This is a genomic window from Parafrankia soli (genome assembly GCF_001854695.1).
GTDB classification, from domain to species: Bacteria; Actinomycetota; Actinomycetes; order Frankiales; family Frankiaceae; genus Parafrankia; species Parafrankia soli.
On the sequence record NZ_MAXA01000217.1, the window covers coordinates 1 to 57,671 of the forward strand.

The window sequence follows — 57,671 nt, forward strand, 5'->3', positions numbered from 1 at the left end:
GGTAAGAAACGTGTCACCAGCCGCAAACGGCGATGATCTAGATGGCCTGTGGCTCGGCGGCGAGTTCGTGGCGGGTCCGGCCGGCGACTCCTCTGGCGTCAGGGACAAGCGCCACGAGATGATCATCTCTATGGCGGATGTGGTTTTCTTCGATCTGGACGGCACCCTGGTCGATCATCGAAGCGCGGTCTTGGAAGCGATCGGTCAGATCGTCCAGGCCGCGCCGAACGCGGCGGCTCCACCGGAGGAGMTGGTGACGCTGTGGTGGACGCTGGAGGGGCGCCACATGCGGGAATTACCTGGCCGGTCAGTGCTCCTTCGCTGAGCACCACCGACGCAGGCTCCGTTCCTTCCTGCCGATGCTCGGCGAGCCGGTTCCGGAAAGTCCCGGCCTTCTGGACGCCTGGATCGCCGACCGCTACCTCACCGTGTTCGAGGAGTCCTGTGCGAGGTAGGTACGGCGGCGGCGATCACCGTCCGATAATCGCCGCCGGACGAGCCCGCAGGGGCGTTCAGGGCCTGCGGCCGTGGAAGGTGCGGCGCAGGTCGCTCACCCAGGCGTCGGGATTTTCCCAGGGGATGAAGTGGCCGCCGTGGTCGTGGGCGTTGACGTTGACGTGGTTGAACCAGTCGGCCTGCGGGCCGGTCTTGAACGCCTGGACGCGCTCGCCCGCCGTGTGGATGCCGGGCGGGTTCTCGTAGGTGACGAAGGTGAGGCCGACCGGGGCCTGCACGACTGGGGTGCGGTCGTGGGTGGGGGCCCAGGGGTAGCGGTTGGCGTTGGCGTAGTAACGCATCGACGTGGCGATGGAGTTGTTCACCCAGTAGATCGTGGCGTGGGTGAGCAGGTCGTCCTTGGTGAAGACGGACTCGACGTCGCCGCCGTTGTCGCTCCAGGCGTTCCAGCGTTCCAGCAGCCAGGCGAGCAGTCCGGCGGGTGAGTCGCTCAGCCCGTGGGCCAGGGTGGCGCCGTCGAGCATGTGCACGGCGAGGTGGGACGCCGAGTGGTGGTCCAGCTCGATGATCCGGGCGCGGACGTCGGGGGGCTGGTCGTCGGTGAGGGGCCGGTTCCGGGCGAAGTCCCAGGCGCGGGGGCCGGTGAAGAAGTCGAGCGGCAGCCCGGAGCCGATGTGGATGCCGTACAGCTCGTCGGCGTACTTGTGKCCGAGCTGGCTGGAGACGATCCCGCCGATGTCGCAGCCCCCGGCGGCGTACTTCTCGTATCCCAGGGTCTCGGTCATCAGGGTGTGCCAGAGATCGGAGACCTTCCAGAAGTTGACGTCGGAGAAGCCGGTGAGCGGGCCGGGGAAACCGAAGCCGGGCAGGGATGGCACGAGGACGTCGAACGCGTCGGCGGGGTCACCGCCGAACGCGGCCGGGTCGGCGAGCGGGTCGATCACCTTCGACCAGTGCCAGAACGTCCACGGCCAGCCGTGGGTGAGGATCAACGGAATCGGGCGGGGGCCGCGGCCGGGCCTGCGCATGAAGTGCACCGGGACACCGGCGACGCTCACCTGGTAGTGCTCGTAGGCGTTGATGGCGGTCTCTGCCTTGCGCCAGTCGTAGCCGTCCCGCCAGTAGGCGACCAGCTCACGCAGATAGCTGTCCGGGACGCCGTAGGACCAGTCCTCATTCCCCTCGTCCAGCGGCGGACGGGTCTGTGTGAGACGGGCGCGCAGGTCATCGAGGACGTCGTCGGACACATGGATCGGGGCGGGCTCCAGGGGGAAGGCGTGCAGGGGGGTCATGGCGTGATTCTCCTGCTGGATGGCGGGAAGCGGTGTCGTCCTGGATGGCGGGAAGCGGTGTCGTCGGCCTGAACGCCATCGGATCAGCACTGGTCGGCCGTATCCGCCCGATTTTCGGCGGATACTTCGGCGACCCCACCAGGGTGCGCACCGCACGGCCGAGTTCGCGAAACGCCCGGTACAGCCGGTTCTTGCGGGAAGTCATGGCCGAGCCGGCGCAACAGCGTCACCGACGACAGCGCGGCGGGCACGGCGGGCACGGCGGTCCTCGCCGAGCACCGGGTGTGGGTCGCGATGACCAGCTTCGCCAGTCCCACCGGCGGTGGTTTCGCTCGCACGGCGGGCCGCTCGGCGATCTAGGCCCCCGACGGCACCCTGCGCGCCCACGCCGGCCCGCGGCCGGGCCGCCTGGCACGCACCACCCACCAGGAGCAGCCTGACCCGGCCTGACCTGGCGGAAGCGGAACCGGCCAGCGGAAATGGGTTGGCGTGGGCGGGCGGGCCGCGGTCAGGATTGCGCGGTGATCGACGACTTTCCCGACGGTGCCGGCCTTCCCGGCGGTCTGCTGCTGCGCTCTCCCATCCCCGAGGATCAGCGGCGGGTGCTGGCCGTGTTGGACGTCTGGTGGGCGGGTTTCGGGGGTGCCGCCGGGTCGCGGGAACGTAGCCTGCTGCTCCCCCGGTTGTTCTTCCAGCATTTCACCGACAGCAGTTTCGTGGTGGAACGGCCGGACGGTGCGCTGGTGGCGTTCCTGATCGGTTTCCTGTCCCAGTCGCAGCCTGAGGTCGCCTACATTCATTTCGTCGGGGTTGATCCGGCGTTGCGACGCCGCGGTGTCGGGGCGTTCCTCTACCAGCGGTTCTTCACGCTGGCGGCCGCGCGGGGCCGCACCCGGGTGCGGTGTGTGACCAGCCCGGGTAACGCGGCGTCGGTGGCGTTCCACACCGGTCTCGGGTTCCAGGTGGACCCCGGCGACGCCGCGACGGCCGACGGTGTCCCCGTCCAACAGGACTACGACGGGCCGGGACTGCCTCGTGTCACGTTCACCCGGATCCTCACCGGCCCGCAGGAGGAGCGGTGAGAGGCCCAGGTGGAAGCAGTGAGCGCTGCGGGCGGGGTGCCCGCCTCGGCCGGGGGTGTTGTGGTCAGTGGGGGCGGTCGGTGAGTAGGCGGGTCAGCAGGGCGGTGAACTGGTGGCGGTCGGCGGGGGGCAGGCCGGCGAGCAGATCGTCGCCGATCGCGGCGGTGACGGCGTCGAGGTGGTGCAGGTGGGTGGTGCCCTCGTCGGTGAGGGTGATGACGGTGCGGCGCCGGTCGGTGCTGTCGGGGGTGCGTTCGACCAGGCCGCGGGTGCGCAGGTCGGTGAGGAGTCCGGCGGTGTCGGCGCGGTCGAGGGCGGCGCGGCGGGCGAGGGTGGCCTGGCTGGCCGGGCCGAACTCGTCGAGGGCGGCGAGCAGCGCGTAGTGGGCGGGGTGGGCGCCGAGCGCGGTGAAGGCGTGGGAGCTGCGCCGCTGCGCGTGTTTGGCGAGCTGCGCGATCAGCCAGTGGGTGGCATGTCGCAACCGGGCGGGCGCGGCGTCGGGTGACGTCGAGGCCATACCGGAAAGCCTAGCCACGGCGTTGGGGGACGGCGGCTGGTTGTGAGGGTGGGTGGTGGCGCACCGGTTCGGGTGGGCCGGCGGGTGCACGGGCGCGGTGGGCGGGAGGGGATGGCCGGGCGCGGCCTCGGCCGGCGGCTCGCCGGGCCGCGGCGCCGAAGAGTGGGGCTGTCGGGGGTGGTCGCCGGCTCTGCGGTGGGGTCGCGGCGGGAAGGGCCGGTGGTGCTGCTCATCGTGGTCGCGGTGCTGCTGCTGGTGGTGGTTGTGGCGGGGTGGGTGCGGGCCGATCGGGCGGCGGCGCACACCTGCCCGGGCGGGGACGGGTTCCTTCACCACCCCCTATGATCATCTGCAGGTGGGGGACCGGTGGGTGTGGTGCGGGTGGGAGGCGAGCGGGTGGCAGGCGGGCAGCGTGACGGCGGTGAGACCGTCCGGCGACAGGTCGGTGCCGGGCCGGCGCCGGGCGGCGATCCGACCCCGCCAGCGACCGCGGCGGCGGGCGCCGGGCGGGCCGCGGACGTGGCGGACGTCATCGACGCGACCGACGTCGTGGACGTCGTGGACGTCGTGGACGTCGTGGACGCGGTGGAGATCGTCGCGGCCGGGCCGGTGGCCGTGCCGGGCACGGTGGGGCTCGACGGGCCGCTCGCCGGCCGGGTCGGGGACTACGCGCGGGCGTCCCGGTCGGCGGCGACCTGGCGTGCCTACGACGCCGACCTGCGTCATTTCCGGTCCTGGTGCGAGGGACGTCCCGTGCCGCTGGTCGCCGTGCCCGCCTCCGCGGTGACCGTCGCCGGGTACATCACCGAGCTGGCGGACGCCGGGTATGCGCCGTCGACGATCCGCCGTCGCCTCGCCGCGATCTCGGTGGCGCATCAGCTCGCCCATGCCGAGAATCCGACGGGGTCGGCGGAGGTGTCGGCGGTGTGGAACGGGATCCGCCGGTCGCGGGGGGTGCGCCCGGCGCGCAAGGCCGCGTTGGACACGACGTTGCTGTCGCGGGTCGTCGCCGGCCTCGACGACTCGCAGTTGGCGGATGTGCGGGACAGGGCGCTGCTGCTGGTCGGATTCGCCGGCTGCCTGCGTCGCAGTGAGCTGGTCGGGTTGGACACCGCCGACCTGGTGGAGACCGACGACGGGCTGGTCGTGACGGTGCGCCGTTCCAAGACCGACCAGGAGTCCGCCGGTGCGCAGGTCGGGTTGGCGTACGGGTCGTACCGGCCGACGTGCCCGGTGCGGGCGTGGCGGGGATGGGTGGCGGCCGCGGCGGCGGCGGGGACGCCGCTGGCTGGCGGGGCGGCGTTTCGGGGGGTGAACCGGCACGGGCAGGTCGGCGCGGGCCGGCTCTACCCGGGGTCGGTGGCGCGGATCGTGCAGCGTCGGGTGGCCGCGTCCGGGTTGGATCCGGCGGATTTCGCGGGGCATTCGCTGCGGTCGGGGTTCGCGACGGCGGCGGCGCGGGCCGGGGTGACGGACCGGTCGATCATGCGGCAGGGCCGGTGGCGGTCGGCGGCGTCGTTGGAGTCGTATGTGCGGGCCGGGCGGCTGTTCGACGCGGACAACCCGTCGGGTCGGGTCGGTCTGTGATCCGCCTGTGAGCTGACCGGCGCCGGCCGGCGGGCGTTGCGGTGGGTGGTCGGGGCGGGTCGCGGGTGGTGGGCGGCGGGGCGGTGGAACGGGGCGTGGGTCTCAGGGCGCCCCCTGCCGGTTGTCCGATGTGCCATGCTGGGCGCCGGACGGTCGGGGAGGAAGCCGGTGTGAATCCGGCGCGGTCCCGCCACTGTTACCGGGGAGTCCCCCTCAGCGGAAGGTCACGGCGGCCCTGCGGGCCGTTGGAAGGCCGAGGGTGGATGGTGATCCGGCAGCCAGGATACTTCCGCCGTCCGTGCTGGCTTCGAGGGCGAGGACACCCCGGGGAGGACATCGGCATGCCCACGACTGTGCGCGGCCGCGCGGCAACGGCCGGGTGGCGTTCGACGGCCCGTGCGGGGGTGGCGGGCCGGTGGTGACGTTCCCGTTCTCCGCGTTGGTCGGCCAGGATGATCTGCGGTTGGCGTTGCTGCTCAACGCGGTGTCCCCGACGGTGGGCGGGGTACTGGTCCGCGGGGAGAAGGGCACGGCGAAGTCGACGGCGGTCCGCGCGCTGGCGGGGTTGCTGCCGCCGGTGGCGGTGGTGCCGGGCTGCCGGTTCTCCTGCGATCCGGCGGCGCCGGTGGCGCACTGCCCGGATGGCCCGCACCCGACCAGCCTCGCCGACGGTCACGGTGCCGGCGGGGTGGGGGTGTCGCGGCCGGCGCGGCTGGTGGAGCTGCCGGTCGGCGCGTCGGAGGACCGGGTGACCGGCGCGTTGGACCTAGACCGGGCACTGGCCGAAGGGGTGAGCGCGCTGCGCCCGGGGCTGCTCGCGGCCGCGCACCGCGGGGTGCTCTACGTCGACGAGGTGAACCTGCTCGCCGACCATCTGGTGGATCTGCTGTTGGACGCGGCCGCGCTCGGGGTGGCGCAGGTGGAACGCGACGGGGTGTCGGTCAGCCATCCGGCGCGGTTCTGGCTGGTGGGGACGATGAACCCGGAGGAGGGTGAGCTGCGCCCGCAGCTGCTGGACCGGTTCGGGTTGACGGTGCAGGTGGCGGCCAGCCGTGACCCGCGGGTACGCGCGCAGGTGGTACGCCGCCGGTTGACGTTCGAAGCCGACCCGGTCGGGTTCGCCGCGCTCTGGGCCGGCGCGGAGGCGGAGCTGGCGGGGCGGATCGCGGCCGCGCAGGCCCGGTTGGGCGCGGTGGAGCTCTCCGACGCCGCGTTGGACGCGGTCGCCGCGGTGTGCGCGGCGTGTGACGTCGACGGGATGCGCGCCGACGTGGTGCTGGCGAAGACGGCGATGGCGCGCGCGGCGTGGGAGGGCCGGGCGGAGGTCAGCCCGGATGACATTCGGGTCTCGGCCCGGTTCGTGCTGCCGCATCGGCGCCGCCGTGGCCCGTTCGACGCCCCGGGTGGGGACGGCGGCGCGCTCGACGACACGGTCGAGGAGGTGCTGCGCGAGCGGGTACACCCCGGCGACGGCCCCCCGGACGGGGACGGGCCGGATGATTCTCCTGGTGGCGGGTCGCCGGGTGGTGGCCAGCGGTGGCGTGACGACACCGGCGGCGCCGGCGGGTGGGACGGGTCTGGCGGAGACGGGTCGGGGGTGGATGTCCCGGCGGGTGGTACCGGTGACCTCACCGGCGCCTCGGCGAGGGCCGGTGGCGAGTCCGCTGATCTGAGCGGGCCGGCGGCGGGTGGGCCTGAGGGTGTCAGGCCGGCGGGTTCTCCCCCGCCCGGTGCCGTCCTGCCGTCCGCGGCGCCGGCGGGCGGCGGTGGGCCGGCAGCGGAGGCGGGTGGCCCGGCGGGCATGGCCCGAGCAGCCCAGACAGCGCAGACGCATGTGGACGGCGGCGCGGCGCGCGGCGGTGGGCCGGCGCCGGCGGCTGGGGTTCCCGGTATGCCGTTCCGGCCGCGGCTGCTGTCCGTCGCCGGGCTGGGCGCGGGGGCGGCCGGGCGTCGTTCGGCGGCACGCACCTCCCGCGGGGCGGTCGCCCGGACCGGCGCGGACGCACCCGGGTTGCACCTGCCGGCGACGCTGCTGGCCGCCGCCCCCCACCAGCACGACCGGGGCCGCACCGGCCCGGCGCTGGTGCTCGACCCCGCCGACCGGCGTGGCGCGCACCGCCGCGGCCGGGAGGGGAACCTGGTGCTGTTCGTCGTCGACGCCAGCGGGTCGATGGCCGCCCGCACCCGGCTGCGCCGGGTCAGCACCGCGGTGCTGTCTCTGCTTGTCGACGCCTACCAGCGCCGCGACCGCATCGGCATGATCACGTTCCGGGGGGTGGGTGCGCAGGTGGTGCTTGCGCCGACGTCCAGTGTGGAGGTGGGGGCGGCGCGCCTCGTCGGGTTGCGGACCGGGGGGCGGACCCCGATCGCGGCCGGGTTGGAATGCGCCGGGGTGGTGCTGCGCGCCGAGGCACGCCGCGACCCCGACCGCCGTCCCCTGCTGGTGCTGGTCACCGACGGGCGGGCCACCGCCGGGGGTGATCCGGGTGCGGCGGCGCGGGGGTTGCTGCGCGCGGSCGGTGGGGTCGCCGGGCAGGGCGGCGGCGCACGCGGTGGGGCCGGGGCGGCCGGCCGGGTGCGCCGGGGTGGGTTGGCGAGTGTGGTCGTGGACTGTGAGACCGGCCCGGTGCGCCTCGGGCTGGCCGGGCGGCTCGCCTCCGTGCTCGGCGCCGACCTGGTCGACCTCGACGCCCTCCCGCAGGCCGGCGGCGTCCCCGGGCGGGTCGCCTGATGGCGCCGCAGGGGCAGCCCGCGCAGGTCCCCGACGACGGGCTGACGACGCGGCAGCGCCGGGACCGTCCGCTGCTGATCGTGCACACCGGGCAGGGGAAGGGAAAGTCGACGGCGGCGTTCGGGTTGGCGTTGCGGGGCTGGGCGCAGGGCTGGCCGGTCGGGGTGTTCCAGTTCGTGAAGTCGGCGAAGTGGCGCATCGGGGAGGAGAAGGCGCTGCGGGTGCTCTCGGCCAGCGGTGAGGGTGGGACGGTGACCTGGCACAAGATGGGCCAGGGGTGGAGCTGGGTGCAGGCCCGCCTCGACCCGGCCGCCGACCCGGCGGCCGCGGCCGCCGAGGGGTGGGCGCAGATCGCCCGCGATCTGACCGCCGGCACCTACCGGCTCTACGTCCTCGACGAGCTGACCTATCCGCTGCGCTGGGGGTGGATCGACCTGGACGAGGTCCTCGCGGTGCTCGCCTCCCGACCCGACGGGCAGCATGTGGTGATCACCGGCCGGGAGGCGCCGGCCGCGCTGGTCGACGCCGCGGATCTGGTCACCGACATGACGAAGGTGAAGCATCCGATGGACGCCGGGCAGAAGGGGCAGCGGGGCATCGAATGGTGAGCGCCGGGCTGATCCCCCGGCTGGTGCTCGCCGCCCCGACGTCCGGCGCGGGGAAGACGACGGTGGCGACCGGGCTGATGGCCGCGCTGACCGCCCGCGGCCTGCGGGTGTCGGGTCACAAGGTGGGCCCGGACTACATCGACCCGGGTTATCACGCGCTGGCGACCGGCCGGCCCGGCCGCAACCTGGACGCGGTGCTGTGCGGGCCGGATCTGATCGGCCCACTGTTCGCCCACGGGGCGGCCGGCGCGCAGCTGGCGGTCGTCGAAGGGGTGATGGGCCTGTTCGACGGGGTCGCCGCCCCTACTGCYGGGCAGGAGGCTGATCACGGGTCGACCGCGCATGTCGCCCGGCTCCTCGACGCGCCGGTGGTGCTGGTCGTCGACGCCGCCGGGGCCGGGCGGTCGGTGGCCGCGCTGGTCTGCGGGTTCGCCGCGTTCGACCGGCGGGTACGCCTCGCCGGGGTGATCCTCAACCGGGTCGGGTCGGACCGGCACCGGCAGATCCTCACCGGTGCGCTGGCCGGGATCGGGGTGGCGGTGCTGGGCGCGGTGCCCCGCGACGGCGCGGTGCACACCCCGTCGCGGCATCTGGGGCTGGTGCCGGCGGCGGAACGCAGCGCGGCGGCCGCGCAGACGGTGCGGCGTCTCGGTGCGCTGGTCGGGGCGGCGGTCGACCTGGACGCGCTGATCCGCCTCGCCTCCTCGGCGCCACCCCTGCCGGTCGACCCGTGGGATCCCGCCCGGCAGATCGCGCAGGCCACCGCCGCCGCCGGTGCTGCGGGTCGGGTCGGGCAGCACACCATCAACGCGGGCGCGGGGGGTGTGGTGCCCGGGGGGCGGCCGGTGCGGATCGCGGTGGCCGGCGGGGCGGCGTTCACCTTCGGCTACACCGAGCACGTCGAGCTCCTCACCGCCGCTGGCGCGCAGGTGCTCACCGTCGACCCGCTGCGCGACGAGACCCTCCCGGACGGCACGGACGCGCTGGTCGTCGGTGGCGGGTTCCCCGAGGAGCATGCCGGCGCGCTGGCGGCGAACAGCCGGCTGCGTGGGCAGGTCGCGGCGCTGGCGGCCCGCGGCGCGCCGCTGGTCGCCGAATGCGCCGGGCTGCTCTACCTGGGCCGTTCGTTGGACGGGACGGCGATGTGCGGGGTTCTCGACACCGACGCGGTGATGGGCCCGCGGCTCACCCTGGGCTACCGGCATGCGGTCGCCGCGGCTGACAGCCCGCTGGTGGCGGCGGGGACGGTCGTCACCGCCCACGAGTTCCACCGCACCCGGCTGAGCGTCAACCGGGCGGAGCTGCCCGGGACACCGGCCTGGCAGGTGGACATCCCACCGCCGCCCCCCGGTGACAGCGACCCCGCCGCCGGTGCCGGTGGGCGGGTGGACGGCGGAGTGGACGGTACGGCGGCGGGTGGGCGACCTGAGGGGTTCGTCCGCGGCGGGGTGCACGCCTCCTACCTGCACCTGCACTGGGCGGGCCTACCCGCCGTGCCGGCGCGGCTCGTCGCCGCCGCCGGTACCGCCCGCACCCGCCCATCCGGCGGCGGGCACGGGCATGGACGGGACACCGGTGGCAATCCCCCCGCGTCCCCTGGAACAACGGAGGTGTCATCGCGGTGAGCGGCACGGTGAACCCCCGACTCGTCGGTGTCGGTGTCGGCCCGGGCGACCCGGACCTGGTGACCTACCGGGCGGTCCGCGTTCTGCGGGAGGCGACCGTCGTGTTCGTCCCGGTCAGCGACGGCCACGGCCCGTACGGTCCCGCGCCGGGCAGCCCCAGCCCCACCGACCGGCCCGGGACGGCCACGGGTGCGGGTGCGGGGCCGCCGGGGCGGGCGGAGGTGACGGTGCGCGCCCACGTCGACCACGACCGGATCGTGACGCTGCCGTTCCGGATGGCCGGCGACGCCGACTACCTCGGTCCCGCCCGTGCCGTCGCCGCCGCCCTACGTGGCGAAACCACCGGCACCGCGGACGGCGCGCCCGACGGCGGGCCGCCCGGCACCTTGGCCAGCCCGGCGACAGCGCCAGACACAGGACCTGGACCTGGACCTGGGTCTGGGATCACGGTGGCGTTCGCGACGATCGGAGACCCGAACCTGTACTCGACGTTCACCGCCCTCGCCGCCGCAGTGCGCACCCTGCTACCCGACGTCGAACTGGACACGGTGCCGGGTATCACCGCGATGCAGGACCTGGCCGCCCGGTCAGGCACCGTGCTCGCCCACGGCGCGGAAACCCTCGCGCTGCTCCCGCTGACCGCCGGCGTCGACGCCTACCGCAGCGCGGTCGCCGGCTTCGACACCGTCGTCGCCTACAAGGGCGGGCGTGCCCTGCCCGCCGTCCGCGGGGTGCTCGCCGACGCCGCCCGGCTCGACGGGCCGGCCGGGCACGCCGTCTACGGGGCCGCGCTCGGCCTGCCCGAGCAGGACATCCGTCCCGCCGCCGACCTGGAACCGGGCGAGACCGGGCCCTACCTGTCCACGGTCCTGGCGACGCGGCGGGCACGGTGGCCACGATGAGCCACCCCGGCCGTGGCACCGGTCAGCCAGTGGACGGCGCCGGGCCGGGACGCGGGCGGGTCAGTTTCGTCGGCGCCGGGCCGGGTGCCGCCGATCTGATCACCGTGCGCGGCGCGGCGGTTCTCGCCGCCGCCGACGTGGTGATCTGGGCGTCCTCGCTGGTGCACCCCGCCATCCTCGACCATGCCCGTGACGGCGCCGAACTGATCGACTCCGCGGCGTTGCCGTTGGAGGGCGTCGAGGCGGTCTACCGCCGTGCCGCCGAGCAGGGTCTGCACGTCGCCCGGGTCCACTCGGGGGATCCGGCACTGTGGGGGGCGGTGCAGGAGCAGCTGGAGATCTGCGACCGGCTCGGCCTGGACAGCGACATCGTGCCCGGGGTGAGCAGCTTCACCGCGCTCGCCGCGGCGTTGCGCCGGGAGCTGACCGTCCCCGAGGTCGCCCAGTCGGTGATCCTGACCCGGCTCGGGGGTGGGAAGACCCCGATGCCACCCGGGGAGGAGGTCCGCGACCTCGCCCGGCACGGCACGACGATGGCGCTGTTCCTGTCCGCGGCCCGTTCCGGGCAGCTGCGCGACGAGCTGCTCGCCGGCGGCTACCCGTCGGACACGCCCTGTGTCGTCGCCTACCAGGTGAGCTGGCCGGACGAGCTGATCGTGCGCTGCACCCTCGACACGCTCGCCGACACGGTCAAGGCGCACCGGCTGTGGAAGCACACCCTGGTGCTCGTCGGCCCGGCGCTGGTGGCCGGGGGGCGACGCTCCCACCTGTACCACCCGGGGCATTTTCACACCTACCGGCGGGCGCAGTCCGGTGCGCGCACGGTGCTGCGCGACGCCGACCGGGCGCTGGCCGCCGCCGGCGCCACCCAGCTCCCCGCCAGCCCACACCCCGTCGTCCCGGCCCCGGCCGTGCTGGAACGGGAGCGGGAGCGGGGGGCGTCGGCCGAGCAGGTGGCACCGCAGGGCGCGGCGGTGGACGGCGCGGGCCTGGTGGCGCTGGTGGCGGTGACCGCCGCCGGGCGGGCCGCGGCCGGTGACCTCACCCGCCGCTGGCCCACCGCCCGGCTCTACCCGGGCCGGCCCCGCGACGCGATCACCGCCGCGCTCGCGGACGGCGTCACGGGCATCGTCTGTTTCCTGGCGACCGGGGCGACGGTCCGCCTCCTCGACGGGCTGCTGCGCGGCAAGGACCACGACCCGGGTGTGGTGTGTGTGGACGAGGCGCGCCGGTTCGCGGTCGCGTTGTGCGGTGGGCACGCCGGTGGCGCGAACCGGCTCGCCGAGCAGGTCGCCGACGCCCTCGGCGCCACACCGGTGATCACCACGGCCAGTGACGCCACCGGGGTGAGCGCCCTGGACGGGTTCGGCGCCGAGCTCGGGTTCACTGTCGAACCGGGTTCGGAGCTGGCCGCCGTCGGCACGGCCGTCCTGTCGGGTCATCCCGTCGCCCTGCACGCCGACGCGGTGTGGCCACTGCCGCCGCTACCCCCGTCCGTCACCACCACCATCACCGGCGCTGTTGATGGTGGGGCGGTGGGCGTGGAGGGGACGGTGGTGGCGTCGATGCATGTCACCGACCGGCTGCTGGGCGCGCCGCCGGACGGGGCCGGCCCGCGGGTGGTCTACCGGCCCCCGAGCCTGGTCGTCGGGGTCGGGGCGAGCCGCGGCGCGCCCGCCGACGAGATCGACGCGCTCATCGACACCGCGCTGGCCGGCGCCGGGCTGTCCCCGCTGGCGGTGACCCATCTGGCGTCGGTGACCGCGAAAGCCGACGAGGTGGGGCTGCTGGAGGTGGCCCGCCGCCGTGGCTGGCCGCTGGTGGTGCACCCCCCGCAGGCCCTGGCCGTGGTCACCGTGCCGCACCCGTCGGAGGTGGTGCGCGCCGCGGTCGGCACGCCGAGCGTCGCCGAAGCCGCCAGTCTCCTCCCCGCCAGCCCGCCAACCGGCGTACCGGCGGTGACGGCGCAGCTGGTGGTCGCCAAGCAGGTCAGCGCGCACGCGACCGTCGCTGTGGCCCGGCACCGGCCCCGCGGCCGGCTCGCCGTCGTCGGGCTCGGTCCCGGGGACCGTCGGCTACTCACCCCCGCCGCCCGCGCCGAGCTGGCCCGCGCCCGGATCGTGGTCGGGTTGGACCAGTACGTGCGGTCCGTCGCCGATCTGCTGCCCGCCGGGGTCACCGTGCTCGACAGCGGGCTCGGTGACGAGCAGGCCCGCGCCGAGACCGCCGTCGCACACGCCCGCGCCGGGCATGCCGTCGCGCTCATCGGCAGCGGCGACGCCGGGGTGTACGCGATGGGCAGCCCCGCGCTCGACCTGGCCGACGGGTCGTTCGACGTGGTCGCCGTGCCGGGGGTGACCGCGGCGCTCGCCGCCGCCGCACTGCTCGGCGCCCCGCTCGGGCACGACCATGCGCTGATCAGCCTGTCGGACCTGCACACCCCGTGGGAGCGGATCGTGGGCCGGGTCCGCGCGGTCGCCGAAGCCGACCTGGTCGTCGCGTTCTACAACCCGCGCAGCCGCACCCGACGCCACCAGCTACCCGCCGCCCTCGACGTGCTCGCCGCGCACCGTAGCGCCGGCACCCCGGTGGGGATCGTCACCGACGCGTTCCGGCCCGGGCAGCGGATCACCGTCACGACCCTCGGTGCCCTCACCGACCGCACAGCCACCCAGGACGGTGCGGGTGGGGCCGGTGAGCGGGAGCGGCTGCTGGACCTCGTCGGGATGACGACCACGGTCGTCGTCGGCTCGAGCCAGACCCGGCTGCGCGCCGGCCTGGTCGTCACCCCACGGGACTACACGTGGCGCTGACCCGCAGCCGCCGGGCCCGCACCGGCCGACCCGCCGCAGGAGGCACGTCCAGGTGAACGCCACCCCGCCGCACCCCGGCACCGTCCCCACCGCCACCGTTTCGGATCCGGCGGGTTCCGCCGCCGGGCCGGCGCTGCTGATCGTCGGGCATGGCACCCGGGACGAGGCCGGCGCCGAGCAGTTCCGTCGGTTCGTCTCCCGGGTGCGGGCGCGGGCCGGTGGGCTGGCGGTGGACGGTGGGTTCATCGAGCTGTCCGCCCCGCCGGTCGCCGACGCGGTCAGCCGTCTCGTCGACGCCGGCCACCGGCGGCTCGGGGTCGTTCCGCTCACCCTGGTCGCCGCCGGGCATGCCAAAGGTGACATTCCCGGGTCGATGGCCCGGGAACGCGAACGCCACCCGGGGCTGCGCTACGCCTACGGGCGTCCCCTCGGCCCGCATCCGACGATCCTGCGGCTGCTCGCCGAACGTGTCGACGTCCTCTGCCCACCGGACCGGCGGGAGCAGACCACGGTGCTGCTGGTCGGGCGGGGTTCGACCGACCCGGATGCCAACGCCGAGGTGTTCAAGGTGGCCCGGCTGCTGTGGGAGGGCCGCGGCTACGGCGGGGTGGAGGTGGCGTTCATCAGCCTGGCCGAGCCGTCGGTGCCGGCCGGGCTGGAGCGGATCCACCGGCTCGGCGGCCGGCGGATCGTCGTCGTCCCCTACTTCCTGTTCACCGGGGTGCTGCCGCGGCGCACCGTCGAGCAGGCGGCCGGCTGGGCGGGAGGGCACCCGGAGGTGGAACTGGCCTGCGCGGGCCTGCTCGGCGACAGCGCCGCCGGCGCCGGCGGGGAGGGTGACGGGCTGGTCGAGCTGGTGTTGGAGCGCTACCAGGAGGCGCTCGGCGGGGACATCCGGATGAACTGCGACACCTGCCTGTACCGGATCGCGCTGCCGGGGCATGCGCACCGGGTCGGGCAGGCGCAGACCCCGCACGACCATCCCGACGACCCGTCGCACTCCCACGGGCCGCACGGCCACCACCACCACGACCATTCGCATTCCCCTGATCCGCACAGCCACGGTGATCCGCACGCTGCGGGTGGGTCGGTGGGTCGGTGGGACGGGCGGGGCTCGCGGTGACGCTACGCGCCGACGACTGACCGCAGCGGACCGGGCTGGGCGCTGCGCACCACCGATGGCAGCCGTGCCGCCCACGCCGAGCACAGTGTGGCGATCACCGACGGCGGGCCGCGGATCCTCACTCTGCTCCGACATACCCCCACCTGGGGGTTGCGCGGGGGTGTGCGGGCTGTTGTGCGGGGAAGGGGCCCGGCGAGCAGGGCCGTAACACGCCACAATCCCGCCGAAACCTGTACTCCACACCTGGATGTGGACAACAATCGACGCACAGACAGGCCGATCCTGGCACCAGCGGCGCGATGGTGACAGGCCAACGCGACATCACACATCCGCCCCCCACCGTGAGCCTGAACACGGTAGCGTGCGCTCGTCACCGATCCGACCGGACCAGTGACGCACAGCGCCGGCCAGGCGGCCGCCCCTGCGGGCGGCCAGCACGGCGGTCGGAGCCGCGCCACGGACCGTCCCGACACCCCGCGTCGCCGACGCATCCCACGGGGTCGGGGGCGGGCCGTGACGGTGCACCACCGGCACTCCGGCGCGGCCGGGGGGACAGTCGCCCGCCCTCCCAGGGGCCGGACGGGAAGGACGTGGATGAGCCGAGTCGAGCTACCCGACTCCACCCGTCCCGACCGGCTCGGCCTGCCCGCCGCCGCCCGCGCCGCCGCCATGCTCTCCCGGGAGATCGCCTACGCCGACCCCGACCCGCTGACGATGGCCGAGCTCGACGACCGGCTGCACCGGTTCGCCACCACCCTGCTCACCACCCCGCACACCGCGCTGCTGCGCCCGGTGATCGCCGACTGGCGCCGCGTGCAGGCCGCACTGGGACGCCGGCTGTCCCCCGCGACGCACCGTGAGCTCACCGGGGTCGCCGGGTTCCTGTCGTTCTACCTGGGTGTGCTCGCCGTCGAGGCCGGGGATGATCCGTCGGCGCGGCGGTTCGCCACCCTCACCGACCAGTTCGCCACCCAGCTCGACGACCCGCTGCTGACCGGTACCGCCGCCACCCTGGACTCCCTCGTCGCGTTCGTCGGTGGCCGCTATGACGCGGCCCGGGGTGCCGCCCGCCGTGCCGCGGCCGCCGGCCATCCGTATCTGCACGGGTGGGCGGCCGCGTTGGAGGCGGGTGCGGCCGCGACGCTCGGTGACATCGACGGCGCCCTGGCCGCGCTCGCCCGGCTGTCACAGACGCCGTGTGTGCAGGGGCTGCGTCATCCGGGGTGGCCGGCGTTCGACGAGGTCCGGGAGGCCTGCGTCGTCGCGGACGTCGTCAGCCGCATGGGCGGTGAGGGCGCGGCCGGCCTGAGCCGGGCCGCGGTCGACCTGACCAGTTCGGGCACCCCCGAACGGGGGTGGGCACTGGCCGCGCTCGCCGGTGCGCTGGCACCCGACGACCCGCCGGAGGCCAGCCGGCTGCTCGGTGAGATCGTCGAGATCCTGGACGTGCACCCGTCGCGGTTGCTGTCGAGCCGGGTCAACGACCTGGTGCGCACCGCCGGCTACCCACGGCCGCTGGCCCCCCACCCTGGCCAGGCCGGCACCTCCGCCTGACCCGGCCGCCCGTGCTCCCCGTGCCGGTTGCGCCGGGTCAGGCGGACAGGCGGGTCGGGGTGGCGGGCAGGTCCGTGGCGCGGCCGGCGGCGAGGCGGTCCCGGCGCCGCGCCAGCAGCCGGTCAGCCAACGCGTCGGCGCGTTCGATGTCGTCCAACGTGGCCCGGGTGCGCTCCTCGACCTCGAGGAGCGCGGCGAGCAGCTCGGCGGACAGCCGGGTGCGGGCGGCGACCCGGGCCACGCTCGGCGGTAACGCCCCCGCACCCCGCCCACCGGCCGGCGGCTCCGACCCGCCGACCCCACGCACCACCATCCCGGCCGGCGCCGGCGAGCCGTGCCCGGCCCGGGCGGTGGGGCGGGACGCGGCGCGGGCCGGGGGCACCGGGCGTACGGTGCCGGCCGGGTCGGCCCGACGGTCCGGCGTGCCCGGGTCCGTGGCCCGGCGTGCGGGCACGGGGGTGGGTAGTGAGCCGGAGCGGCGGGAACGGCGCAACAGAGCCATGTACTCAGTGATACGTGTGACGTTCGGTGATGCAACGCCTTGACTTCACCGCCCCGGCCGGGACGGCCCTCACCCCACAGGTCATCCACAGGTCCACCCCCGCTACCCACCGGGCCATGAACAGGGTTATCCACATAACGACCCTCATGTGAGGGAGCTCACATGAGGGGGTGGGTGGGTCAGCGATCCCAGGGTGAGCGTGGCCGGGCCGCCGCCGGTGGTTCGGTGGCCTCCCAGATCCGCCGCCACCGGGCCATCCCGGGCGCGCCCGCCGGTGCCCGCCGGGCCGGCCCGGTTCCCGCCGCCGGCCGCGCCGACGCACCCGACGAAACGGAAGGACCGGTGTCACCGCCCGCACCGGCCCCCGCGGCCGGCGACGCGGTGTCGGGGGAGCGTAGGGACGCCCACCAGCTCGTCGTGTCCTCCACCCCGAGCCGGGTCACCTCCGCCGCCAGCCGTCCGGTGAACGCCCGCACATCCTCGCCGTCACCGGGACGCAGCGGACGACCGAACCGCACCGACACCCGCGGCCGGCCCGGTACCGGCCACGCCCGGCCCCGGGGCATCGCCGCGTACGCACCGCGCAACGCCGCCGGTACCACCGCCACCCCGGCCGTCATCGCCAGATAGCCCGCCCCCAGACGGAACCGGCCCCGCGACCCGTCCGCCGAACGGGTGCCCTCGGGGAACACCACCAGGTTCCACCCGCCGCGCAGCAGCTCCAACGGTGTCGACGACGGCGCCCCACCGCGACGCTCGATCGGCACCGTCCCGAACGCCAACGCCGAGGACAGGCCCCGCCAGGTGCTGTCGAAGAAGTAGTCCGCCGCCGCCGTCACCGCGGTGCGTTCCCGCACCGCCCGCGGCAACGCGCACAGCAGCATCGGCGCATCCAGATGACTGGAATGGTTCGACACGATGATCACCGGGTCGTCGCCGAGGGAACCGAACACCTCCGCGCCGGCGACCGTCGGGGTCAACGCCGCGTGCAGCAGCGGGTTCATCGCCGCTTCCAGGAACACCGTGCGCGCCGCCCGTGCCGGCCCGCCGCGCGCCCACGCCGTCGGGAACTCCCGGGCGCTCACCGGCCGCCGGTGCCCCTGCGCCGAACCCGGGACCAGCGACCGGCCACCCCAGCGGAACCCGTTCGCCAGCTCCCGGACACTCACCCCCGGCCGCGGCGGGCCACCGAACGCCCCGGTGCGGCTCATCGCACGTCCGCGATCGCGTGCGGCGGGGAATGCAGGTAGGTGATCGACGGGTCACGGCCCACCGTGCCCGACACCATCTCCAACGCGTCGGCGAACGTCGACGCCGCCCGGAACCCCATCCGCGCGCACGCCGCCCGATCCCCCCCGACCCACACCACATCCCCCAGATGGTCCATGCCGTGCGCCGCCCAGTACCACATGTAGAACGGGTGGACGCCGTGGTAGGCGTGCGACGTCCGGTACAGGTGCACATACCACGGGTCGGTCGCGTACTGCTTCTCGAACTTCGCCTCGATCGTCGCCGGGTCCGTCGACTCGGCGAGCACCTCGGAGAAGAAGTCCACATAGGACGGATGGTGCAGCTGGGAGAACTCCGGGGTCACCGGATGGTAAAGAATCATCGCGCCCTGGTGACGGACCAGCGGCCGCCCCCGGTACATGTTGAAGAAATACCCCAGACCCATGCACGTCGCCAGGATCGGGTTCATCACCGAGTTCACGTTGTACGGGCCCACATACGGCAGGCCCACCACCAGCACGTCGGACTGCCCGTCGACCTCGACGAGCTGCTGGCGGTGCACACTGGCGATCGTCTGATCGTGGGTGGCTTCGGTCTCCCCGGCGAACACCCCGGTCACCTGGTAGTCGGCGAGCAGATCATGGAAGATCTTCCGCCGTGGCCGGGTCGGCATCGCCGCCAGCCCCCGACTCATCCCGTAGGCCATCGCCTGGTCCTTGACCGACCACTCCCACTCGCGGCGGGTCAGGAAGCTGTACCGGTCGGGGAAACAGGCGTTGTTCAACGTCGTCTCCACGTGGAAGATCTTCAGATGGTCGGCGAGGAACCGGCCCATCCGCCACGCCGACGAATGCATCTCCGACCGGGTGTGGTCCATGAACGACCGCGACCGCAGCATCGTGTGACTGTTGTGATGGTGGCGCAGGCTGTTGTACGACGCCAACCCGATCGGCACCGACTTGTGCCCGCCGTCCATCGCGACCAGGTTCACGTTCACATAGACCAGCAGGTCACTTTCCGCCGCCCGCCGGTTGATCTCCACGTCCTCACCGTGGTCGGTCACCCCGATGTGCAGCAGATTGTCGCGGTCCTCGGCGTCGTGGTTGTACAGGTTGTCCGGCCAGAACGACCGGAACACCCGCTCCCCGACGATGTGCTCGATCTCCGCCGCCGTCATCCGCCGGTGCAACGCGTTCGCCGCGATCAGCTGCACGTCGTCCACACCCGCCGCCGCCGCCAGCGTCAGCACCTGTTCAATGATCCGCTGCCGCACATCCGGACGGCGCATCCGCGGCAACGGGATCGACAGATCGTCGAACGCGATCGTCAACCGCATCCCCGGCCGCAGCAGCACCCGCAACGGCTCACAGTTGAACGGATGCTCCAACGCCGCGGCGATCGCCGCGTCCACGTCCGCCACCCCCGGAAGCGACTCCGGCGGATACACCACCCGGGTACCCAGCGGGAACCGCTCAAGCGTCAGCCCCTCACCCTGGTGCACCAGCAGCGGAGGTGTGCGCTCGTCGACCTCGAGCACGAACCCCGGTCTCACCTGCACGTTCCCCTCGTCCGTGTGCCGCCCCGGCCGGCCCCGGCGCCCCCGCGCCCGCCCGCCCCGCGGCGAGGACCGCCGCGCGGGGAGACAATCCCGTATACCCCGACCGTGCCACTCCCACCGGCGCCCCCACGCCCACCGGACCGCACCGGCGCGGCGCGCGTCGCGCTCACGCCGACGCCGCCGGATCAAAAACGATCTTCACGGCGCCGAGACGCCCCGCGGACAACGCATGGTCCAACGCCTCCCGCCACCGGGCGAGCGGATACACCGCCGACACCACCCCGTCGAGCGGGGCCGTGGCGGCCAGCGCCAACGCCCGCCCGAAATCCGACTCCACCGGCTCCGCCGCTCCTGCCGGTTCGGTACCGGCCCGGCCGGGCCGGGCGCCGCCGGACGACGCGTACGTCCCCACCAGCTCCAACTCCCGGAACCACAGCGGGGTCAGATCCACCGACCCCGCCGGCACCCCCGACAGCACCACCCGGCCACCGGCCCGAGTCACCCGCAGCGCCGTCGACAGCGACGACGCGCTGCCCGCACAGTCGATCGCCACATCCACCCCGCCGAGCAGATACTCCCCACCCAGCTGCGGGGTCAGCCGCAACGCCCGGTTCGCGCGACGCACCCCACCGACCGCGTCGTCGGGGGCGAGCACCTCGTCCGCGCCGAAACGACGCGCCAACTCCACCTGCCGGCGATGCTTGGCGACCATCGTCACATGCTCGGCCTTCGTATAGGCGCGGATGGCCAGCAGCGTCAGCAGGCCCACCGCCCCCGACCCGATGATCAGCACCCGGTCCCCGGAACGCACCCCGCAGCGACCCGCGGTGTGCACAGCGGTCGCCAACGGCTCGACCAGCACCGCCCGGGAGTCGGGCAGCGTGTCGGGCACCGGATGCAACTGGCTGTGATGGGCGACCAGCGCCCGGCTCCACCCGCCGCCGGTGTCCGCGCAGAACCCGGTCTGCAACCCCGGCGCCAGATGCCCCACCGTGATCCGGTCACACCGTGACGTCCGGCCCGCCGCGCAGCCCACGCACAGCTCCAACCCGCGGGCCGCACAGCCCAGCACCGGGTCGATCACCACCCGGGCACCTGCGTCCAACCGGCGCCCGTCGGCGAGCGTCACCGCCTCCTGCAGGTCACCGACGATCTCATGACCGGGAGTGAACGGCATCGACACCAGCGGGGAGAAGTAGAACGAGCTCTGCCCCGTCACCGTCGCCAGATCCGACCCGCAGATCCCCGCCAGCCGTGGCCGCACCGTCACCCACCCCGGCCCCGGCAGACCCGGATCCCCCCGGTCGACCAGCCGCAGCGGCGCCGCGGTCGTCGCCGCCGCCCCCGACAGCCGCGGGAACCGGCCCGACACCACCCGCGCCGCCGCGTACCGCGGCAGCGACCGGTACAATTCCAGACCGCGTGTCACCGGCCCTCACCCCCTTCCACCCGCACAACACCACTCCCACCCGACCCCGACCCTGACAGGCCGCCCGCGGCAACCCGGGCGCGGGCCGCCGCGGCGAACAGGCCCCGCTCGGCGCGGCTGGCGACCATCAACCGCGGCTCACCCGGCGTCGACGGCCACTCCTCGATCGGCCAGCCCGCCCCCCGCGCCACCTTGTGCAACGCCACATCCGGGTTCACCGCCACCGGATTACCCACCGTGCGCAGCATCGGCAGATCCGACAGGCTGTCCGCGTACGCCCACGACGCGGACAGGTCCGCCCCCCGGCGCCGCGCGTAATGATCCACGAACGCCGCCCGAGCATCCCCGACCAGCGGCGACGACAACAACCGTCCCGTGTACCGGCCATCCGCGCCGACTTCCAGGCCGGTCGCGACAATCTCGTCGAACAACGGCGCCAGCGGACGGGTCAGCACATCAACCGCCCCGGTCAGCAGCACAGTGCGATGCCCGGCCGCGCGATGCTCCCGCACGCGGCGCACCGCCGCCGGTTTCACCCGCCGCAACACCACATCGGCGGCGACCTCGTCGACGACCCGGGCCAGCTCCACCGGGTCGGCGCCGGCGTACCGGCCGTACACCGAACGAATCAGATGCCCCCGGTCACGGCGCTCGGCACGCAGATACCCCGGCAGTGCCCGCGCCAGCGACACCAGCTCCCGGGCCCGTTCCCCGACGTCGCCGTCAGCCAGCCGCAGCCACAGATACGACTCGACCACCGTCGAGGACACCAACGTCCCGTCCAGGTCGAACACGGCCAGCACCCCCTCACCGGCGGTGAGGTTGCGGGCCATCCGCCGCGCCGGGGCGGCATCCCGCGGCCGGCGCAGCACCTGCGTCACCGCCGGGCAGTGCACGTCCTGCAGGTAGTGCCGCCAGTCGAAACACGCCGGATCGAACCCGAAATCGACCTGGTCGGCCGGGTCCATCGCCGCGTGCAGCGCCGCGGTGGCGTCATCGACGTAGACCAGCTCGGCCTTCGTGTACGCCCGGTACACATCGGAGTAACGGCGTAGGAACGCCACCCGCCCCTCGGTACGTTCCAGGTCGACGGCCAGCCGGCGGACCCGCTCCGAACGCGGCGCGTGCGCCAACGCCCGGTTCGCCCACTCCACCGCCTTCTCCCCGCGGCGCAGCTTCGCCTCCACCGCCACCGCCCCGGCGAACGGCCACTCGGGAACCCCGATATGCCCGCGGCCCCGCCGCGGCAGCGGATCGGCCAGGAAATAGCCCCGCACATAGTCGTAGAGGTCACGGAACAGCAGCGGGTTCCGGAACCCCGAACACACCGTGTAGTAGGCCGGGCGCTCCGGCGGCGGGGGGCTCGCCGCCGCCGCCGCCAGCAGCGCGTTGACGACCAGATCCACCGGGATGATGTCAACGACGGCATCCGGGGACGCCGGGAAGTCCGGCAGCTCCCCGCGGCCGAACGCCAGGATCAGCGGCTCGGCCATCTTGAACCCCTCGATCCACCCCGGGAACGGCTTCGCCAGCGCGCTCTCGATGATCGACGGGCGGACGATCGTCAACGGCAGATCGCCGTGGGAGTCCTCCAGATACCGCTCACCCAACGCCTTGGTGAACGTGTACGCGTCCGTCCAGCCCAGCACCTGCGCACGTTCGGAGCCCGCGGCGACCAACCGCGCCGCCACCCACGCCCGCCGCGCCGCCTCCGCCTGCGCCGACACCGTCTGCGCGCCGGCCCGCACATGCTCGGCCTCCGCCTGCTCACGGAACCGCGCCGAGTTCTCCGGCGAACGCGACGCGTCCTCCGCGGCCTGGCGGGCCCGCGCGGCCGACGCCTGCTCCGCCGCCCAGTCCACCTCATGGGCCAGCCGGCCCTCGGCGATGTGCCCCGAACGCAACCCGGCGACATAGGCGGTCGACACGTGCACCAGATGCGGACGGGCCCCGGCGGCGCGCACCGCGCGCAGCAGCTCCTGCACCCCGCCCAGGTTCGTCGCGAACCCCTCATCGATCGCCGGGTCGAACGACACCTCCCCAGCGCAGTGGATCACCACGTCCAGGTCGGCGGGCAGCTCACCCATACTGGCCAGGTCACCCTCGATGACCCGCACCTGCGCCGCCAGCCGCGCCGCCAGCCCCTCACGGCCCAACCGTTCCCGCAGCCCGGCGAACGCCGGCTTACGGGTCATCCGCTCCAACCGGGCCATCCCCGAATGGCTGCCCCGGGGCCGCACGAGCGCCACGACCTGAGTGTCCGGGAACTCCGAGAGCAGCCTCTCCAACAGCGCCTCACCGACGAACCCGGTCACCCCGGTCACGAACACACGCCTGCCCGCGAGCCGCTCGCGCAGCCCCACCGGTCACCTCCGCACTCGCCGCAGCCCCACCGGCGTCCCCGACGGACGCCCGGTGCGCAACAGTAGGCGACACCGGACCGTCCACGAACGAACCCGTCGGTCACCTGCGTGTACACGCACGCTGCCAGATCAGGGGCAACCTACCGTCACCGCCGGTCCGACCACGCCGCCGGCCCGCGCCGACCCGCCCCGAACCCGCCCCCGTGACCGTACGCGGCACCCCCCGCGCCCCCCGGAAATACCCGTCCCCCAAAGTCAGGGGCCCTCGGCGAGGGTGGCCAACGCCATGGTCAGCCGGTCCACCGACCCGCCCAGCCCGTACCGGCCCGCCAGCGCCGCCAGCGCCGCCTCATCCACCGGCCGGACGGGCAGCACGTCGGCGACCGGGCCCAGCGGCACATCGCGGACCACCCCGACCACGGTGACCGCGGCGTCCACATAGTCACGGGCCGCGGTCAGCCGGCGGCGCGCCCCGGCCGGGAACCCGTCCTCACCCCCGGCGTCCAACGCGGTGAGAATCGCCCGCAGCGACCCGAAACGACCCAGCAGCGCCGCCGCCGTCTTCGCGCCGATCCCCGCCACCCCCGGCAGACCGTCACTGGGATCACCACGCAGCACCGCGAAATCGGCATAGGCCCGGCCCGGGATCCCGTAGCGGGCACTGATCGACGCCTCGTCGACCACCGCGAACCGTTCCACCGCGTACCGCACCACCACGCCGGTGTCGTCACACACCAGCTGGAACAGATCCCGGTCCCCGGTCAGGATGTCCACCGGCCCGCCACCGGGCCGGCCGCTGTGCCGGGTCGCCAGCGTGCCGATCACGTCGTCGGCCTCGAAGCCGGCAGCCTCCACCCGGGCGATCCCGAACGCGTCGAGCACCGCGTCGATCACCGGTAGCTGCGCCGCCAACTCGTCCGGCACCTCCTCCTCCACCCCACCCGCCCCGGCCGCGGGGCCGGGGGTGGCGTCGGCGACCCGGTGCGCCTTGTACGAGCCGATCAGCGCCACCCGGAACGCCGGCCGCCAGTCGGCGTCGAAACAGCACACCAGCCGCCGCGGCCGCACCTCGACGATCTGCCGGGCCAGCACGTCCAGCAGACCCCGCACCGCGTTCACCGCCATCCCGTCAGGGGCCCGCACCGACCGGGGCACCCCGTGAAAAGCCCGGAAATACAACGACGGGGTGTCCGCGAGCAGCAGCCGATCCACACCCCCACCACCCCCCACCCGCGGCGCGACGCCAGAGGAATCACCGTGAAAGTTGGTCACGTTGTCAGACTGGCATGTGCTGCCGACAGATCATCTCGACCCCGGCCAACCCAACCCTGACAACAGCCACCGCCACCCCACCGGATGGCACCGGACACCCACCCCCACCCGACACCGGGCACGCAGCCAGGCTGCGTAGCGGCAGCAGCCGTCCACCGTCCGTGTCGACCGGTCCCGAACCCGCACCCGCACCCGCACCGAAAAGTCCCGCCGGGACCAGACATCGCCGTCCGCGCCCCCTCCACCGCCGCGATCTGCGTAACCTCCGGATCGTGCTGGAGGACCTAGACCGTCAGATCGTGCAGCTGCTGTGCCGCGACGGCCGGATGAGCTTCACCGACCTCGGTCGCTCCACCGGCCTGTCGGTGTCCGCCGTACACCAGCGGGTCCGGCGCCTGGAGCAGCGCGGCGTCATCACCTCCTACGTCGCGCTCGTCGACCCCTCCCAGGTCGGGCTGGCCCTCACCGCCTTCGTCTCCATCAAGGAGATCGACCCCAGCCAGCCCGACGACGCCCCCGACCGGCTCACCCACCTGCCCGCCATCGAGGCCTGCTACAGCGTCGCGGGGGAGGAGAGCTACCTGCTCAAGGTCCGCGTCGCCGACCCCGCCGCCCTCGAAAGCCTCCTGCAGGAGATCCGCGCCGCCGCGAACGTGTCGACCCGCACCATGGTCGTGCTCTCCACCCCCTACGAAAACCGCCCACCCAACCTGTGAACCCACCCGCACCCCCACCGGCCATCGGCCCGGTGCCGCGCACACCGCCCACCGCGGACCACAGGTGAGCGCCACCCACCCGGCACAGTAGGGACCGTGAGCCCCCACCACCTGCCGGCAGCCCGACGCGTCCTCTACCACCACGGACACGTCCACAGCCCCACCCACCGGCACGCCACCGCCCTGCTCACCGACGGCCCCACCATCACCTGGATCGGCACCGACGACCAGCCCGACGCCAGCGGCCCGCCACCAGCCGGCCCGGTCGACCACACCGTCGACCTGCGCGGCGCCACCCTCACCCCCGCCTTCGTCGACGCCCACCTGCACACCACCGCCACCGGGCTCGCCCTCGACGGCGTCGACCTCACCGACAGCCCGTCCCTGCGCCACACCCTCGACCAGCTCACCCGCGCCGCCCACCACCGGCCCGGCCAGCCACTGCTCGGCACCGGCTGGGACGAAACCCGCTGGCCCGAACAGCGACCCCCCACCAGCGGCGAACTCGCCCGCGCCGCCGGGCCCGTCGACGTCTACCTCGCCCGCGCCGACGGCCACACCGCCGTCATCTCCCCGCACCTGGCCACCCGCAGCGGCGCCCACCACGCCACCGGCTGGCTCGGCGACGGCCTGTGCCGCGACGACGCCCACCACCTCGCCCGCACCGCCGCCTACCACGACCTGCCCCCCACCACCCGCCGCGCCGCCGCCCGCCGCGTCCGCGCCCACGCCGCCACCCTCGGCATCGCCGCCCTGCACGAGATGGCCGGCCCGCAGGTCTCCTCCGCCGACGACCTCGCCGCCCTGCTCACCCTCGCCCGCGACGAACCCGGCCCCACCATCACCGGCTACTGGGCCGGTGAACTCACCGTCGCCACCGCCCTGAACACCGAACCCGGCCTGGGCCCCGTCGGCTACGGCGGCGACCTGTTCGTCGACGGCTCCCTGGGCTCGCACACCGCCGCGCTACGCAGCCCCTACACCGACCAGCCCACCCACCGCGGGCAGCTGCACCGCGACGCCGACGACGTCCGCGACACCGTCCTCGACGCGGTCGCCGCCGGCCTGCAGACCGGCTTCCACGCCATCGGCGACGCCGCCCTCGACACCGTCCTCGACGGGGTGCGCGCCGCCGCCGCCCGTGTCGGCACCGCCACGATCAACGCCGGCACCCACCGGGTCGAACACGCCGAGCTGCTGCACCCCGAACAGATCACCGCCATGGCGCGCCTCGGGCTCGTCGCCTCCGTGCAGCCCGCGTTCGACGCCCGCTACGGCGGCCCCGACGGCCTGTACACCCGCCGGCTCGGCGCCGACCGTGCCAGCGCGATGAACCCGTTCGCCGCGCTGCACCGCGCCGGGGTCGTACTCGCCCTGTCCTCCGACAGTCCCGTCACCCCCCTCGACCCGTGGGGAGCGGTACACGCCGCGGCCACCCATCACACCCCGTCCGCGCGGATCAGCGGGGCCGCGGCGTTCACCGCCGCCACCCGCGGCGGCTGGCTGGCCGCCCGCGCCGGCGCCGGCGGTGCTGGACGGATCACCGTCGGCGCGCCCGCGACCTTCGCGATCTGGGAGACCCCCCACCCGCCGCGGCCCGCCGGGCCGCCGGCCGCCCAGCCCGCCGGGCCACTGGATGTTCTCCTTGACCAGCTTGACCGCACCGGCAGCGCGCCACGCTGCCTGCGCACCGTGCTGCGCGGACAGACCCTGCACGACCTGCTCTGAGCCCGCCTGCTGGACCAGCCGCGGGTCAGGTCACCGCAGCGCGGTGGGGGCTGGTGTGGGCCGGTCGGGATCCGGACCGTCCTTCGAACCGGAGCCGCCACGCTACCCGCCACGACACCGTTGTCTAACGGACGGTCCGGAACCCCACCGGCCCCGCTACCGCACCCGACCCCGCCGGATCGGTCGGGTACCCAGGGCCGAGCACCGCGCGATTCGACCACACCCCGCACAGACTGGGAAGCGCACCGGACCGCACCCGAAAACCCCCGGTAGTCCCAATGTGGTCCCACTCCGGGGGTGTGGAGTGACCCGCCGCACCCGACACCCCACCCGCCCAGCTCACACCCCCGCCACCACCACCCACACCCCACCCGGCCATCCACACCCACCCAGCCCGGCGTGGTCGACACCGCCCCCGTAACCGACACTGGACCGGTGACCGACGCGCCCGCCACACCCGCCCTCGAGCCCGGCCCGCTCGACCCCGCCCCGGCGGGCGCACCCCCCACACCCCCACACCCCACCGGCCGCGCCCTACCGCGCCGCCTCACCCGCCTCACCCGGCCCGCCCTGGCCGTCCTCGCCGGCGCCCTGCTCTACCTCGCCTTCCCCCCGGTCGGCCTGTGGCCGCTGGCACCGGTCGCCCTGACCGTTCTCACCCTGACCGTCCGCGGGCGGCGTCTACGAGCCTCCTACGGGCTGGGAATGCTGTTCTCCCTCGCGTTCCTGCTACCCCTGCTGCGCTTCGTCTCCTTCGTCGGCGCCGACGGCTGGATCGTGCTGTCCACCGCCGAGGCCGCCCTCCTCGCCCTCGTAGCACCCGCCACCACCCTCGTTCAGCGGCTACCCGCACCGTGGCTGTGGACGGGCGCCATCTGGGTCGCCCAGGAGGCGCTACGGGGCCGTGCGCCCTTCGGGGGCTTCCCCTGGGGGCGGATCGCGTTCAGCCAGCCGAACAGCCCCTACACCGCCCTCGCGGCGCTCGGCGGCGCGCCTCTGGTCACCTTCGCCGTCGCCACCACCGCCGCGCTGCTCGCCACAGCCCTCACCCACGCCACCACCGCCCGTGCCACGGGTACAGGAGCCGCCGCACGGGCCACCGGCGGCACGGCGACCCGCATCCGGCCACTACTGGCCACTCTCACCGGTGCTCTCACGCTCACCCTCGCCGGCCTCGCCGTTCCCCTGCCCACCACCGCCCAGCACGGCACCCTCAACGTCGCCGCCGTCCAGGGCAACGTCCCCGAAGCCGGCGGCCTGGGCGCCCTCGGCGAGGCCTTCCAGGTCACCGACAACCACGTCACCGGCACCGAGAACCTCGCCGCCGCCGTCCGCGCCGGCCGCACCCCCCAACCCGACCTCGTCCTGTGGCCGGAGAACTCCTCCGACATCGACCCCCTCACCAACCCCACCGCCCACGCCGCCCTCACCCACGCCGCCACCGTCGCCGGCGCACCACTACTCGTCGGCGCCGTCCTCGACGGCCCCGGCCCCCGCCACGTCCGCAACGCCGGCCTCATCTGGACCACCGACGGCCCCACCGGCGCCATGTACGTCAAACGCCACCCCGTCCCCTTCGCCGAATACCTCCCCGGCCGCGCCCTGCTCGAAAAACTCATCAGCCGCTTCGCCGACGAGATGCCCAACGACTTCCTCGCCGGCACCAGCACCGGCGCCCTACCCGTCGCCGGCACCGTCATCGGCGACGTCATCTGCTTCGAAGTCGCCTACGACGGCCTCGTCCGCGACAACGTCAACCACGGCGCCGAACTCCTCGTCATCCAAACCAACAACGCCTCCTTCGGCCGCAAAGGCGAAAGCCAACAACAACTCGCCATGAGCCGCCTGCGCGCCGTCGAACACGGCCGCGCCACCATCCAGGTCTCCACCAGCGGTCAGAGCGCCCTCATCACCCCCGACGGCACCATCCTCACCCAGACCGGGCTCTACGAAGCCGGCGTACTGTCCGCACAACTCCCACTACGCACCACCCACACCCTCGCCACCCGCCTCGGTATCGTCCCGGAGGCGGTGCTCACCGCCCTCGGCGCACTCGCCATGATTGCTGGACTGACCCACCCCCGGCGCACCCGCCACCACCCCGGCGACAACGACCCGACCAGCACCACCCACCAACCCACCCCGACATCCACCGACCGGACCGGCGACGACCACCAGCACCCGGGGGAAACGCACCAACCCGCCGCCGGCACCGACCAGAAGAGGAGAGGCGTGGAAGCCACCCGCGTCGTCGTCTGCGTCCCGACCTACAACGAACGGGAGAACCTGCCGGACACCACGCGCCGGCTACGCCAGGCGAACCCCGCGGTCCACCTGCTCGTTATCGACGACGCAAGCCCCGACGGCACCGGGAAAATCGCCGACGAGCTCGCCGACGACGACGACCACATCCACGTCCTGCACCGGCCCGGCAAATCCGGCCTCGGCTCCGCCTACATCGCCGGCTTCACCTGGGCCCTGCAACACGGCTACGACATCATCGTCGAAATGGACGCCGACGGCTCCCACCAGCCCGAACAGCTACCCCGCCTACTCGACGCCCTCACCGACGCCGACCTGGCCATCGGCTCCCGCTGGGTCCCCGGCGGCACCGTCCACAACTGGCCCCGCAGCCGGCTCGTCCTCTCCCGCGGCGCCAACGCCTACGTCCGCGCCGCCCTCGGGGTGCCCCTCCACGACGCCACCGCCGGGTTCCGCGCCTACCGCGCCGACGTCCTGCGCGCCCGCGACCTCGACCAGGTCGCCTCCCAGGGCTACTGCTTCCAGGTCGACCTCGCCTGGCGCGCCTGGCAGGCCGGGTTCCGCGTCGTCGAAGTCCCCATCGACTTCGTCGAACGCGAACGCGGCGCGTCGAAGATGAGCCGCGCGATCGTCGCCGAAGGATTCTGGCGCGTCGGCTGGTGGGCCCTGACCTCCCTGCGCCGCGGCCCCGCCAGCACCAGCCAGCGCACCGGCGCGGGCGCGGCGATCCCCACCCCCGCCCGGCCCACCGACCCCACCACGGACAGCCTCACCACCCCGACCGCCACCGGACCCGACACCGTCGACGCCGGCCGGCCCTGAAACGTCGATGTGGGGTGGCAGCGCACGCTGCCACCCCACATCGACGTTTCCGACCTACCCGCGCCTCACCGGCACCGCGAACCGGCAGACCCGGGACCGTTCACACCCTCAGGCGGACCGCCTGTCCGCACCCGTGCCCCGCAGCACCGCCAGCCTCTCGGCCAGCACCTCCTCCAGATCGTCGGTCGTCCGACGCTCCATCAACATGTCCCAGTGCGTACGCGGYGGCTTGCTCTTCTTCGGCTCCGGCCGCTCACCGTCCACGATCACCGACGCCGCCCCACACACGCGACACTCCCRCGCCGAAGGCACCTCGGCCTCGGCCGCGAAGGGCATGGTGAACTGGTGACCGTTCGGGCAGTCGTACGACGCTGTCTGCCGCGGGGCAAGCTCCGTGCTGCGGTCAGTCTCGTAGGACACTGCACCGAGACGGCTGCCCCGCAGAATGCGCTCGCCCATATGACTCCTCAGAGCGTCGTGGCGTGTGGACCTCAACCGAGTCCAACGTACGGACAAGCGAAGTCGTTCCCACCCCGGAAGGCCAGGTAACGAGATCGCAATCACACTGTGTGCTCCACCGACTGCAAAGGATACACGGCGCGTGACGAACCGGGCTCCGATCCTGCTGAACGGCCTCACCCGCACCACCGTCGGGCTCACCGCCCTGACCAGACCCGTCCGAATCATCCGCGCCACCGGCGTCGACCGCGTCACCGCCGAGAAGATCGCCTGGCTCGCCCGCCTCGCCGGCATCCGCGACCTCGCCCTGGGCGCCGGACTCCTCCACGCCCAGCTCACCGGCGCGCCCACCCGCGGATGGCTGTTCGCCGGCCTGCTCGCCGACGCCGCCGACGCCGCGGTCTTCACCCACGCCACCACCCGCCGCCAGCTCCCACCCGCCGCCGGCACCGCCATGGCCGCCGCCGCCACGGGGGGAGTCGCCCTCGCCGCCACCACCCTCACCCGCCACCACCCCACAAACACCCGAACTGGCACCGCGGCACCAGTCGCATGACAGAACAAACCGGCCGCCCGCCGCGTTGACCACCACGGGACCACCACACAGCACACAGACAGGAACACCCGACCCGCGCACAACACCACACCCGCCAGCCAGCCAAAACCGGCACACCCACACACCCGCCGGCCACCCCGCACCACCCCACGCCAGGAAGGACATCCCATGACCGACCAGCCGACCACCGACGAGAAGGTCGTCCGCAGCGACACCGAATGGCGCCAGCTCCTCGACCCCCAGCGCTACGCCATCCTGCGCCAGGCCGCCACCGAAGCCCCCTTCAGCGGCGCCTACACCTACGACAAGACCAGCGGCACCTACCGCTGCGGCGCCTGCGGCGCCCCCCTGTTCACCTCCGACACCAAATACGACTCCGGCTCCGGATGGCCCAGCTTCTACCAGCCCGTCACCGCCGACGCCGTCACCCTCATCACCGACCGCAGCCACGGCATGACCCGCACCGAGGTCCGCTGCGCCCGCTGCGACTCCCACCTCGGCCACGTCTTCGACGACGGCCCCGCCCCCACCGGCCAGCGGTACTGCATGAACAGCCTCGCCCTCGACCTCGACAACACCGACGCCAGCTGAAACACCACGCCAGCTGACCAACCCGACCAGGCCGACCACACCTCATCCCGCACCGGCTGCCGGACACCACCCCGGCAGCCCGCAACCCCACACGAACCACGAACCACACCGGGCCTGGCACTGGCACCCCCACCCCGACATGGCACCATCCCGCAGGTGAGCAGCAGTCCCGCCGCGACACAGCGCCTCCGAGACCTCGCCCGCCTCCGCCGCGTCCGCGACCGCATCGACCGCGAGTACGCCCAACCCCTCGACGTCGAGGCGCTCGCCCGCGGCGCACACATGTCCGCCGGACACCTCAGCCGCGAGTTCCGCCTCGCCTACGGCGAATCGCCCTACGCCTACCTGATGACCCGGCGCATCGAACGCGCGATGGCCCTACTACGCCGCGGCGACCTCACCGTCACCGAAGTCTGCTTCGCCGTCGGCTGCTCTTCCCTGGGCACCTTCAGCAGCCGCTTCACCGAACTCGTCGGCATGCCCCCCAGCGCCTACCGCCACCACGCCGCCGCAGCCACCGCCGGCATGCCCTCCTGCATCGCCAAACAGATCACCAGACCGGTCAGGAATCGAGAAGCGCGCTCACCCAGCCGCACCTAGCGTGACCGCCATGGACATCACCATCCACACCAGCTTCCTCCCGCACGACGACCCCGACGCCTCCCTGGCCTTCTACCGCGACACCCTCGGCTTCGAAGTCCGCAACGACGTCGGCTACAACGGCATGCGCTGGATCACCGTCGGACCCCCCACCCAGCCCGACACCTGCATCGTCCTCGAACCACCCGCCGCCTACCCCGGCATCACCGACGACGAGCACCGCACCATCACCGAGATGATGGCCAAGGGCAACTACGCCCACGTCATCCTCGCCACCGCCGACCTCGACGACACCTTCACCAAGGTCCAGGCCAGCGGCGCCGAAGTCGTCCAGGAACCCACCGAACAGCCCTACGGCGTCCGCGACTGCGCCTTCCGCGACCCCGCCGGCAACCTCGTCCGGATCAACGAACACCGCTGAACCAGCCGGCGAACCCGGCCAGGACCCGACACCCGGACAGCCGCCACGCGGCAACCCCCGCGCCCGACACCGGTGGCGACCTGGTGGTCGCCACCGGCTGGCCAGCACGATGGAGACACCATGAGCAACGCCACGAGGACGGACCCGCAGCCGCCCGCGCCCCACCTCGCCGACAGCCACGACCTCATCCGCGTCCACGGCGCCCGCGTGAACAACCTCAAAGACCTCAGCGTCGAACTCCCCAAACGCCGACTCACCGTGTTCACCGGCGTCTCCGGCTCAGGCAAAAGCTCCCTGGTCTTCGGCACCATCGCCGCGGAATCCCAGCGACTGATCAACGAAACCTACAGCGCCTTCGTCCAAGGCTTCATGCCCACCCTTGCACGACCCGAAGTCGACGTTCTCGACGGACTCACCACCGCGATCATCGTCGACCAGCAGCGACTCGGCGCCGACCCCCGCTCCACCGTCGGCACCGCCACCGACGCCAACGCCATGCTGCGCATCCTGTTCAGCCGGCTGGGACGTCCACACATCGGCTCACCCAACGCCTTCTCCTTCAACGTCCCCACCGTCCGGGCAAGCGGCGCGATCACCACCGAACGCGGAACCAGCAAAACCGAACGAAAGACCTTCACCCGCACCGGCGGCATGTGCCCCCGCTGCGAAGGCCGCGGCGCCGTCTCCGGCTTCGACCTCACCGCCCTCTACGACGACAGCAAATCTCTCAACGAAGGCGCCCTCACCATCCCCGGCTACAGCGCCGACGGCTGGTACGGCCGCATCTTCGGCGGCTCCGGCTTCCTCGACCCCGACAAACCCATCCGCCGATACACCAAGACCGAACTCCACGACCTGCTCTACAAAGAACCCACAAAAATCAAGGTCGACAACGTCAACCTCACCTACGAAGGCCTCATCCCGAAAATCCAGAAATCGATCCTGTCCAAAGACCGTGAAGCGATGCAGCCACACATCCGCGCCTTCGTCGACCGGGCCGTCACCTTCACCACCTGCCCCGACTGCGGCGGCACCCGGCTCAGCGAAGCCGCCCGCTCCTCCCGCATCGCCGGCACCAACATCGCCGACGCCTGCGCCATGCAGATCAGCGACCTCGCCCACTGGGTCCGCGACCTCGACGAACCATCCGTCGCACCCCTGCTCACCGCGCTGCACCACACCCTCGACTCCTTCGTCGAGATCGGCCTGGGCTACCTCTCCCTCGACCGGCCCTCCGGCACCCTCTCCGGCGGCGAGGCGCAGCGCGTCAAAATGATCCGCCACCTCGGCTCCTCACTCACCGACACCACCTACGTCTTCGACGAACCCACCGTCGGCCTGCACCCCCACGACATCCAGCGCATGAACAACCTGCTGCTGCGACTGCGGGACAAGGGCAACACCGTGCTCGTCGTCGAACACAAGCCGGAAACAATCGCCATCGCCGACCACGTCGTCGACCTCGGACCCGGCGCCGGCACCGCCGGCGGCACCGTCTGCTACGAAGGCACCCTCGCCGGGCTACGAACCAGCGGCACCCTCACCGGTCGCCACCTCGACGACCGCGCCACCCTCAAACCGACCGTGCGCACCCCCACCGGCCAGCTCCCGATCCGCGGCGCGACCACCCACAACCTGCACGACGTCAACGTCGACATCCCCCTCGGCGTACTCGTCGTCGTCACCGGCGTCGCCGGCTCCGGCAAAAGCTCCCTCATCCACGGATCGATCCCCGCCGGCGCGGACGTCGTCTCGATCGACCAGACCGCCATCCGCGGCTCACGACGCAGCAACCCCGCCACCTACACCGGACTGCTCGACCCGATCCGCAAGGCATTCGCGAAAGCCAACGGTGTCAAGCCCGCACTGTTCAGCGCCAACTCCGAAGGCGCCTGCCCCGCCTGCAACGGCGCCGGCGTCATCTACACCGACCTGGCGATGATGGCCGGCGTCGCCAGCACCTGCGAAGAATGCGACGGCAAACGGTTCGAAGCCTCCGTGCTCAACCACCACCTCGGCGGCCGCGACATCAGCGAAGTCCTCGCCATGTCCGTCACCGACGCCCAGGAGTTCTTCGGCACCGGCGAGGCACGCACACCCGCCGCACACGCCATCCTCAACCGGCTCGCCGACGTCGGACTCGGCTACCTCACCATCGGCCAGCCGCTCACCACCCTCTCCGGCGGCGAACGGCAACGACTCAAACTCGCCACCCACATGGCCGACAGGGGCGGCACCTACATCCTCGACGAACCCACCACCGGCCTGCACCTCGCCGACGTCGAACAACTCCTCGGCCTGCTCGACCGGCTCGTCGACTCCGGCAAGTCCGTCATCGTCATCGAACACCACCAGGCCGTCATGGCCCACGCCGACTGGATCATCGACCTCGGCCCCGGCGCCGGCCACGACGGCGGCCGGATCGTCTTCGAAGGCACACCCACCGACCTCGTCGCCGCCCGCTCCACCCTCACCGGCGAACACCTCGCCACCTACATCGGCACCTGACCAAACACCGCCCAGCAGGCGGGGCCCCGGCGGCACATAGAGGTCGAACGGGGCCGAACACCCCTCCCGAAACCGCGCCGATAATGCACATTATGTTAAGTAGGCCCGCGTCCGACCGGGAGGCCCGCCCATGGCCATGGGCGAAGGTCCGCGGCGGCCTTCGTCCAGCGCGAGGCGCGAGGCAGCCCCAGAGGGACACGGCGAAGGTGATCATGGCGACACCCGAAGCCTGTTTCATGATCGAAAACTCCTCTCAACCGAAGGTTTTCCGTTGAGGAGGAAGGCTTTTGATCAATTGTGCATTTGGTTGTCTTCTTGATCGTTTGTGCAGGGCCCGCACGTCAACACCGTTGACTATCTTGAGGGTCTGGCGGGACGTGGGGCGAACCGGTGGCGGCCACCCTCACCGCGGTCAACTACTCCGGGATGCGGCGCGTGGCCTGGGCGTCGGCCGCGCCGCTCACCGACGCCGTGCGTGCCGCCGGCGTGCCGGGTCTGGCTCCGGTGGTGCGGGCCGGGGCCGCCGTCACCGCGCTCGTGCTCACCACGGACCCGCGCGGCGCGATCGGGTTCTCCTCGTTCGGGGTGCTGCTGTACTACGCGGTCGCCAACGCCGCGGCGTGGACCCTCTCCCCGACCGAAGGCCGTCCGGTGCGCGCCGTTCCGGTCGTCGGACTGCTCGGCTGCCTGCTGCTGGCCTTCAGCCTGCCCGGGACGTCCGTGCTCGGCGGGTCCGCGGTACTCGCCGCGGCGGCCGTGGTGTACGCCGCCCGTCACGCGGGCGGGCACCCGGCGCGGCAGTGAGCGGGGATGACGCGGCTATCAAGATCATCCTTGACGGGCGGGCACGTCAACAGCGTTGACCACGCTGTGGGTTCCACTACGATCAGGTGTCGTGACGGCACCGGACGAGGATGAGGACGCGCCCCGGTCGGGCGCATCGACTCCCCCGCAGCGCACGCCTCGGGGCACCCTGTCGAGGGAGGTGCTGCTCGACGCGGCGATGGAGATCGTGCGCATCGGCGGGGCCGACGCCTTCAGCATGCGTGCTCTCGGTGCCCGCCTCGAGGTCGACCCGACCGCCGTCTACCGCCACTTCCGCACCAAGAACGAGCTGCTGGACGTCCTCGCCGACATCCTGATCGCCGGCGACGAGCCGCTGCCGTCGACCGGGGACGCGCGGGCCGACCTGCGGGCGAGCCTGCACCAGCTACGGCGGTCGCTGCTGCGCCACCCGACGATGGCGGGGGTGATCCTGCGCCGCCCGCCGGGCGGGCGGGCGTACTGGGAGCGGGCCAACCACGCGCTCGGCCTGCTGCGCGGGATGGGCCTGAGCCCCGAGCAGGCGACGTCCGCTTACCAGACGCTGCTGTTCTACAGCCTGGGCCATGTGTTGTCCGAGGCGCGCACGCTGGCCGCCGCGGTCGCGCGGGACCGGCGTCCCAGCGCGCCGACGGCGACGTTCAACCCGCCGGCGCACCAGCTGCCCGACCTGGCGGCGGCGGTGCCGTTCCTGCGGGCCGACACGGCCGCGCAGTTCGACGACGGCCTCGACCTGATCATGGGGTCGCTGCCAGGGTGAGCGTCGGTGGACCGGTCGCCGTCGGCGGAGGGGTAAACCTCACAATCCCGTCCGGGACGGGCGCGCGCCGGGCCTGCCCCGTCCAGGGCGCCGATCCACTTGCTACGGTGCACTCCGACCAGCCCCGCGCCCAGCCGTCCCCGCTCCGCCGCATCCGCGGCACGGATGCGGACGGTCCCGGGTCGGGTGGGGACGGGTGACGCCGCGGCGTGGCCGTGGTCCCCGGCCACGGCCGGCCGTCCACGCGGGAGCGTGACGGCACACAGGGGTTCCGGCGTGGCGAGCTGGCCGGCACAGGTCCGGACGGGCACGGATCCGGACAACGGATCGAGGCGGGAGTCGAAAGCGATGGCTGACGAGACGCTCGACGGGTTCCTCGAGGCGCTCGCCTCGGCGGCTCCCGCGCCCGGCGGTGGCGCCGCGGCGGCGGTGCAGGTGGCGCTGGGCGCGGCCCTGGTGAGCATGGTCACCAACCTGACCATCGGCAAGCCGCGGTACGCCGAGCACGAACCGGTGATGCTCGCCGCCCGCGCCGAGGCGGACCGGCTGCGCGGCGAGGCGCTGGCGCTGGCCGACGCGGACGCGGTGGCGTTCACCGCCGTCACCGACGCCTACCGGCTGCCCAAGGAGACCGCCGAGGAGAAGGCGGCACGCAGCGCCGCGATCCAGCGGGCGCTGGTCGGGGCGGCCGACGTGCCGCTGCGCACCGCGGCGGCGGCCGCCGAGGTGGTCGGGCTGTGCCAGCGCATCCTCGACGGCGCGAACGTCAACGTCCTGTCGGACGTGGCCGTCGCCGCCGCCAGCGCGCGGGCGGCCCTCGACTCGGCGGCGATCAACGTGCGGGTGAACCTGGCGTCGATGAGCGACGCCGCCACCCGCGACGCGACCGCCGCCGAGCTGGACAAGTACCTGTCGTCAGTGACCGGCGCGGACGTCGTCATGCGCGCCGTGGGAGATCGGATCGGGTCATGAGATTGCTGGATGGGCGGTCGATGGCCGCTGACATAGGACGCTCGGTCGTCGACGACGTCGAACGGCTCGCCGCCACCGGGGTCACTCCGACCCTGGCGGTCGTGCTGCCGACGGCGGACGAGGCGGCCCGGTCGTACGTGCGGGTGATCGAGCGCGGCGCCGCCAAGGTCGGGGTGGGCTGCGCCGTCCACGAGCTGACCGGGGACCCGGACGAGCTGACCGCCACCGTGGACCGGCTCGCCGCCGACCCGGCGGTGCACGGGATGATCGTGCAGACGCCGCTGCCGGACGGGCTGACCGCCGCCGACGTGGGTGCCCGCATCCCCGTGGGCAAGGACGTCGACGGCATGAACCCGCTGAGCCTGGGCCGGCTCGCCCTCGGCCTGCCCGCGTTCGCGCCGGCGACCGCGGCGGCCGTGCTGGAGATCCTCAACCGGGCCGCGGTGCCGCTGGCCGGCGCCCGGGCGTGTGTGATCGGCCGCAGCTCGGTGGTGGGCAAGCCGGCGGCGCTGCTGCTGCTCGCCGAGGACGCGACGGTGACGGTGTGCCATTCGCGGACGAAGGACCTGGCGACGGTGGCGCACGACGCCGACATCGTCGTGGCCGCGGTCGGCCGGCCGAAGATGGTCGGTGCCGGGCATGTCCGGCCCGGGGCGGTCGTCATCGACGTCGGCACGAACTGGACGGACGTCGGCCTGGTCGGTGACGTCGACGCCGACGCGGTGGCCCCGGTCGCGGGCGCGCTGACCCCGGTTCCCGGCGGGGTGGGGCCGGTGACGACGATGCTGCTGCTGCGCAACACGGTGCGCGCGGCCGGCGGCTGAGCACGTAGACGGGTGAGCAGGTAGCCGCGGGAGTTCGGAAGCTGTTCGGAAGTGTGGGGAGTTCAGCGGGCGGGGCGCGGTGGCGCGCCGCCCGCTGCGGCCGTTCCGGCGGTGCGCACGCGGTTGCGGCCTTCGCGTTTCGCCTGGTAGAGCGCCGCGTCGGCGCGCTCGAGCAGGTCGGTCAGGATGGCGAGGTCGTCGGTGGCCGGCGCCGCGGCGCGCGGACCGGGGAACGCCGGTTCCGCGGCGGTGCCGGGCGCGCCGCGACGGGCCGCGTCGGTCCCGTCCGCCGGGCCGGCCGGGCTTGCCTGGTGGGTGAGCGGGTCGGGGCGGGCGGGGCTGGTGCAGGCGACGCCGACCGACACCGTGACGGTCACCTCGGCGCGACCGAGGCGGGTGCTGGCCCCCGCGACCTGGTGGCGGACGCGTTCGGCGACGGCCGCCGCCGCGTCGAGGTCGACCTCGGCGAGCAGCACGACGAACTCCTCCCCACCGAACCGGCCGACGAGGTCCTGCGGCCGGGTGGCCAGGCGCAGCGCGTCGGCGACGGCGAGCAGCACCGCGTCACCGTTGAGATGCCCGTGCCGGTCGTTGACCTGTTTGAAGTGGTCGACGTCCACGAGCAGCACCGACAGTGGACGTCCCAGCCGGCGGGTCCGGGCGGTCTCGCGCTGGGCGACCTGCCGCCAGTAGGCCATGGTCGCCAGCCGGGTCTTGGGGTCGGTGCGGGCCGCGGTGAGCAGCTCGGCGTGGGCCAGCCCGCGGCGCAGCAGCAGGACGAGCGGGGCGGCGACGACGAGCAGCAGCGGGCTGGCCGCCCACAGGACGGCGAGGATCAGCGCGGCGCCGGTCTCCACCGCGACCGCGACCGCCTGCTCCCGCCCGCCGGACCAGTGACCGGGACGCAGCAGCCGGTCGACGAGCACGTAGACGCCGACCGCCGCGATCAGCGCGGCGAAGGTGTGCGACGAGCCGGCGAGCCGCTCCGCGGACCGCGGGTCCGTCGTGGGTGCGATCAGGTGGTGGACGGCGGCCGCGGCGGCGCCGGCGAKACCGAGCGCGGCGGTGTCGTGCAGCCGGATGCGCGCCGGCGGCGGGGAGCCGCCCCGGCCCGCCGGCCGGCCGAGCCGCCCCGCTCCCCCGGTCGCCAGCCAGAGCGGGACGTGCGCGAGCAGCGCGTACAGCGGGGGCAGCAGCAGCGCGACCGGCAGCGTCCAGGTCGAGGTCATGGGAGGGCCGCTGTCCTGGGGGGCGGCGGTGGCGCCTTCGGCACGTTGCCCGGCGCCGGCCGCGACGGGGCTGGTGAGCAGCACCCCGGTGACGACGGCCAGCGCGGTGAAGGCGGCGAAGGTCGCGAGCTCGGCGGGCCGTGGCGGGGAGCGGTCGGCGGCGGCGTTCGCGACGAGGACGACGGCGGCGAACAGGAACAGCGCCTCGACCGCGAGGATGCCGATCAGCTCGGCGGGCGGCCGCGGCAGGCCCGCGGTGCCGCCGGGCCGCCGCCACCGCGGCGGGCGCAGGCTCCCGCGCGGTGGCGGTGGCATGGGCAGGCGGGGCAGGAACCGGGGGCGGGCGCGCGGGCGCGGCTCGTTGCGGGAGCGGCGCCCGGCGCCGCCACGGCCGGGGGTGCGGCCGGGGGTGTTGTCAGGTCCGGGCAGGGCGGAGGCCGGGCAGGTGGCGTCCCGTAGGAACAGCGAGGCACCATGGCCCGCGGAGGTGCCGTGACCCGGATCGGCGCGGGGGACGCCCGTCATCTCCGGGAACGGGGTGTCGCGGGGCACCGCGGCGGAGGCGATGGCTGTGGGCGGGCCCGCGGGGAGGCTGGGTAGGGCGGGGAAGGGGTGGACCAGGCCCTGGCGGGCCGCCCATCCGCGCGGCCCGGTCGTGGTCGGGGCCACCCGCCCGAAGGCGGGCATCGGCAGCGGCTCGGCCCGTGCGGGCGCGACCCGGGCCGGAGCGGGACGCGTCGGGATCGGGGCTGGAGCCGGGTGGGTGGCGGGAAGCTCGGCGGGGCGTCGGGTCCCGTCCGGAGACGTCCCGATCACCGCGACGAGCCCGGCCGGGCGGCGGGCCGCCGCCCGGCGGACCGCGCGCACCACCGCCCCGAGCCCGGGGGGGACGTGCCCGCGCCCGGGTCGCCATGGCGCCTGTCGTAACGGCATCCGCACGTGGCCCTTCTCGTTCACCGCCGGTGCTGGTGACGCACGCGGCGCCCACCTCGCGGTATCCAGGTCTGTCGGGGCATCCGTTCACGAACCGGGGCGACCCGTGCCCGGCGCCGGCCGGGGGCGGGACCGCCCTCGGTGGGACCGGCGCCGCCGGCGACCACAGCCGCCAGCTGCTACACACAGTGAAGCCCCGTGAACGAAGGGTATGAAGGCTCTTCGGGCATCCGCAACTAGTTCGTGGATGTCGGACATGCAGTACCGGCATCCGCACCAGCGGTCGACGCACCCCCCGGGGGTGTGCTCCCCCGACCTTCGCGCTTCTGACCTGCATCATCAGGCGGCGCACCGGCTCGGACGGCCGGGTCTCAGGCGCCGGAACGGCCGCCCGCACGGCACGGGAAGACCACAGGCGACCCACCTGATGGGGTGGGTCGCCAGGGCGCCGGACGGCCGCCGCGCCGGCCCGACGGCCCCGCGGCCACCGGCCGGCCGGTCAGCCGGTCAGCCGGTGGTGGCGGCGACGGCGTCGACCATGGCGGCGGTCAGGGTGGCGACGTCCGCCGGCTCCATCACGAACGGCGGCATCGCGTAGACGAGCCGTCCGAACGGGCGCACCCACACCCCCAGCTCGACGAGCAGCGGCTGGATGACGGCCATGTCGACCGGACGGTGGGTCTCGATCACGCCGATGGCGCCGAGAGTGCGGACGTCCGCGACGCCCGGCAGGTCGGCGGCGGGCGCGAGCCCGGCCGCCAGCGCGTCGTGCACGGCGCGGACCCGCTCCCGCCACGGGGAGGCGAGCAGCAGCTCGACGCTCGCCCGCGAGACCGCCGCGGCCAGCGGGTTGGCCATGAACGTGGGGCCGTGCATGAACGCGCCCGCCTCCGACGCGCAGACGCCGTCGGCCACCTCGGCGGTGCACAGGGTGGCGCCCATCGTCAGGTAGCCGCCGGTCATCGCCTTGCCGACGCACATGATGTCCGGGGTGATCCCGGCGTGATCGCAGCCGAACAGCTCCCCGGTGCGCCCGAAGCCGGTCGCGATCTCGTCGGCGACGAGCAGCACCCGGTGCCGGTCGCACAGCTCGCGGACCCGGGCCAGCCAGCCGGGGGCGTAGAAGCGCATCGCGCCGGCGCCCTGCACGACCGGCTCGAGAACGACCGCGGCGATCTCCCCCTCGTGGGCGGCGAGCAGGCGTTCGACGTCGGCGAGGTCGTCATCGGTGACCGGCTCGTCGAAGCCGGGAGCCGGGGCGGGGGCGAACAGATGCCGGGCCAGCAGGCCGGTGAACAGGTGGTGCATGCCGGTGTCGGGATCGCAGACCGACATCGCGCCGGAGGTGTCACCGTGGTAGCCGCGGCGGATCGTGAGCAGCCTCGTCCGCCCGGGCCGGCCGCGTCCGGCCTGGTACTGCAGCGCCATCTTGATCGCGACCTCGACGGCGACGGAGCCGGAGTCGCAGAAGAACACCCGCTCCAGGCCGGGTGGGGTGACCCGGACAAGCAGCTCGGCCAGCGCGACGGCGGGCTCGTGGGTGAGCCCGCCGAACATGACGTGCGACATCCGGTCCAGCTGGTCGCGGGCGGCCTGGTCCAGGACGGGATGGCGGTATCCGTGGATCGCCGCCCACCACGACGACATCCCGTCGAGCAGCTCGCGGCCGTCGGTGAGGGTCAGGCGCACCCCGGCGGCGGAGGCGACGGCGAACAGCGGCGCCTGGTCGCGCACGGAGGCGTACGGATGCCAGACGACCGCGCGGTCCCGGGTGACCAGGTCGGAGGCGTCCATGGCCCCAGCTTCTCCCACCGGCCGCCGGAGCGGGCCGGTGGCGGCGGGCGCGGGGCTGTGCCGCTGCTCACCCGGCTTCGGCCGGTGGGGCGTGCCACGGCCGAAGCCGGGGGTCGGGCGAGGCGGGGTGTGTCGGAAGGGCCACACGGGGCACCCACCGGTCCCGGGTGCGGGCGGCGGCGTCGAAGATGGGACGGGCGCTGTCCACCCGCTCACACTGTCCACCGCTCGCCGGCCGCCCGCCGGTGCCGGCTGCCCGCCGCCGTGTGGTCGGCCACAGGTCCAGGGAGGAGTCACCTCGCATGCCGCCCGAACCCACCGACCCCGCCGTGCTCGACGGGCCCGCCGTGCCGGCCGCGCGTACCGCGGCCGCAGCGCTCGCCGAGCCGGCGGTGCCGGCCGAGCCGGCGGTGCTCGTGCGCCGCGAGGGTGCCCTCGGCCGGATCACGCTGAACCGGCCGAAGGCGATCAACGCGCTGACCACGGGCATGGTGCAGGCCATCGACGCGGCGCTGCGGACCTGGGCGGCCGACGACGGGATCGCCGCGGTGCTCGTCGACGGGGCGGGCGGGCGCGGCCTGTGCGCGGGCGGCGACATCCGCTTCTTCCATGACTGCGCGCGGCGCGGCGACCCGGCACCGAAGGCGTTCTGGGCCGCCGAGTACCGGCTCAACGCGCTGATCAGCACCTACCCGAAGCCGTATGTGGCGCTGATGGACGGGCTCGTCATGGGCGGCGGGATCGGGATCTCGGCGCACGGCGCCACCCGGATCGTCACCGAGCGCTCGGTGCTGTCGATGCCCGAGGTCGGGATCGGCTTCGTCCCCGACGTCGGCGGCACCCACCTGCTCGCGCGGATACCCGGGGAGATCGGGACGCATCTGGCCCTCACCGGCGCCCGGATCGGCGCCGCCGACGCCATCGCCTGCGGGCTGGCCGACCACCACCTGCCCAGCGACGCGCTGCCGGCGTTCGTCGCCGCGCTGCGCGAGGCCGCCGGGGCCGGCCTCGGCGCGGGCGGCGCGGGCCCACTGGCCCGCTGGTACGCGACGGTCGCCGTGGCGACCGGCCCGTCCTCGCTGGCGGCCGACCGGGCCTGGATCGACCCGTGCTACCGGCACGGCAGCGTCGAGGAGATTCTTGCCGCGCTGACGGCCAGCCCCGCCCCGGCGGCCCGCGCCGCCGCGGAGGAGATCGCCGCGAAGTCACCGACCTCGCTGAAGGTGACCCTGCGCGCGCTGCGTTCGGCGCGGGCGCTGCCCGGGCTGGGAGCCTGCCTGGACCAGGAGTACCGGATCGCCTGCGTGCTGCTGAGCACCCACGACCTCGTGGAGGGCATCCGCGCGGCCGTCGTCGACAAGGACCGCTCCCCCCGCTGGTCCCCGGACCGGCTCGACGACGTCACGGCCGAGGACGTCGACCGGTTCTTCGCCCCGCTGGGCGACGCCGAGCTCGGCCTGGGCGAGGCCGGCGGACTCGGTCCGGCCGACGACTCCGGTCCGGGCGGCGAGCTCGGTCTGCGCGAAAGAGAGGCAGCCCGATGACCGACAGCTGGGGCGCGGCGGTCGGGACGCCGGCAGCGGCCACAGGACCTGTCGAGTCGACCGAGCCGGTTGGAGTCGCCGCGCCGGTGACGGTGCCGGGTCCGCCCCGGCTCGCCGGCGGCGCGGTCCTGCTGGCCGCGGTGCTGCCGGCGCCCGGCACAGCCTGGTCCCCCGCCGCGGGCCCCGGGACCGGGCCGGCGCTCGCCGCGGTGGAGAAGTTCGACGACGACTTCGGCGGCGCCACGGACGCCCAGCTGTTCCCCGAGGAGGCCGCGACCCTCACCCGCGCGGTCGACAAGCGCCGCCGCGAGTTCACCACCGGACGGATCTGCGCCCACCGGGCGCTGGAGGCCCTCGGCGTGCCCGCGGTGCCCATCCTCCCCGGGGAGCGCCGTGAGCCGCTGTGGCCGGCCGGGGTGGTCGGCAGCATCACCCACACCGCCGGTTACCGGGCGGCCGTCGTCGCCCGCGGCGCGGCAGGTTCGGCGGTGAGCGTCGGCATCGACGCCGAGCCGAACGAGCCGACGCCCGGCGGCGTGCTCCGCGAGATCTCGCTGCCCGCGGAGCGGGACATGCTCACCGCGCTGGGCCGGGAGCACCCGGCTGTCTGCTGGGACCGACTGCTGTTCAGCGCCAAGGAGTCGGTGTACAAGGCCTGGTTCCCACTGGCCCAACGCTGGCTGGGCTTCGACGACGCCGAGCTGACGATCACCGTCGACGCCGGGGCCGACGGCGGGGGCGGGGCCGGCAGCGGTCCCGGTGGGAGCAGCCTCAGTGGGGTCAGTCCCAGCTGGAGCCGGCCCGGTGCGAGTGGTGGGGACGGGCCGTCTGTCGAGGGAGCGCCCATCGCGGGGGCACCTGAGACGGATGCGCGGGGGGTGTTCCAGGCGCGTCTGCTGGTGGCGGGGCCTGCGCTGCCCGGCGGGGAGCTGACCGGTTTCAGCGGGCGCTGGGCGGTGGGCCGGGGCCTGATCGTCACCGCGATCGCCTTCACTCCCCCGACCTGAAACCTGCCGCACCCGCAGCGATCCGCCCGGTCGGGCGGCCAGGTCGGGAAGCGCGGTGCGGGTGAAGATTCGCCGGGGTCGGCCTACCGTGGGTGGGTGTGAGTGTGGTGTTCCTGGAGGCCTCCGGGCCTGCACCGCCCGACCTGTGCTGGGAGCGGTACGCCGTCCCGGCGGCCTGGCCGGGCTGGGCGCCGCAGATCCGGGCGGTCGAGATCGAGAGCGCGGGGCGCGCCCCCGCGGGCACCGCGGGCTTGGCGGGCCCGGCGGGTGCCGCGGCCGGAGCGTATGCCGGGCAGGGCCACGGCACCTTCCAAGAGCACAGCCGCGATCAGGATCATTACGGCTGGCGGCCCTGCGGCGAGGAGCCCCCTGGGGCGGACGCGGGCAGGTGGCAGCGGATCGTTCCCGGGCTGCGCGGGCAGGTGCGTCCACTCGCCGGACCGGCGGCGCGGTTCCTCGTCACCGCCGTGGACGAGTTCGAGCGCACCTGGAGCTGGCGGGTCGGGATCGGCCCGCTGCGGCTGGACCTCGACCACGGCGTGGACGCCTGCCTCGACGGCGGCACGTCCACCTGGCTGCGGATCACCGGACCGGGCCCGCTGCCCCACGCCTACGCCCCACTGGCCCGGGTCGCGTTACGCCGCATCGTGCGCTGACCCGGCACGAGGCGTCCCGCACTTCTCCGACGGGTCTCCGGGCACGGTCAGCGGGCGGGCCGATGCAGGAAGACCTCGATGCCGTCGAGGATGCGCGCCAGCCCGAACTCGTAGTCGGTGTCGCCGTAGCCCGGCGGGCTGTCGAGGGACCCGGTCGCGACGATCTCCATGAGCGCCGGGTAGCGCTCGCGGTCGATCAGCTGGCGCAGTAGCGACCCCCAGGACGGCGGCGGCTCGGCGTCCGCGGGCACAGCCTCGGCGGGCACGGCATTGCCTGCCGGCCCGGCCGCCGAGGCGGCGGCCTCCGCGGAGGTTGCGGAGGCGGGAGCCGCGCCGGGGTGGTAGGCGCGGCGCAGCTGCACCCACAGCCGCGTCTCGGCGCGCACGTACCCGTCGAGGAGAAGCATCACGCTCAGCTTCTCCTCGGGGGTGGCCCGTGTCCCGGCGAGGGCCGCCAGCCCGGCGTCGAGCCAGCGCAACTGGTTGGGGCCCAGCGGCGGGCCGCTGATCGGGGCGTCGAGCGCCCACGGGTGGCGCTGGTAGAGCGAGCGGCACTCCCCCGCCCAGCGCTCGAGCACCGCACGCCAGCCCTCCCCCGGCGCGGGGCCCGGCGGCGGGCTGGCCATGACGGCGTCGAGCATGAGCATGAGCAGCTCGTCCTTGCCGGTCATGTACCGGTAGAGCGACATCGCGGTGAAGCCGAGCCGCTGGGCGAGCCGGCTCATCGACAGCGGGCCCAGCCCCTCCTCGTCGGCGATCTCCACCGCGGCGGTGACGATGCGGGCCAGGCTCAGCCCGGGGCGCGGCCCGCGCCGGCCCCGCTCGCGCCGGCCCCACAGCAGGTCGACACCCGGCGGCAGGCCATCCCCCGGCCCTGGCGGCACCTGCGGCTGCGGCTGCGGCGCGCCGGCCTCGGCCCCTGTGCCGGCCTCGATGTCCATTCAGCTCCCGCTCGGTCGGCGCGTCCCCGCCGCCATCGTAGTCGTGTACGCGCTACACGGCTGTCTAGACCGTAATCAGTTTCAGTGGTACACAGTAACCGCACACACTTCTGTGTGCGCCGTACACAGTTGGCGGCGCGCAGACGTGCCGACATCCCCGCCGACACCGGATGCGGCACGCCGGGCTGGAGGTCGGCCCGGTCGCGCTGCGCCGGCCGAACCTCGACGACGTGTTCCTCAGCCTCACCACCGCGAGCCGCACCACCGCGCCGTCCACTCGCCCCACGCCGGCGACGGTCACGCCGGCCGGCGCGTCCACCGCCGGGGTCGCCGCGCGCGGCGCCGGCCAGCCCGCCCCGTCCCGCCGTGAGGAGCCCGCGCGATGACCACCGAACCCCTCGCCCCCGCCGGCATCGCCCCGGCCGAGGGATGGGTGTCCACGCTGCGCTGGGCGGCGGCGGACGCCGCCGTGATGGTCGGCCGCGGCATCCGGCACCTGACCCGCGACCCGGAGACGCTGCTGCTGAGCGTGATCCTGCCGATCAACCTGATGCTGCTGTTCGTCTACGTGTTCGGCGGCGCGATCGACACCGAGGGCGACTACGTCGACTATGTCGTGCCGGGCATCATCCTGCTCTGCGCGGGTTACGGGGCGGCCGCGACCGCGGTCGGTGTCGCCCAGGACACCACGGCCGGTGTCATCGACCGGTTCCGCTCACTGCCGATCTCGGCCGGGGCGGTGCTGACCGGGCATGTCGTCGCCAGCGTCGCGCGTAACGCCGTCTCGACCGCGCTGGTCGTCACGGTGGCGCTGGCCACCGGGTTCCGCCCGAACGCCACCGCCGCGGAATGGTGCGCGACCGCCGCGGTGCTGCTGCTGTTCGTCCTCGCCATGACCTGGCTGTCGGTGGCGCTCGGCCTGCTGGCCGGCAGCCCGCAGGCCGCCAGCGGGTTCACCTTCTTCGTGCTGTTCCTGCCGTACCTGAGCAGCGCGTTCGTGCCGACGGGGACGATGCCGGCCCCGCTGCGGGCGGTCGCCGACCACCAGCCGGTCACCCCGGTGATCGAGACGCTGCGCGGCCTGCTGATGGGAACGCCGATCGGGACAGGCGGGTGGCTGGCGCTGGCCTGGTTCGGCCCGGTGCTGGCCGGGTCATACCTGGCGGCGAAGTTCCTGTTCGGACGGCGTGCGTTCACCGGGCGGGCTGACCGGTGGTCTCGACACACCAGGACGATGCCGCTCTGAGCTAAGCTGGAGCCGCCACAAGGGCGCGCAAAAGCGCGCTATACGCAGCCACAGAATAGCGGAAAGGGTTGGGGATTGTCAAACGAAGCGGTGCCCCCCGCGCCCCCGGTGCCCCCTGAGAGCGCCCCGGCCCCGGCCGGAGACACCTCCGGGGGCGACGAGCACGCTCGGGAGCAGCAGTACCTGACCATGCTGCACGAGCGGCTGGACGGGCTGCGCGCCGCCGCCGCCGCCGGACTCGCCGAAGCCCTGCTGCGCGACGATCCCGAACCCGGCGCGCGCGCCGACCGCGACGCGCTCGCCGCCCGCCACGCCGACCAGGTCGCCCGCTTCGACGCGATGCGCGACCGGCTGCTGTTCGGCCGGCTCGACATGGCCGACGGCGAGCAGCGCTACATCGGCCGGATGGGTGTCCTCGACCCCGAAGCCGACTACCAGCCGCTGCTCATCGACTGGCGGGCCCCGGCCTCCCGCCCGTTCTACCTGGCCACCGGGGCCACCCCGCTGCACGTCGCCCGCCGCCGCCACATCCGCACCGTCGGGCGGCGGGTGACCCACCTCGACGACGAGGTGTTCGGCCCGAGGACCCTCGGCGGCGGGGTCCTCGGCCTGCGGACCCTCGACGGGCTCGGCGCCGACGAGGGCGACCCCGACCTCACCGCCGGCCCGCCCACCGCGGCTGGTGAACCGGACGGCACACCGGCGCACGACAGCCTCGTCGGCGAGGCGGCGCTGCTGGCCACCCTCGGCGCGCACCGCACCGGCCGGATGCGCGACATCGTCGCGACCATCCAGGCCGAACAGGATCGGATCATCCGCTCCGAGCAGGACGGCATCCTCGTCGTCGAGGGCGGGCCGGGTACCGGCAAGACCACCGTCGCGCTGCACCGTGCCGCCTACCTGCTGTACTCCCGGCGCGAGCAGCTGTCCAAGCGCGGGGTGCTGATCGTCGGGCCGAACCCGGCCTTCCTGCGCTACATCGAGCAGGTGCTGCCCTCCCTCGGCGAGACCGGGGTGCTGCTGTCGACCGTCGGCGACCTCTTCCCCGGCGTGCGGGCCCGTCGCGCCGAGAGCACGACCGCCGCGGAGGTCAAGGGCCGGCCCGAGATGGTCGACATTTTGGCCGCCGCCGTCCGCGACCGCCAGCGGCTCCCCGACACGCCCCTGGAGATCACCGTCGCGGACGGGGTCGCCCGCCTCGACGAGACGATCGTCGTGCCGGCCCGGGCCGCCGCCCGGCTCACCGGACGCGCACACAACCACGCCCGGTCGGTGTTCGTCCGCGAGGTGATCACCGCCCTGACCCGCCAGATCGCCGACCGGTACGAGTCGTCGATCGACGAGGTCGACATCCCGGACTTCGTCGACGACTTCATGCTCTGGCCCGACACCGACGCCGCGCGCGACGCCCTCGGCGACGGCACCGAAGGCGGCGAGCCGGGTGGGGGCAGCGCGACGGCGGACGGCGGCGACTGGCCCAGCGCGGCCCTGGCCGCCGCGGCCGCGGCGGCGGACCGGCCGGTGCTCGACCCCTCCGACCTGGCCGATCTGCGCCGCGATCTGAGGTCCGACCCCAGGCTCGCCGAGGCGATCGACGGCCTGTGGCCGCTGCTGACCCCGCAGGCGCTACTAAAGGACCTGTTCGCCTCCGCCGACGCGCTGTCGCGCGCCGCCCCCGGGCTGACCGACGCCGAGCGGGCGGCGCTACGCCGCGACCCCGGCGGGGGCTGGGCCCCCGGCGACTGGACACCCGCCGACACCCCGCTGCTCGACGAGGCCTCCGAACTGCTCGGCGACGACCCCCGGGCGGCGATCGACGCGGCCGTCGCCGCGCACCTGGAGCGCCAGCAGCGGATCGACTACGCCGGCGGTGTGCTGGACATCCTCTCCCGCGGCGACACCGAGGACCCCGACGGCGAGCTGCTGATGGCCTCCGACCTCATCGACGCCGACCGGTTCGGCGAACGCCAGGAGGAGGTCGACACCCGCAGCACCGCCGAGCGCGCGGCCGCCGACCGCACCTGGGCGTTCGGCCACGTGATCGTCGACGAGGCGCAGGAGCTGTCCCCGATGGCCTGGCGGATGGTGATGCGCCGCTGCCCGACCCGGTCGATGACGCTGGTCGGCGACGTCGCGCAGACCGGCGACGCGGCGGGGAGCTCCTCGTGGGCGCAGGCGCTCGACCCGTTCGTCGGCCCGCGCTTCACCCTCGAGCGGCTCACGGTGAACTACCGCACCGGCGCAGAGATCATGGACATCGCCGGCGACGTGCTCGCCGCTCAGGGGCGTGGGCTGCGCGCGCCGCGGTCGGTGCGCCGGTCGGGCCGCGCGCCGTGGCGGCTCATGGTCGGCGCCCACGAGCTGGCCGAGCATCTGGAGCAGCTGGTACGTGCCGAGCGCGCGGCGGCCGGCGGCGGGCGGCTGGCTGTGATCGTGCCGCGCTCCCGCCGCGACGAGCTGGCGTCCCTCGCCGAAACCGGGTCCACCGGCCCGCGACCGGACCAGGACGTGGAGGTGGGGGCGCCCGCGCAGGCGGCACCGCACGGCCAGGCGGGCACGGCGGACAGCGCGGACAGCGCGGACGGGGAGGGTGGCGCGGACGGGGATCCGGAGCGGCCGGTCGTCGTGCTGACGGTCCGTGAGTCCAAGGGGCTGGAGTTCGACGCGGTCATCGTGGTCGAGCCCGAGCGCATTCTGGCCGAGTCGCCGCGGGGCGCCGGTGACCTGTACGTCGCGCTGACCCGGCCGACGAACCAGCTCGGGGTCGTGCACGTCGGCGAGCCGCCGGCGGTGCTGAGCCGGCTGCGACCGCGCGAGGCGACCGGTGGCGTTCCGGCGGCCGGTCCGGCGGCATCCGGTCGCTGAGGCGCCTCGCGCCGCGGCGCGAGGCGCGGCGGGCTGCGGCGGCGACCGTCGGGTCGCCGGGCGGAGGTCGGTCCGTCCCCGGGACGGGGCACACAGCCCCGTCCCGGGGACGGAATGGAGGTTTCAAGATCGAATTTAGTAGCGAACGGTCGTCAACAGCGTTGACTATCTTGTGTCGGGGGTGCACCAGCCGGTAGTCGAACGATCAGCCCACCGCCGGTCACCCGCCCCGCGCGGTAGACGCGAGCAGCCGATGCCACCGGTCAGGCTCGAGGTTCAGCCACCGGTCGACATCCTCGCGCCACCAGATCCGGGTCCCGTTCCAGGCGGACGTCCGGTTCACGACCCCCGCGGCCGCGGGGGCCGCCGGATCACTGCGCAGCCGGTGATCGACAGCCTGCCGGGTGACGCCCAGCGCCCGGGCGATGTCACCAGACCCGACGAGCAGAGGGAGCTCATCCACCCCGCCGACGCTAACCGCAAAAAGGACGGACGGGATGCCCCGCCGCCCCGGTAGGTGGGGCAGCGCACCCCATCACAGGACCAACGGATGACATACGGGAGCACTCGACCCCTGCGTACGGTGCCACCCGGCCTACGGAGCGGTGCGCTGACGACTCCGTCACGGCGCACCGCGCGGCGGGGAGAACGGTCAGGCGGCCGATCAGGCGGCGCGCTTCGCCGCGATCCGCTCGCTGTCGGGCCAGCGCACGTCGTGGGCCCAGCCGAGGCGCTCGAACACCGCGATCAGCCCGGCGCTGAGGTCGATCTGGCCGCGCAGCACACCGTGCCGCGCGCTGGTGGGGTCCGCGTGGTGCAGGTTGTGCCACGCCTCCCCGAACGACGGGACGGCCAGCCACCACACGTTGCCCGAGTGGTCCCGGGTGGCGAACGGCGTGGCGCCCAGGACATGGCAGATCGAGTTGATCGAGAAGGTCACGTGGTGCAACAGGAAGACCCGGACCAGCGACGCCCAGAAGAACGCGGTGAGCGCGCCCGTCCACGACCCCGCCCACAGGCCGCCGACCAGCGGCGGGAGAAGCATCGACACGGCGACGAGCCAGCCGAAGCGGTCCGAGATCCGCCGGATGTCCCGGTCGGCGAGCAGGTCCGGGCAGTACCGCTGGGCATTGGTCCGCCGCGGCGCGAACAGCCACCCGACGTGCGCGTGCAGCAGACCGCGCGCCAACGACCGGGTGCCGGGCCCGAAACGCCACGGGGAGTGCGGGTCGCCGTCACGGTCGGAGAAGCGGTGGTGGCGCCGGTGCGCGGCCACCCAGTCGACGGGGCTCATCTCGATCGCCATGCTGCCGGCGAGAGCGAGCGCGATCCGCAGGCCCCGGCGCGCCTTGAACGCGCCGTGGGTGAAGTGCCGGTGGTAGCCGACGGTGATCCCGAGACCGCCGACGACGTACATCACCGCGCCGATGACGACGTCGTGCCAGCTCAGACCCCAGCCCCAGGCGAACGGGACGGCGAGGGCGACCGCCAGCAGCGGCCCACCCAGGAAGAGCGCGAGCAGGATCTGCTCGGCGCGGGACTTCGGCCGCGGATCCAGCTCGGGCGCGGCGCCCGCCGCCCGCGGCGACGCGGCGACGGCACCCACGGCGACCGTGCCCATGGCAACGGCGGCGCCCGCGGCGCTCTCCTCCGCGGCGGCCGCGCCCACGGCGGCCTTGGCCGAGGTCCACCTGCCCGCGGTGCTCACCGGCGGTGGGCACGCCGCCGCCGGGCCCGCCGGCGTGGGCGGCCGCACCGCGACGGCCGTCGCGACCGGCCGGGCCGACTCCACCGGCACGGCGGCGACGGCTGGCGGGGCCGGCTCCACCGGCACGGCCGGCAGTGATGCCCGGGACGTGGCTGTGGCCGGACCGACAGTCAGTAGCACGGGCGGACTCACGCCCGTACGGTCATGGGACATATGGACCCTCTCCAGGTGGCCGGCGACGACACCGCCGACTCTGCTGCGAATCATCGTCCTGGTCAGTGGAGGTGGCGCCCCGGCCTAGGGGGGTCTGACCCCACCCGTACCCGCGGGGGGTGAGCCGCGCCGGCGCCGGCCGGCCCTCGGCGAGGGTGCCCGGCGGGCGCCGGCGGACAGGTACTCGGCCCCGCCCGGCAAGGGCGGGGATACCCACGCCGCCGCGGGTCGATGCGCCGCCGCGCCCCGGCCGGTGGCGGTTCACCCGGCGCGGTTCACCCGGGTTCACCCGGCGCGGCCGACGAGCCTGCGCGCCACGGACCGGACGGCGCGCGCCGCCACGGGGCGGCCCGTCGCCCGCGCCCGCCGTCCGTGGGGCACGATCGAGAGCACCATGACGCCGCACACCTCCACGCCCGAGAACACCTCACCCGACCTCGCCCCCGGCGGCAGCGCGCCCGGCGTCACACCCGGCAGCGCGCCGGGCCCGGCCGCCGGCTCGCCGTCGCTGGTCGACCGCCTGCCGGCCGGTCCCGAACCCGACGCGGACGCCCTGTTCGACGCGTTCGGCGCCTGGGTGACCGACCAGGGCCTGGAACTGTATCCGGCGCAGACCGAGGCGCTGATCGAGGTGGTGAGCGGAGCGCACGTCATCCTGGCGACACCGACCGGCAGCGGGAAGAGCCTGGTGGCCACCGGCGCCCACTTCGCCGCGCTCGGCTGGGGCCGGCGCACCTTCTACTCCGCGCCCATCAAGGCCCTGGTGTCGGAGAAGTTCTTCGCGCTGTGCGCGGTGTTCGGCCCGGCGCGGGTCGGCATGATGACCGGTGACGCCTCGGTCAACGAGAGCGCGCCGATCATCTGCTGCACCGCCGAGATCCTGGCGAACATCGCGCTGCGTGACGGTGCCACGGCCGACGTCGGCCAGGTCGTCATGGACGAGTTCCACTACTACGCCGACCCGGACCGGGGCTGGGCCTGGCAGGTGCCGCTCATCGAGCTGCCCGACACGCAGTTCCTGCTCATGTCGGCGACGCTGGGCGACGTCACCCGGTTCGAGGAGGACCTGACCCGGCGCACCGGGCGGCCCACGGCGGTGGTGCGCTCGGCGCAGCGGCCCGTCCCGCTGTTCCACCGGTATGTGACCACCCCGCTGCACGAGACGATCGAGGAGCTGCTCGAGACCCGCCAGGCGCCGGTCTACGTCGTGCACTTCACCCAGGCCTCCGCGCTGGAACGGGCCCAGGCGCTGATGAGCGTGAACGTCTCCACCCGGGCGGAGAAGGACGCCATCGCGGAGATGATCGGCGGCTTCCGGTTCACCGCCGGGTTCGGGAAGACGCTGTCCCGTCTGGTCCGGCACGGGATCGGCGTCCACCACGCGGGGATGCTGCCGAAGTACCGCCGGCTGGTCGAGCTGCTCGCGCAGGCCGGCCTGCTCAAGGTCATCTGCGGCACCGACACGCTCGGGGTGGGCATCAACGTCCCGATCCGCACCGTGGTGTTCACCGCGCTGTCGAAGTACGACGGCACCCGCACCCGGATCCTGACCGCGCGGGAGTTCCACCAGATCGCCGGGCGGGCCGGGCGGGCCGGCTACGACACCGTCGGCAACGTCGTCGTGCAGGCCCCCGAGCACGTCGTGGAGAACGAGAAGGCGCTGGCGAAGGCCGGGGACGACCCGAAGAAACGGCGCAAGGTCGTGCGCCGCAAGCCCCCCGAGGGCTTCGTCTCCTGGGGCGTGCCGACCTTCGAGCGCCTCGTCGCCGCCGAACCCGAGCCGCTGACGTCGCACCTCGCCGTCAGCCACTCGATGCTGCTCAACGTGGTCAACCGGCCGGGGGACGCGTTCAGCGCGATGCGCCACCTGCTCACCGACAACCACGAGTCGCCGGCCGCGCAGCGCCGGCTCATCCGCCGCGCGATCGCGATCTACCGGGCGCTGCTCGCCGCCGGGGTGGTGGAGAAGCTCGACACGCCGGACGAGACCGGGCGCACCGTGCGGCTCACCGTCGACCTGCAGCTCGACTTCGCACTCAACCAGCCGCTGTCCCCGTTCGCGCTGGCCGCGATCGACCTGCTCGACCGCGAGTCCCCCGACTATCCGCTGGACGTCCTGAGCCTGCTCGAGTCGACGCTGGACAACCCGCGGCAGGTGCTGTCCGCGCAGCAGTTCCGCGCCCGCGGGGAGGCGGTGGCGGCGATGAAGGCCGAGGGCGTCGACTACGACCGGCGGATGGAGCTGCTCGACGAGGTCACCTGGCCCAAGCCACTCGACGAGCTGCTGCACGCCGCGCTCGCCACCTACCGGCGCGGCCACCCCTGGGTCGACGACTACGAGCTGTCGCCCAAGTCGGTCGCCCGGGACATGTACGAGCGGGCGATGACCTTCGCCGAGTACGTCGACTTCTACGGCCTGGCCCGCTCGGAGGGGCTGCTGCTGCGCTACCTGGCCGACGCGTTCAAGGCGCTGCGCCAGACGGTGCCCGAGGACGCGCGCACCGAGGAGCTCACCGACCTCACCGAGTGGCTGGGCGAGCTGGTCCGCCAGGTCGACTCCAGCCTGCTCGACGAGTGGGAGGCGCTGCGCGACCCCGCTCCCGAGAGCCACGCCCCGCCGAGCGGGCTGGTCGAGCGGACCTCGGCGGTCACCGCGAACACCCGCGCGTTCCGGGTGCTGGTGCGCAACGCGTTGTTCCGCCGGGTCGAGCTGGCCGCGCTGCGCCGCTACGACCTGCTCGGCGAGCTCGACGCGGCCGTGGGCTTCGACGCGCAGGCCTGGCGCGACGCCCTGGAGCCGTACTTCGACACGCACGCCGAGATCGGCACGGGGCCGAACGCCCGCGGCCCCGGGCTGCTCATCGTGGAGACCGCCGCGGACCGCTGGACGCTGCGCCAGATCTTCGACGACCCGGCCGGGGACCACGACTGGGGAATCAGCGCCGAGGTGGACCTCGCCGCCTCCGACGAGGCCGGCATCGCCATCCTGCGGGTGACGGCCGTCGACCAGCTCTGAGCGGCTTTCCCGCGGTCCGCTTTCCGGCGGTCGGTCGGGCGGCGGGCGCGGCGGCGAACCGCCAATGGCACCGAGGTGTTCATACGCGCTCCGGGCGGTGCGCAACCRGCACCATCGGTCCAGCCCTCCCGCGTAGGTCCTGGAAATGCCGCAGGTGCGGTGCGGCGCGATGCGGTAACGGACGGACATGACGGCCGCCGCGGCCGGCCCGCGGCCTTTCCCGTAGCGGCCCGCGCCCGGCCGGGCCGGGCATCGCGCACCGGCGTCCACCCACGACCAGGGGTGACGGCGGCGACTGTGGACACGAGCCCGAAAGACGCCACCGGCCTGGTATTTACCCAACCCCAGCGGCAGACATTCTCATAAACTAACCACCGGATACACAACTGACACCATGCTGGGAATCGGCGAAGAACACCGGACGACGGATCCCGTCGATCCATGTCAACGGAGAACGAACGGTCGATCATCGCACCCCACGCGCCGCCGTGGCACGCCGGCGCGCTCCCCGCGGCGCCGCGCGGCGGTGCGCGGCGGCGGGATCCACGCGCCGCACACGGGGATCCGGCGGCGGTGGCGGGCCCACGCGACCGGGCCACCCCCATACACCTTCGCCGGATCCCAACCCTCACTGCGCGCGTTCGGCACCACAGTGCACAATGCGCTGATTGCCGGGACGAAGATCCCCTTGCTAGTCTCATTTCCCAGCAAGGCGTTTTGTCTGCCGTAAAGGACCGGGCGACCCGGCGACACTCCCCGCCGACCCGGCACCGCATCCGGCGCCGCACGACCTCCGTTTCCGCGACTGACCTCGTCTCACGCCGGCTTAGGCCCGGGAAATAAGTGGCGGGCCGGTGGCACCTTTGCTGAATTTTTCTGTTTTGTTTCGTTCTTAGTCCGCGAGACCCCCGGACGAGAGGAAGACGATGACATCGGGCACTTCCGATGACTGCTCGGTCGAGGCTTTGCTGCCTCGAGCCGTCACCCGGCTGCGCGCCCGTACCGGCGCCGATCTGGCCTATGGCGGATCGGTCGACCCCCGCTCGCGCTACCTGACCATCAGCGCGCTCGACGGGAACCGCACCAACGCGCTGCGCGGCATGTCGCTGCCGCCGGGCCACGGCGTGGGCGGGCGGGTCGTCGCGCTGGGACGGCCCGTCGTGATCGACGCCGGCACCCGCCCGCGCTACACCGAGGACCAGCGTGACTGGGCCGTCCTCGGCGAGGACATCTCCTCGGTGGTGGCCGTGCCGGTACGCACCGGCGGAACCGTCCACGCGGTGCTGTACTGCGGCGTGCGGGCCGACAACCCCGTCCCGCCGGCCGCCGTGGAGACCGCGCTCAGCGTCGCCCGCCGATTCGAGGCGTTCCTGGCCGAACGCACGATGACTGCGCGCGCCGACGCCGGCCCGACCCCGGGCGGCCCGGCGGGCGCGTCCCGGCTGCGGGTGCTGTGCCGGGTCGACGCCGAGCTGGAGGAGCTCAGCTACCAGGCCGGCGACCCGGCCCTGCGGGAACGGATCGTCGCGGTGCGCGACCTGCTCGAGGACCTCTTCCCCGACACCGCGCCGCCGACGCGGGCCCAGCCCTTCGGGCTGTCCCCCCGCGAGCTCGACGTCCTGCGGCTCGTCGCGGAGGGCATGTCCAACGCGGAGACCGCGCGCCGGCTCGCCGTCAGCCCCGAGACGGTGAAGGCGTACCTGCGCAGCATCATGAACAAACTGGGGGTGCACAACCGCACCGCGGCCGTGAACGTCGCGCGCCGTTCCAGCCTTTTGCCGTGAGGCCGGCGCGACGGCGCGCCACCAGAACCGCCGACGGGCGGTGACCCCCC

Annotated in this window: 45 protein-coding genes and 1 riboswitch; of the genes, 31 read left to right on the plus strand and 14 right to left on the minus strand. The window is 74.0% G+C overall.

Going from position 1 to position 57,671, the window contains the following annotated elements; all coding sequences use genetic code 11:
• Positions 1-325: HAD family hydrolase (locus tag BBK14_RS38415; RefSeq protein ID WP_157904296.1), on the plus strand; the 325-nt coding region annotated here is incomplete at its 5' end.
• 187 nt (positions 326-512) lie between these two features.
• Here the strand turns inward: BBK14_RS38415 and BBK14_RS18680 are convergent.
• On the minus strand, positions 513-1,748 hold the full coding sequence (locus BBK14_RS18680; protein WP_071064299.1) for an epoxide hydrolase family protein: 1,236 nt from the start codon (positions 1,746-1,748) through the stop codon (positions 513-515).
• Between the two features lie 521 nt (positions 1,749-2,269).
• On the opposite strand from BBK14_RS18680, the gene BBK14_RS18685 reads away from it, so the two are divergent.
• A complete protein-coding gene (locus BBK14_RS18685) occupies positions 2,270-2,830 on the plus strand; it encodes a GNAT family N-acetyltransferase (RefSeq protein WP_071064301.1) in 561 nt (186 codons plus the stop codon).
• 64 nt (positions 2,831-2,894) lie between these two features.
• On the opposite strand, the gene BBK14_RS18690 is transcribed toward BBK14_RS18685, so the two are convergent.
• Positions 2,895-3,347: a MarR family winged helix-turn-helix transcriptional regulator gene (locus tag BBK14_RS18690; RefSeq protein WP_020461674.1), complete on the minus strand. Its 453-nt coding sequence runs from the start codon at positions 3,345-3,347 to the stop codon at positions 2,895-2,897.
• Positions 3,348-3,395: 48 nt separating this feature from the next.
• Here BBK14_RS18690 and BBK14_RS37820 point away from each other — a divergent pair, with 48 nt between their 5' ends.
• From BBK14_RS37820 to BBK14_RS18735, 9 genes are all read left to right on the plus strand, one after another.
• A complete protein-coding gene (locus BBK14_RS37820; protein ID WP_131802345.1) occupies positions 3,396-3,692 on the plus strand; it encodes a hypothetical protein in 297 nt (98 codons plus the stop codon).
• Positions 3,693-3,932: 240 nt separating this feature from the next.
• Positions 3,933-4,934: a tyrosine-type recombinase/integrase gene (locus BBK14_RS18700; protein WP_420849176.1), complete on the plus strand. Its 1,002-nt coding sequence runs from the start codon at positions 3,933-3,935 to the stop codon at positions 4,932-4,934.
• 159 nt (positions 4,935-5,093) lie between these two features.
• Positions 5,094-5,222, plus strand: a riboswitch (cobalamin riboswitch).
• Between the two features lie 127 nt (positions 5,223-5,349).
• Positions 5,350-7,665: a VWA domain-containing protein gene (locus tag BBK14_RS18705; protein ID WP_071064383.1), complete on the plus strand. Its 2,316-nt coding sequence runs from the start codon at positions 5,350-5,352 to the stop codon at positions 7,663-7,665.
• A complete protein-coding gene (gene cobO, locus BBK14_RS18710; RefSeq protein ID WP_071064305.1) occupies positions 7,665-8,273 on the plus strand; it encodes a cob(I)yrinic acid a,c-diamide adenosyltransferase in 609 nt (202 codons plus the stop codon). Before BBK14_RS18705 ends, cobO begins: the two co-directional genes overlap by 1 nt.
• Positions 8,267-9,898 carry a cobyrinic acid a,c-diamide synthase CobB gene (locus BBK14_RS18715; protein WP_071064306.1) on the plus strand — a complete coding sequence of 544 codons (1,632 nt, stop codon included), beginning with the start codon at positions 8,267-8,269 and terminating at the stop codon, positions 9,896-9,898. The genes cobO and BBK14_RS18715 overlap by 7 nt, the downstream gene beginning before the upstream one ends.
• Positions 9,895-10,800: an SAM-dependent methyltransferase gene (locus BBK14_RS18720; RefSeq protein WP_071064308.1), complete on the plus strand. Its 906-nt coding sequence runs from the start codon at positions 9,895-9,897 to the stop codon at positions 10,798-10,800. The genes BBK14_RS18715 and BBK14_RS18720 overlap by 4 nt, the downstream gene beginning before the upstream one ends.
• Positions 10,797-13,613: a precorrin-4 C(11)-methyltransferase gene (cobM, locus tag BBK14_RS41365; RefSeq protein ID WP_083391074.1), complete on the plus strand. Its 2,817-nt coding sequence runs from the start codon at positions 10,797-10,799 to the stop codon at positions 13,611-13,613. The genes BBK14_RS18720 and cobM overlap by 4 nt, the downstream gene beginning before the upstream one ends.
• Before the next feature lie 52 nt (positions 13,614-13,665).
• A complete protein-coding gene (locus BBK14_RS18730) occupies positions 13,666-14,736 on the plus strand; it encodes a sirohydrochlorin chelatase (protein WP_083391067.1) in 1,071 nt (356 codons plus the stop codon).
• Between the two features lie 594 nt (positions 14,737-15,330).
• Entirely contained in the window at positions 15,331-16,290 is a 960-nt protein-coding gene (locus BBK14_RS18735) for a hypothetical protein (RefSeq protein WP_071064310.1), read from the plus strand.
• Positions 16,291-16,327: 37 nt separating this feature from the next.
• On the opposite strand, the gene BBK14_RS40305 is transcribed toward BBK14_RS18735, so the two are convergent.
• The 6 genes from BBK14_RS40305 to BBK14_RS18765 all read right to left on the minus strand — a co-directional run bounded on the left by BBK14_RS40305 (position 16,328) and on the right by BBK14_RS18765 (position 24,584).
• A complete protein-coding gene (locus BBK14_RS40305) occupies positions 16,328-16,792 on the minus strand; it encodes a hypothetical protein (RefSeq protein WP_241831649.1) in 465 nt (154 codons plus the stop codon).
• A 179-nt stretch (positions 16,793-16,971) separates the two neighbouring features.
• The gene (locus BBK14_RS18745; RefSeq protein ID WP_071064312.1) at positions 16,972-18,003 is read right to left on the minus strand and encodes a lysophospholipid acyltransferase family protein; all 1,032 of its coding nucleotides are present in this window, start codon (positions 18,001-18,003) and stop codon (positions 16,972-16,974) included.
• Complete coding sequence (gene larAH / locus BBK14_RS18750; protein WP_071064314.1) at positions 18,000-19,580, minus strand: NPN-dependent hydroxyacid isomerase, LarAH14/15/16 family; 1,581 nt, start codon at positions 19,578-19,580, stop codon at positions 18,000-18,002. The genes BBK14_RS18745 and larAH overlap by 4 nt, the downstream gene beginning before the upstream one ends.
• 166 nt (positions 19,581-19,746) lie before the next feature.
• Positions 19,747-21,009, minus strand: a complete 1,263-nt coding sequence (locus BBK14_RS18755; protein ID WP_071064316.1) for a zinc-dependent alcohol dehydrogenase — start codon at positions 21,007-21,009, stop codon at positions 19,747-19,749.
• Positions 21,006-23,372 carry an HAD-IB family hydrolase gene (locus BBK14_RS18760; RefSeq protein WP_071064318.1) on the minus strand — a complete coding sequence of 789 codons (2,367 nt, stop codon included), beginning with the start codon at positions 23,370-23,372 and terminating at the stop codon, positions 21,006-21,008. Before BBK14_RS18760 ends, BBK14_RS18755 begins: the two co-directional genes overlap by 4 nt.
• A 255-nt stretch (positions 23,373-23,627) precedes the next feature.
• Entirely contained in the window at positions 23,628-24,584 is a 957-nt protein-coding gene (locus BBK14_RS18765) for a 5'-3' exonuclease (RefSeq protein WP_071064320.1), read from the minus strand.
• A gap of 332 nt (positions 24,585-24,916) precedes the next feature.
• Between BBK14_RS18765 and BBK14_RS18770 the strand changes: the two genes are divergently transcribed.
• From BBK14_RS18770 to lnt, 3 genes are all read left to right on the plus strand, one after another.
• On the plus strand, positions 24,917-25,360 hold the full coding sequence (locus tag BBK14_RS18770) for an Lrp/AsnC family transcriptional regulator (protein WP_071064322.1): 444 nt from the start codon (positions 24,917-24,919) through the stop codon (positions 25,358-25,360).
• Positions 25,361-25,456: 96 nt separating this feature from the next.
• Positions 25,457-27,088, plus strand: a complete 1,632-nt coding sequence (locus tag BBK14_RS18775) for an amidohydrolase (RefSeq protein WP_071064324.1) — start codon at positions 25,457-25,459, stop codon at positions 27,086-27,088.
• A gap of 435 nt (positions 27,089-27,523) precedes the next feature.
• Positions 27,524-30,172, plus strand: a complete 2,649-nt coding sequence (lnt, locus tag BBK14_RS18780) for an apolipoprotein N-acyltransferase (protein WP_420849175.1) — start codon at positions 27,524-27,526, stop codon at positions 30,170-30,172.
• A gap of 108 nt (positions 30,173-30,280) precedes the next feature.
• On the opposite strand, the gene BBK14_RS18785 is transcribed toward lnt, so the two are convergent.
• Positions 30,281-30,631 (minus strand): RNA polymerase-binding protein RbpA, encoded by a 351-nt coding sequence (locus BBK14_RS18785; RefSeq protein ID WP_071064327.1) that lies wholly within the window; start codon positions 30,629-30,631, stop codon positions 30,281-30,283.
• 142 nt (positions 30,632-30,773) lie between these two features.
• Between BBK14_RS18785 and BBK14_RS18790 the strand changes: the two genes are divergently transcribed.
• From BBK14_RS18790 to BBK14_RS18830, 9 genes are all read left to right on the plus strand, one after another.
• On the plus strand, positions 30,774-31,187 hold the full coding sequence (locus BBK14_RS18790) for a hypothetical protein (protein WP_071064329.1): 414 nt from the start codon (positions 30,774-30,776) through the stop codon (positions 31,185-31,187).
• A gap of 168 nt (positions 31,188-31,355) precedes the next feature.
• Positions 31,356-31,778: a peptide-methionine (R)-S-oxide reductase MsrB gene (msrB, locus tag BBK14_RS18795; RefSeq protein WP_071064332.1), complete on the plus strand. Its 423-nt coding sequence runs from the start codon at positions 31,356-31,358 to the stop codon at positions 31,776-31,778.
• A 156-nt stretch (positions 31,779-31,934) separates the two neighbouring features.
• On the plus strand, positions 31,935-32,378 hold the full coding sequence (locus BBK14_RS18800; protein WP_020461695.1) for a helix-turn-helix transcriptional regulator: 444 nt from the start codon (positions 31,935-31,937) through the stop codon (positions 32,376-32,378).
• Positions 32,379-32,388: 10 nt separating this feature from the next.
• Positions 32,389-32,799, plus strand: coding sequence for a VOC family protein (locus tag BBK14_RS18805; protein ID WP_071064389.1), 411 nt, complete (start codon positions 32,389-32,391; stop codon positions 32,797-32,799).
• 120 nt (positions 32,800-32,919) lie between these two features.
• On the plus strand, positions 32,920-35,307 hold the full coding sequence (locus BBK14_RS18810; RefSeq protein ID WP_071064334.1) for an ATP-binding cassette domain-containing protein: 2,388 nt from the start codon (positions 32,920-32,922) through the stop codon (positions 35,305-35,307).
• Positions 35,308-35,697: 390 nt separating this feature from the next.
• Positions 35,698-36,111 (plus strand): hypothetical protein, encoded by a 414-nt coding sequence (locus tag BBK14_RS18815; protein ID WP_071064336.1) that lies wholly within the window; start codon positions 35,698-35,700, stop codon positions 36,109-36,111.
• Between the two features lie 91 nt (positions 36,112-36,202).
• Positions 36,203-36,889, plus strand: a complete 687-nt coding sequence (locus BBK14_RS18820) for a TetR/AcrR family transcriptional regulator C-terminal domain-containing protein (protein ID WP_071064339.1) — start codon at positions 36,203-36,205, stop codon at positions 36,887-36,889.
• A gap of 348 nt (positions 36,890-37,237) precedes the next feature.
• Positions 37,238-37,861, plus strand: a complete 624-nt coding sequence (locus BBK14_RS18825; protein WP_071064341.1) for a cyclodeaminase/cyclohydrolase family protein — start codon at positions 37,238-37,240, stop codon at positions 37,859-37,861.
• Positions 37,858-38,685 (plus strand): bifunctional 5,10-methylenetetrahydrofolate dehydrogenase/5,10-methenyltetrahydrofolate cyclohydrolase, encoded by an 828-nt coding sequence (locus BBK14_RS18830; RefSeq protein WP_071064344.1) that lies wholly within the window; start codon positions 37,858-37,860, stop codon positions 38,683-38,685. Before BBK14_RS18825 ends, BBK14_RS18830 begins: the two co-directional genes overlap by 4 nt.
• 62 nt (positions 38,686-38,747) lie before the next feature.
• On the opposite strand, the gene BBK14_RS18835 is transcribed toward BBK14_RS18830, so the two are convergent.
• Both BBK14_RS18835 and bioA read right to left on the minus strand, forming a co-directional pair.
• On the minus strand, positions 38,748-40,847 hold the full coding sequence (locus tag BBK14_RS18835; RefSeq protein WP_071064391.1) for a GGDEF domain-containing protein: 2,100 nt from the start codon (positions 40,845-40,847) through the stop codon (positions 38,748-38,750).
• Positions 40,848-41,354: 507 nt separating this feature from the next.
• Positions 41,355-42,641, minus strand: a complete 1,287-nt coding sequence (bioA, locus tag BBK14_RS18840; protein ID WP_071064345.1) for an adenosylmethionine--8-amino-7-oxononanoate transaminase — start codon at positions 42,639-42,641, stop codon at positions 41,355-41,357.
• 302 nt (positions 42,642-42,943) lie between these two features.
• Here bioA and BBK14_RS18845 point away from each other — a divergent pair, with 302 nt between their 5' ends.
• The 3 genes from BBK14_RS18845 to BBK14_RS18855 all read left to right on the plus strand — a co-directional run bounded on the left by BBK14_RS18845 (position 42,944) and on the right by BBK14_RS18855 (position 45,848).
• Positions 42,944-44,185, plus strand: coding sequence for an enoyl-CoA hydratase/isomerase family protein (locus tag BBK14_RS18845; RefSeq protein WP_198541334.1), 1,242 nt, complete (start codon positions 42,944-42,946; stop codon positions 44,183-44,185).
• 86 nt (positions 44,186-44,271) lie between these two features.
• The gene (locus BBK14_RS18850; protein WP_071064395.1) at positions 44,272-45,192 is read left to right on the plus strand and encodes a 4'-phosphopantetheinyl transferase family protein; all 921 of its coding nucleotides are present in this window, start codon (positions 44,272-44,274) and stop codon (positions 45,190-45,192) included.
• Positions 45,193-45,290: 98 nt separating this feature from the next.
• Positions 45,291-45,848, plus strand: a complete 558-nt coding sequence (locus tag BBK14_RS18855) for an SRPBCC family protein (RefSeq protein WP_241831650.1) — start codon at positions 45,291-45,293, stop codon at positions 45,846-45,848.
• Positions 45,849-45,895: 47 nt separating this feature from the next.
• On the opposite strand, the gene BBK14_RS18860 is transcribed toward BBK14_RS18855, so the two are convergent.
• Complete coding sequence (locus BBK14_RS18860) at positions 45,896-46,789, minus strand: TetR/AcrR family transcriptional regulator (protein WP_083391068.1); 894 nt, start codon at positions 46,787-46,789, stop codon at positions 45,896-45,898.
• Between the two features lie 170 nt (positions 46,790-46,959).
• On the opposite strand from BBK14_RS18860, the gene BBK14_RS18865 reads away from it, so the two are divergent.
• The 3 genes from BBK14_RS18865 (at position 46,960) to BBK14_RS18875 (ending at position 50,900) form a co-directional block, all read left to right on the plus strand.
• Positions 46,960-47,175 carry a hypothetical protein gene (locus tag BBK14_RS18865; RefSeq protein ID WP_071064347.1) on the plus strand — a complete coding sequence of 72 codons (216 nt, stop codon included), beginning with the start codon at positions 46,960-46,962 and terminating at the stop codon, positions 47,173-47,175.
• The gene (locus BBK14_RS18870; RefSeq protein ID WP_071064349.1) at positions 47,172-48,035 is read left to right on the plus strand and encodes an ABC transporter permease; all 864 of its coding nucleotides are present in this window, start codon (positions 47,172-47,174) and stop codon (positions 48,033-48,035) included. Before BBK14_RS18865 ends, BBK14_RS18870 begins: the two co-directional genes overlap by 4 nt.
• 189 nt (positions 48,036-48,224) lie before the next feature.
• The gene (locus tag BBK14_RS18875) at positions 48,225-50,900 is read left to right on the plus strand and encodes a HelD family protein (protein WP_241831657.1); all 2,676 of its coding nucleotides are present in this window, start codon (positions 48,225-48,227) and stop codon (positions 50,898-50,900) included.
• 220 nt (positions 50,901-51,120) lie between these two features.
• On the opposite strand, the gene BBK14_RS18880 is transcribed toward BBK14_RS18875, so the two are convergent.
• Entirely contained in the window at positions 51,121-51,363 is a 243-nt protein-coding gene (locus tag BBK14_RS18880; RefSeq protein ID WP_006539918.1) for a hypothetical protein, read from the minus strand.
• A gap of 201 nt (positions 51,364-51,564) precedes the next feature.
• A complete protein-coding gene (locus BBK14_RS18885; RefSeq protein WP_071064352.1) occupies positions 51,565-52,521 on the minus strand; it encodes an acyl-CoA desaturase in 957 nt (318 codons plus the stop codon).
• Between the two features lie 694 nt (positions 52,522-53,215).
• Between BBK14_RS18885 and BBK14_RS18895 the strand changes: the two genes are divergently transcribed.
• A complete protein-coding gene (locus BBK14_RS18895) occupies positions 53,216-55,837 on the plus strand; it encodes a DEAD/DEAH box helicase (RefSeq protein ID WP_241831652.1) in 2,622 nt (873 codons plus the stop codon).
• Positions 55,838-56,763: 926 nt separating this feature from the next.
• Positions 56,764-57,621: a helix-turn-helix transcriptional regulator gene (locus BBK14_RS18900; protein ID WP_020461711.1), complete on the plus strand. Its 858-nt coding sequence runs from the start codon at positions 56,764-56,766 to the stop codon at positions 57,619-57,621.
• Positions 57,622-57,671 lie beyond the last annotated feature (50 nt).

Bases quoted from the DNA above. Each gene is read 5' to 3' on its own strand.
- BBK14_RS40305 (WP_241831649.1), bottom strand. From the start codon at position 16,792: ATGGCTCTGTTGCGCCGTTCCCGCCGCTCCGGCTCACTACCCACCCCC.
- BBK14_RS18900 (WP_020461711.1), top strand. From the start codon at position 56,764: ATGACATCGGGCACTTCCGATGACTGCTCGGTCGAGGCTTTGCTGCCT.
- BBK14_RS18830 (WP_071064344.1), top strand. From the start codon at position 37,858: ATGAGATTGCTGGATGGGCGGTCGATGGCCGCTGACATAGGACGCTCG.
- BBK14_RS18805 (WP_071064389.1), top strand. From the start codon at position 32,389: ATGGACATCACCATCCACACCAGCTTCCTCCCGCACGACGACCCCGAC.
- msrB (WP_071064332.1), top strand. From the start codon at position 31,356: ATGACCGACCAGCCGACCACCGACGAGAAGGTCGTCCGCAGCGACACC.
- BBK14_RS18690 (WP_020461674.1), bottom strand. From the start codon at position 3,347: ATGGCCTCGACGTCACCCGACGCCGCGCCCGCCCGGTTGCGACATGCC.
- BBK14_RS18810 (WP_071064334.1), top strand. From the start codon at position 32,920: ATGAGCAACGCCACGAGGACGGACCCGCAGCCGCCCGCGCCCCACCTC.
- bioA (WP_071064345.1), bottom strand. From the start codon at position 42,641: ATGGACGCCTCCGACCTGGTCACCCGGGACCGCGCGGTCGTCTGGCAT.
- BBK14_RS18845 (WP_198541334.1), top strand. From the start codon at position 42,944: ATGCCGCCCGAACCCACCGACCCCGCCGTGCTCGACGGGCCCGCCGTG.
- cobM (WP_083391074.1), top strand. From the start codon at position 10,797: ATGAGCCACCCCGGCCGTGGCACCGGTCAGCCAGTGGACGGCGCCGGG.
- BBK14_RS18865 (WP_071064347.1), top strand. From the start codon at position 46,960: ATGCGGCACGCCGGGCTGGAGGTCGGCCCGGTCGCGCTGCGCCGGCCG.
- BBK14_RS18825 (WP_071064341.1), top strand. From the start codon at position 37,238: ATGGCTGACGAGACGCTCGACGGGTTCCTCGAGGCGCTCGCCTCGGCG.
- cobO (WP_071064305.1), top strand. From the start codon at position 7,665: ATGGCGCCGCAGGGGCAGCCCGCGCAGGTCCCCGACGACGGGCTGACG.
- BBK14_RS18895 (WP_241831652.1), top strand. From the start codon at position 53,216: ATGACGCCGCACACCTCCACGCCCGAGAACACCTCACCCGACCTCGCC.
- BBK14_RS18745 (WP_071064312.1), bottom strand. From the start codon at position 18,003: ATGAGCCGCACCGGGGCGTTCGGTGGCCCGCCGCGGCCGGGGGTGAGT.
- BBK14_RS18885 (WP_071064352.1), bottom strand. From the start codon at position 52,521: ATGGGCACGGTCGCCGTGGGTGCCGTCGCCGCGTCGCCGCGGGCGGCG.
- BBK14_RS18735 (WP_071064310.1), top strand. From the start codon at position 15,331: ATGAGCCGAGTCGAGCTACCCGACTCCACCCGTCCCGACCGGCTCGGC.
- BBK14_RS18875 (WP_241831657.1), top strand. From the start codon at position 48,225: ATGCTGCACGAGCGGCTGGACGGGCTGCGCGCCGCCGCCGCCGCCGGA.
- BBK14_RS18870 (WP_071064349.1), top strand. From the start codon at position 47,172: ATGACCACCGAACCCCTCGCCCCCGCCGGCATCGCCCCGGCCGAGGGA.
- BBK14_RS18860 (WP_083391068.1), bottom strand. From the start codon at position 46,789: ATGGACATCGAGGCCGGCACAGGGGCCGAGGCCGGCGCGCCGCAGCCG.